Source organism: Mesorhizobium sp. M4B.F.Ca.ET.203.01.1.1 (assembly GCF_004791025.1).
GTDB classification, from domain to species: domain Bacteria; phylum Pseudomonadota; class Alphaproteobacteria; order Rhizobiales; family Rhizobiaceae; genus Mesorhizobium; species Mesorhizobium abyssinicae.
In genome coordinates, this window is sequence record NZ_SRUO01000010.1 from 57,264 (window position 1) to 113,787 (window position 56,524).

Below are 56,524 nucleotides of genomic sequence, written 5' to 3' on the forward strand. Positions count from 1 at the left end.
GGTGAAGCGCAGCGGCACCGAGCCCTCGACCTGCCACGCATCGACCGTGTCGCCCGCCAGCAGCCGGCAGGCATCGAGCGTGCCGGTGACGGCGCCGCCATAGAGCCGGTTGGCGAGGTTGAGGATGGCGGTCTGGTGCATGGCCGCGCTGCCGCTGCCGCAGGCATCCTTGACCAGCAGCACGCGGAAACCACGCGCCACCGCATCCTTCACCGTGGCGTCGATGCAGGCCTCGGTCCAGACGCCGGCAATCACCAGCCATTCGATGCCCGCCGTCTTCAGCCGGTCGGCGAAGGCGCCGTTGCCGAAGGCGCTGGCCTCGGTCTTGACCAGCATCGTCTCGCCCTCGGTCGGCGCCACGTCCGCGCAGATCGCCGTCAGCGGATCGTCCTTGTCGGAGAAGGCCGACTTGCCGCTGGCGTCCACCGGATGGAACGGCCGCGCCTCGGCAAGGTCGACGATGTAGGCGAAGTGGTAGAGCGGCACGAAATTGCGTCGCGCCGCCGCCTGCAGCCGCTGGACATTGGCGAGGATGCCGCCGAACCCTTCGACCAGATAGCGTTCGTCCTTGCGATGCTCCTCCTGGAGATCGATGAACACCGCGGCCACGGTGCCGCGTCGGATGGCGATGGCTGTCTTCATGCGGATGCTCTCGAAGGGGTGCCGCAGTGTGAGGGGTTCTGCGGCAGACTATCAGTTTCGTCATTCCAGGGCGAAGCAGCCGCAAAGCCGCGTCGCGAAGCCCCTGGAATCCATGCCGTTACCTCTAGCGAAGAATGCAGCGGAACAGAATTCTGCACCGATGCAACGCTCCGAAGTAACGGCATGGATCCTAGGGTCTGCGCCGCGTCGCTTCGCTCCTTGCTTCGCCCTAGGATGACGACGTCACATTTGCTGCGGCCAATCTCGAAGGCCTGCGATAGCGTATGGGCGGCGCCAACAGAGCGTATCGGCATCAAATCGCTCATTCCAAGAACTCGTCCTCATACGGAAACCGCGACAGCAACTCCGTCCCTGTCTCGGTGATCAGGATCTCGTCCTCGAGCTTGACGCCCTCGCGGCCGCCTTTCTCGCCGATATAGCTTTCGACGCTGACCACCATGCCGGGCACGATGATGCCGTCACGGCCATAGGTTTCATAGTCCATCGAGTGCGCGATGAAAGGCGTCTCGCCATGCATGCCGACGCCGTGCATGACCGAAGTGTAGCGCTGGTCGACGAAGCGGTCCGGGATCTTCCAGGCCTTCTCGGCGATCTCGCGAAAAGCCATGCCGGGCCTCACGATGCCGATATTGTGCTGAACCTGGTCGTGCGCCATGCGGTAGAGCGACTTCTGGTAGGCGGTCGGCTTGCCCGGCCCGCAGCGGAAGGTGCGCGAGAAATCGGAATAATAGCCGTAGCAACCGATCGTGTCGGTATCGAGCGCGACCAGTTCGCCCGGCCTGATCTTGCGCCCGCTCGCCTCGCTGAACCACGGGTTGGTGCGCTGGCCGGAGGTGAGCAGCCGCGTCTCGATGAACTCGCCGCCCTGGCGGATCACTTCGCCATACATGATGGCGAACAGCTCGTTTTCGGAGACGCCGGGCTTGATCGCCTCGCGTACTGCGGACACCGCGGCCTCGGCGCCGGCCATGGACGCCTGCAGGCATTTGACTTCCTCAGGCGTCTTCACCGCGCGCACGGCCAAAATCTCGCCCTGGCAATCGCGCACCTCGCAGCCGCGCTTTTCGAGCGCCAGCGCCTGCAGATGGCTGCAGCGGTCGAGCCCGAGCTTCATCGAGCCGCCGCCATGCTTCTTCAGGAGTTCGGTGACTTCGTCGGCGAACGGCCCGGCGGTCTCGTCATCGCGGCCCGATACCGAGGACCAGACCAGCTTCGACGGCCGTGCCTCGTCGATCGTATCGAGCACCATCGAGACGTGGTAGCTCTGCGGATATTCGAACAGCACCACCGGCCCGTCGGTCGGGATGAAGAAATAGCGGGTCGAGTTGCGCAGGAAGTAGCCGAACATGTTGCGCGAGCCGGTGGCGTAGCGCTGGTTGTAGGGGTCGAACAGGACGACCGCGCCATAGCCTGCCTCGCGCATCCAGCCGCGCAGTTTCTTGAGCCGCCCCTTGCGCAGCGCATCCGCATCGATGAAGGACGGCTCGGTGTCGGAGAGCCACATGCCGCCCGCCGGATCAGCGGCCGCCGGATGGCGCATGCGATCCTTGAAGTCCACATCCTCGGTGCTGTCGGGGTCGAAAACGACGATGCTCATGGCGGTCCCTCCTGATGCGGAGAACATGGGCTATGCGTTGCAAGAAGTGTGTGCGAATTCCCGCAAATGTCGTGCCGGATGCCGCAGATGTGGTGAGGCGAACTACAGGCGCCGAGATCCTTCGCGCCCCCCTCTGTCCTGCCGGACATCTCCCCCACGAGGGGGGAGATCAGCTGTCATCGCGGCTTTCGCCAATCGCCAACGTTGCAGAATGAGCGGGGCGCTGAAGCTGCTGATCTCCCCCCAAGTGGGGGAGATCTCCGGCAGGCCAGAGGGGGGCGCTGTCCCGCCAGCGTCTCAGCATTCAGCACAGTGAAGAGTTACTGCCTCCTCATGGCTTTAGGCGCGTGCCCATGCTCCTCCCGAAACGCCCGGGCAAAACTCGACATCGAAGCAAACCCACACGCCAGCGCGACATCGCGCACCATCAGCGTCGAATGCGCCAGCAGGTCGGCCGCTCGTTTCAGCCGCAGCCGCCGGTAGTAGCCGTTGGGCGAGATATCCAGCTCGGCGCGGAAATTGCGCTCGAGCTTGTCCGGGGAAACGCCGAGCCTTGTCGCCAGCTCCGCCATGCCGAGCCGCTCCTCCACCGCGTCCTCCATGATCGCGATGGCCGACAGCACCAGCTCGTTCTGCACGCCTGTGCGCAGCCTGAGCGGCATCAGCTTGCGGTCGACGCTCGATCGCAAAGGACTGTGCACGAACCATTCGGCGACGCCCGCCGCCAGTTCGGCGCCATAGTCGCGCGTGATGATCTCCAGCATCATGTCGAGGCTGCCGACGCCGCCAGCCGACGTAAAGCGCTTGCGGTCGATGACGAAGAGATCGCGCCGAAGCTCGATATCCGGGAAAGCCTCGGTGAAAGCCGCCTGGCTGGTCCAGTGAAGGGTGCAGGCATGGCCGTCGAGCAGGCCGGCGCGGGCGAGGAAGAACGCGGCATCCGCCACCGCGCCGATATGCGCGCCGCCGCGCAGGCTTTTCCGGATCCAGCTCATCGCCTCGTCGGCCACGACATGGTCGGCATCGCCGCCGGAGCAGACGACGATGCGGTCGACCTTCGGCGCATCGGCCGCCGAAAAGCCGGGCTGGATAACGACGCCATTGGAGGCCTCGACCGTGCCGGGATCCGCGCCGACGATCACCCAGCGGTAGCATTCGCGCTTGGCCAGTACGTTGGCCGCGCGCAGCGGTTCGATCAGCGAGGAAAACGCCATCATCGGAAAGCCGGGAAAGACCAGCACGGCGAAGGCGAGGGGGGCTTCGCCCGCCGCCGGCTGCGCGCGGTCGCGTTTGCGGTTGGCGGGATTGGAAGTCACGATGCTCTTTCCTGAGGCGGCTGGAACTGTAGCGGGTGGCCCGGCCGGCTGGCAACGGGGACGCCAGTCAATCGGCCGTTCACCAAGCAAGATAGGCAAAACCTTAAGTGGAAATTGCGAGACTTGACGGAAGGTCAGGGTGATGAAACGCCGGAGGCTTTTCGGATGGAACTGAACTACGACTTCGAATTCCAGTCGATCTTTCCAAAGGCCGTCTGGCTCGTTCCCGAATGCAAGCGTTTGCTGGACGAGGTCGGCATCGCCCACAACATGAAGGGGAACTACGTCACGGCTTTTGTCGATCCCGCGACTGTCGTCGCCCTCTGGCGAGAGCCAGCCGAATTCAGGGCCACATTGATCAAGGCCGGTTGGAGCACCTTGCCATACGAAGGCGAAGCCGCGCCGGACAAGGCTCAGTTCCTGATCCCGAAGCTGCTGGAAATCCATGCCAAGGTCGAAAGCCGCGCCTATGACGCGCAGGCGACCAAATATGCCGTCTTTGCCCTTTTCCGCTTCACCCACCAGCTGACCATGGGAGAGGTACTCGGCGCGGATGGCCGCCCGACATGTTCGCCGCTGACCCAGCAACGAATGAAGGACGCTCGTCCGACGTCGGCCTTCGATGTCAACAAGGCGGTTACGGCCATGGTGTCCGACCTGGAAAATCGTGCCGCGGCCGGGCCTGCCATGCCGGCGCCGCCGGTGAAGTCGGCTGCTCCAGGTCCCAGCCTGCTGGGGCGCGTTGCCCGCGTCTTCGGCCGCCGGCAGACCTGAAGCCCGTCCCATACGTCGCGCACTCTGGGGCGAAATTAGAAACGTCGCGCCGCCCCGCTGCCGGCACCTTCTCCCCGTGAACGGGGAGAAGAGGGCTGGGCGCCGCGCCGGCTCCTAATCTGCAAAGCTGATGATTGGCGAAGCCGCCGATGACGGCCCCTTTCTCCCCGTCACTATACGGGGAGAAATGCCCTGCTGGGCAATGAGGGGCGGCGCCGACCTACGCTATGCTGCCGCCGCCGCAATCGTCATCATCCCGGGGGATTTCGTGATAGCCTCACCGCTCACCTGGTGGCAGAGAGAGCGGAGCGGGCGCTTCGGCGTCCTGGCAACGGAGGCACGGCGATGTTTGCGGCAAAGGCGATCGAGAGCACGGACAAGCCGGCCTTCTACAGCGAACTCGCCACGCAGCTGAAGGCGCTGCTCGAAGGCGAGCGCGACTCGATCGCCAACGCCGCCAACACCGCGGCGTTGATCTACCAGATGGTGCCAGACCTCAACTGGGCCGGTTTTTACTTCCTGCAATCGGACGAAGAGCTGGTGCTCGGCCCTTTCCAGGGCAAGCCGGCCTGCGTGCGCATCGCCGTCGGCAAGGGCGCTTGCGGCACTGCCGTCGATCTGGGCATGTCCATGCTGGTCAAGGACGTCCACGAGTTCGAGGGCCACATCGCTTGCGACGCGGATTCGCGTTCGGAGCTGGTGGTGCTGCTCAGGGACAATGACGGCATCTTCGGCGTTCTCGACCTCGACAGCCCGCTGCCCGGCCGCTTCGACAAGGAGGACCAGGCCGGCATCGAGAAGCTCGCCGCGATCTATGTCGGGGCGAGCGCGTTCGAGGAGTGAGCTCTCGGCGGATTGCTGCGCGGCCCTGGCTCAACGACCCGGTCTTGCGTTTGACCTAATTGCATCGTTATCACTGGCGGAATACGACGCCCCACAATCGAGAACCACGGCCGACCGAGGAGGAACCCATGTCCCATAATCTGCAGTTCTACATCGACGGCGCCTGGGTCGATCCGGTCGTTCCGAACAATTTCGACGTCATCGATCCGTCCACCGAGGATGCCTTCGCGCAGATCTCGCTCGGCACCAAGCCCGATGTCGACAAGGCGGTGGCGGCGGCCAAGCGCGCCTTCAACAGCTTCGGCTTCACCTCGGTCGAGGAGCGGCTCGAGATCCTCAACCGCGTCATCGAGGTCTACAAGAAGCGCAGCAAGGACCTGGCGCTGGCCGTCTCGCGCGAGATGGGCGCGCCGCGCCAGATGGCGCTGGACAGCCAGGTCGGCGTCGGCCAGGCGCATCTGGAGAAGATGGCCGAGGTGCTGAAAAGTTTTCAGTTCCGCCACGTGAAGGGCTTGTCGCTCATCGTCAAGGAGCCGATCGGCGTCGTCGGCCTGATCACCCCGTGGAACTGGCCGCTGAACCAGATCACCTGCAAGGTCGGCCCGGCGCTTGCCGCCGGCTGCACCATGGTGCTGAAGCCGAGCGAGATTGCGCCGCTCGACGCCATCATCTTCGCCGAGATCATCGACGAGGCAGGCGTGCCGAAGGGCGTCTTCAACCTCGTCAACGGCGATGGCCCGACCGTCGGCCAGGCGCTGGCCAGCCATCCCGATGTCGACATGATGTCGTTCACCGGCTCGACCCGCGCCGGCATCCTGGTCGCCAAGGCCGCCGCCGACACGGTCAAGCGCGTGCATCAGGAGCTTGGCGGCAAGTCGGCCAACATCCTGTTCCCCGATGTCGACCTCGAACGAGCCGTCACCAAGGGCGTCGCCGGCTGCTTCGGCAACAGCGGCCAGTCCTGCAACGCGCCGACCCGCATGTTCGTGCCGCGTGACCGTCACGACGAGGCGGCCGCCCATGCGAAGGCGGCGGCGGAAAAATTCACCGTCGGCCCGGCCGACGCGCCGGGCTCGAAGCTCGGCCCGGTGGTCAGCCAGCTCCAGTTCGACAAGATTCAAGGCATGATCCAGAGCGGCATCGACGAAGGCGCCACGCTGGTCGCCGGCGGCCCCGGCCGCCCGGCCGAGCTCAACCGCGGCTACTTTGTCCGCCCGACCGTGTTCGCCGACGTCACCCACGACATGCGCATCGCCACTGAAGAAATCTTCGGGCCGGTGCTGGCGATCATGCCCTACGACACGGTGGAGCAGGCGGTCGAGCAGGCCAACGACACCGTCTTCGGCCTAGCCTCCTACATCCAGGCCAAGGACATCGAGAAGGCGCGCGCCGTCGCCGCCCGCATGCGCTCCGGCAACGTCTACATCAACTACCCCACCTGGGACGCCGGCCTGCCCTTCGGCGGCTACAAGCAGTCCGGCAACGGCCGCGAGTATGCCGAATATGGGCTCGAGGATTTCCTGGAGATCAAGGGCATCGCGGGGTACGAGGCGGCGGAGTAGGACTCGGCTACATCTGCAGATCGGTGATCAACACCGGTGATACCAATGCGGCGCCATCGGTACCGGCTTTGCCACTGCCGGATAGGCTCATGTGCCTTTCCCTCAGACTCCAGTTCGGCGCACTGTTGTTTCTTGCGGCGGCGGCGGAGGCGGCACCACCGCCTTGGTGCTCTGGCGGACGGCGTCGACGGGAACCAAGGTTATCACCGGAGGGTTCGGAAAATGATCCAACGTTGCGCCGGTCACCGCATCAACACCGACGCCAATCAAGCCTCCGACCAAAATGTTTCCGGCGAGCCCGGCAGCACCGTTTCCACTCATTTTGGTAGCGATGTATTTGCTGCCTGGCTTGTAGCCTTCCTTCTCGGCGAAGGCGGTGATCTTTCCGGCTTGCTCTTGATCGTCCATTGCCGAATTGTAAATCCAGGGTTTATTGGCGTCCGCTAACAGATGGCTTTGATCGCGAATGAAATTTGGTTTTGAAGAGACACAAGCAAAATATAACAGTGGATCACAACAAGCCAGAATTTGGACCGAGCAGTGGGCCTCCCAATGGATTTATTGCCCCAATTGTGGAAGCTCCCGTCTAGAAAAATTCGCTGCTAATTTACCTGTTGCCGACTTTTTCTGCAGCAGTTGCAGTGATCAATTCGAGCTGAAAAGCCAAAAGAAGGCATTCGGCACGAAGGTCGCCGACGGAGCCTATTTTACCAAAATTGACAGATTGGCATCATCGACCAACCCGAATTTGATATTGCTGAATTATGATCTGACGCAAAAAGCAGTAAGGCATGTTTGCGTTGTTCCAAAGCATTTTTTCGTACCAGACATCATCGAGAAAAGGAACCCACTGGCGCCGACAGCGAGGAGAGCGGGTTGGGTTGGTTCCAATATTTTGCTCGACCGCATTCCGGATGCGGGCCGAATATTTTTGGTTAGGAACAGCATTCCGATCCCTAAAGAGGTCGTTGTCGCAAAATGGCAGCACACCCTTTTTCTTCGTGAGGAAAAGGCAGATGCTCGTGGCTGGCTAATTGAAGTAATGAGATGTGTCGATATGATCGGTGCGACTGATTTCGATATCGAACAAGTCTACGCGTTCGAAAGGAAACTGAGCGCTCTATACCCGAACAACAGAAATGTGAGACCAAAGATTCGTCAGCAATTGCAGTTCCTCAGAGACAACAGATATCTCGAGTTTGTGGCCCGCGGCCGCTATCGCCTGAGGAAAGAGAGCTTTTGAAGACCGAGCAAAGGGACAACGCCTAAATGTCTTGGTACGCAAACCATTATGAATGCTACGGCTGCGGCGAACATTGGGTCGACGAGTGGTCATGCATGTGCGATGACGACTGTCCAAGCTGCGGCGCTCGTCATACTGCTCCAATCGAAAGTGAAGACCTCACGCTTCTCATTGTGCCGGATGCGGGTGCTTTCGTCGTCTTAAGGTCTCCAGATATTGCAGAAGATCGCCCCGATTACGAAGAGATCGGGCGCTTCGCTAGCGACGCGTTAGCGAAGCGATTTATCGAGGCTATAGCGAACTAAGGCGTCGTCCGCGAACAACAACAGTCGAAAGGAAGGTTCGATTCGATCCTATTGCTGCCCATTCAAAGGCCGCAAAACCTTCTTTTCGACTTACTTCGACGGTGCACGGAGAAAAGGGGGCAGGAATGCCCTACAGACGTTCTTATCCCCGCGTCCGACGGTTCTGAATTTACAGAGACTTTCTCTGTAGCTCCGCGCACTACCGACGCGCAGCCAGAAAACAGAAATAGCGGCCACCAACGCTCAGCTTCATTTGAGATTTCCCCCAAAGCACTCATGGCGCGACCTATCTGCGCGCGCAAGGGAGTTCGATCGGCGCACGCAACTTGTAGATGCGGCTAACAAAAAACCACGCGAAACGTTTGTTTCGATGCCTCCAAAATCACAGCTGTCCATTTCCAGCGTCCGCCTCTATAGGCCTGCCAAGGCATGGCGGCTCGCCATCCCGCATTGCACAATCACCCCGCTTCGACATATTGAAGCCATGGTCCGTTCCTCGCTCGCCGTCCTTGTGATCGACGAAAACCGCATCCGTGCCTCGATCATCGAGGCCGGGTTGCGGGAGGCCGGGCATGAGCGGGTGACGGTCATCCATGATGTCGCCGGCATCGCGCGGCGCATCGCCGAGATCGAACCGGACGTCATCGTCATCGATCTCGAAAACCCCAACCGCGACATGCTCGAAAACATGTTCCAGCTGTCGCGCGCGGTGAAGCGGCCGATCGCCATGTTCGTCGACCGCTCCGACCAGGCCTCGATCGAGGCGGCGGTCGAGGCCGGCGTCTCGGCCTATGTCGTCGATGGTTTGAGGCAGGAGCGCGTCAAGCCGATCCTCGACATGGCGGTGAGCCGCTTCAACGCCTTCTCGCGCATGGCGCGCGAACTGGAGGAGGCGCGCAGCGAGCTGGAGAGCCGCAAGGTCATCGACCGCGCCAAGGGCATTTTGATGAAGTCGCGCGGCCTCTCCGAGGAGGCGGCCTACACGCTGCTGCGCAAGACGGCGATGAACCAGAACCGCAAGATCAGCGACATCGCCCAGAGCCTGGTGACCGCCGCCGGGCTGCTCGGGCCGCTGGAGGACGAATGAGCATGGCCGCTGCGCACCAGATCACCGCCGGCTTCATGCCGCTTTTCGACAGCGCCGTGCTGGTGGCGGCCAGCGAGCTGGGCTTTGCCGCGCGCGAGGGCATCGAGCTGACGCTGCATCGCGAGACCTCCTGGGCCAACATCCGCGACCGCATCGCCATCGGCCATTTCCATCTGGCGCACATGCTGGGGCCGATGCCGCTGGCCTGCAGCCTCGGCCTCACACCGATCGCCTCCGAGACCATCGTTCCGTTCTCGCTCAGCCTCGGCGGCAATTGCGTCACCGTCTCCAATGCGGTGTGGGACGGCATGGCGGCGCATGGCGCGGAACCCGATCTCGATCCCGCGCGGGCAGGGGCCGCTCTTGGCGCGCTGATCCGCGAGCGGGCGACTGCGGGCCGCGAGCCGCTGCGCTTCGCCGTCGTGCATCCGCATTCCGGGCATAACTACGAACTGCGCTACTGGCTCGCTGCTTGCAGCATTGATCCCGAGCGCGACATCGAGATCGTCATCGTGCCGCCGCCCTTCATGGCCGATGCGCTGGCCGCCGGCCGCATCGATGGCTACTGCGTCGGCGAGCCCTGGAACAGTGCCGCGGTCGCCGCCGGCACCGGCCATATCGTCACCGTCAAGGCGCTGCTGTGGCGCAACAGCCCAGAGAAAGTCGTTGGCGTGCGCAAGGCCTGGGCGGAGGAGAATCCGGAGGCGCTGGCGGCGCTGCTGCGTGCATTGCATCATTCGGCGCGCTGGTGTCAGGACCCGGCGAACCATGCCGAACTGGCGGCGCTGATGGCCGGGTCGGGCTTCCTCGGCCTGCCGGCTTCGGTGCAGATGCCGATCCTGACCGGACGGCTGAAGCTCGGCGGCGGCGCCGAGCGGGCGATCGCGGATTTCTTCGTGCCCTTCGACAAGGCGGCGAATTTTCCGTGGAAGAGCCATGCGCTGTGGTTCTACACGCAGATGGTGCGCTGGGGGCAGTTGGCGCACACGCCGGAAAACCTCGCCATCGCCTGGAACTGCTACCGGCCCGACCTTTATCGCTCGGCGCTGAAGCCGCTCGGCGTGGCGTTGCCCGGCGCCAATGCCAAGGTCGAAGGGGCGCTGAAAGCGGCGACGCCGGTCGGTTCGGCGGGGGCAAGCCTGTTGCTCGGCCCGGACGGGTTCTTCGACGGCCAGATCTTCGATCCCGACGAGATCGAAGCCTATATCGCCGGGCAGAAACACGCTGATTCCCTGGCGCAGTAGGTTCCGACGTGCCGGGGTGCGGATCGCCAACGCGCGCAAGTTGATAAGTCAAAGCCAGCCTTGGTGTGTTATATACGCTGCGTTCTCGGGCGGATACGAGATCGATGGATCAGGAAAGACTTCTGGCCGCAGTCCTTTTGGCTGATGTCGTGGGCAGCACGCCCCTCTATGAGCGCATCGGCGACGATGCCGCTCTGCAGCAGGTTTCGGATTGCCTGGACACGATGCGCGAGATCGTCGCCCAGCACGGCGGTGATTTCATTTACTCGAAAGGCGATGACGTACTCAGCCTGTTCGAGAGCCCGGAGATGGCGCTGAGGGCCGTCTGCCAAATCAGCCGCCAATTGACCAAAGGGCCGTTGAGCGCCCGTATAGGATTGCATTTCGGGGCGGTCATTCGCGCGCGGGGCGCGATATTCGGCGATGTTGTCAATGTCACCGCCAGGTTGTCCAGCACGGCCAACCCCGGGGAGGTGCTGATCAGCCAGAGCTTCTTCGAAGGCCTTACAGCGGGCAGTCGCAGTGCCTTGCGGCTCCTCGACAAAATGGCTTTCAAGGGCAAGCAGGAACTCTTCGATGTCTATACTCTGAGGAGCGACGATGGGACCCTCAGTCCGCAAATCGCCAGCCGGGGCACCGTTATCGAAAGGCGCTCTGTCCCGCCGCCGCAGATCAATCTACTCATCGGCTATGGAGATCAGTCGCGATCCTGCCGAAACAACGAATTCGTAACGTTCGGCCGATCGCCGGAATGCAATATCGTCATCCAGTGGCCCTGGGTCTCAAGGCACCACGCCACTTTCACCATTTCGAATGGCAAGGCCCGCCTTATCGAGCGAAGCTCGTCGGGCACATTTGTGTCGATGGGGCCCGACCATGAAGTATTCGTGCGCCGCGAAGATATTCTTCTCTTCGGCTCCGGCGTCATCTCGCCGGGACGGAGATCGTCGCCCGGCGACACCGAGGTTCTTCACTTCGAGATTGTCTCAGGCTGACCCGGACGGATTCGTTAGCCGCGAGTGGCTCGGGCGGCGGCGCCGAGATCAGCCAAACGCCCGTGCCGTCGATCCATCTGCACGAAGGCTGAAACCTTGGCCGGCAACAGGTCCCCAACCGGTCAAGACCACCGTCTCGAGAGCTGATTTTACGGGCCTGATTATTTTTGCGCCACTCTTGTGCATTGCACAATAATTATGCGTGCGCTTGCGCTAATGAACAATCTTTGGCCTGCGCGCCTCGTGACCCGGCCCGTGCGTTGCCGGCGTGGATCATTGATTTAATTGAAATTTTTCTCCTCGTTCAAAACTGGCACGGTTTCTGCATTGCAATAGACAAGCTCCTCGCGGAGCCGGAACAGGCGTCCAATGGCGGGCGCCACAGGCAAAGCTGCCGCTCAGGTCGACACGCGATCCCGGATGTACGGACGCGAGCGACCTGGCCGGCAGCTTTTTGTTTTGACCGAACACGAGAATCGACGGCGCCGGTCCCAAGCGGCGTCCAACCGGGAGATGACGATGACGAAACGGATCGGAACTGCAACGACCCTCAAGGGCATGTCGCGTCGCGACTTCCTTGCCAGAAGCGCGCTGACGGCGGGGCTGCTCGTGGCGGCGCGCAACCTCCTGCCTTCGGGCGCCTATGCGGCGACCGCAGCACCCGAAGTGACCGGCGCCAAGCTCGGCTTTATCGCGCTCACCGACGCGGCACCGCTGATGATCGCCAAGGAGAAGGGGCTGTTCGCCAAATATGGCATGCCCGATGTCGAGGTGCTGAAGCAGGCCTCCTGGGGCGCGACGCGCGACAATCTGGTGCTGGGCAGCGAGGCCAATGGCATCGACGGCGCCCACATCCTGACGCCGATGCCCTACCTCATGCACACCGGCAAGGTGACGCAGAACAAGCAGCCGCTGCCGATGGCGATCGTGGCGCGGCTGAACTACGACTGCCAGGGCATTTCCGTCGCCCAGGAATACGCCGCCACCGGCGTCGGCCTCGACGCTTCCAAGCTGAAGGAGGCCTTCGCCGCCAAGAAGGCCGCCGGCAAGGAGGTCAAGGCCGCCATGACCTTCCCGGGCGGCACGCATGACCTGTGGATACGCTACTGGCTGGCCGCCGGCGGCATCGACCCCGACAAGGACGTCTCGACCATCGTCGTGCCGCCGCCGCAGATGGTGGCCAACATGAAGGTCGGCAACATGGACGTGTTCTGCGTCGGCGAGCCGTGGAACGAGCAACTCGTCCACCAGGGTATCGGCTTCACCGCCGCCACCACGGGTGAATTGTGGAAGGGCCATCCGGAAAAGGCGCTCGGCCTGCGCGCCGCCTTCATCGAGAAATATCCCAACGCCACCAAGGCGATCCTGATGGCCGTCATGGAAGCCCAGCAATGGTGCGAGGCGATGGAGAACAAGGACGAGATGGCCTCCATCATCGGCAAGCGGCAATGGATGAACGTTCCGAGCGCCGACATCATCGGCCGCCTCAAGGGCGATATCAACTACGGCAACGACCGCGTCGCCAAGGGCACCGACCTCTACATGAAGTTCTGGAAGGGCGGCGTCTCCTATCCCTTCAAGAGCCATGACAGCTGGTTCCTCGCCGAGAACATCCGCTGGGGCAAGTTCGCGCCGACCACCGACATCAAGGCGCTGGTCGACCAGGTCAACCGCGAGGATCTCTGGCGCGAGGCGGCGAAGGAGCTGGGCGTCGCGGCAAGCGACATCCCTGCATCGTCGTCGCGCGGCGTCGAGACCTTCTTCGACGGCAAGACCTTCGATCCGGCCAACCCGTCCGCCTATCTCGACAGCCTCAAGATCAAGGCATCAGCCTAGGCGCAAACGGCGCCCAAGGCGCCGTTTGTCGCGGCGCGACAAAGGCGCAACGGCGCTCGCGCCGTTGTCGCCCAACGACCAGGAGCTTCGCGAACACATGTCCATCCAAACCGTCGAGGACACCAAGGTGAAGGCGTTTCCCGTAAAGCCCGCCGAGGTGATCGCCTTCACCGCCAAGGCGAGGCGCCGCATCGATCTGCTCGCCATTGCCGGCAAGCTGGCGACGGCGCTGGTGCCGCCGGCCGTCGTCATCATCCTCCTGCTCGTCGTCTGGCAGGTCGCCTGCTCGTCGCCGACGGCCAGCCTGCCGCCGCCGAGCCAGGTGTGGAACGAGGCCTATGACCTGATCGCGCATCCGTTCTTCGACAACGGCCCGCAGGATATCGGCCTTGCCTGGCGAGTGCTGATCTCGCTGCAGCGCGTCGCCATCGGATTCGGCATGGCTGCGGTGGTCGGTGTGGCGCTGGGCGCGCTGGTCGGCCAGTCGGTGTGGGCGATGCGCGGCCTCGACCCGGTGTTCCAGATCCTGCGCACCGTGCCGCCGCTCGCCTGGCTGCCGCTGTCGCTCGCCGCCTTCCGCGATTCCAACCCGTCGGCGCTGTTCGTGATCTTCATCACCTCGATCTGGCCGGTGATCATCAATACAGCCGTCGGCGTCCGCAACATCCCCGAGGACTACCGCAACGTCGCCCGCATCTTGCGGCTCAACCAGCTCGAGTTCTTCGTCAAGATCATGGTGCCGGCGGCCGCCCCCTACATCTTCACGGGCCTGAGGATCGGCATCGGGCTCTCCTGGCTCGCCATCGTCGCCGCCGAGATGCTGACCGGCGGCGTCGGCATCGGCTTCTTCATCTGGGACGCGTGGAACTCCTCGCGGCTGCCCGACATCATCGTCGCGCTGGCCTATATCGGCGTCACCGGCTTCTGCCTCGACCGGCTGGTCGCGGCGGCCGGCGCCTTCGTCACCCGCGGCACAACGGCAAAGTGAGGAGGGCGCCATGACCGCCTATCTGAAGCTCGACCATATCGACAAATCCTTCGCCCGCGGCGGCCAGGTCAGCGAGGTGCTGAAGGATATCAGGCTCACCATCGACAGGGGCGAGTTCGTCTCCATCATCGGCCATTCCGGCTGCGGCAAGTCGACCTTGCTTAACCTCATCGCCGGGCTGACCAGGGTCTCCTCGGGTGCCGTGCTGCTCGAGGACAAGGAGGTCGACAGCCCGGGGCCTGAGCGCGCCGTGGTGTTCCAGAACCATTCGCTGCTGCCGTGGCTCACCGTCTACGAGAACATCAACCTTGCCGTCTCCAAGGTCTTCGGCCGCACCAAAAGCCGGGCCGAGCGGCATGAGTGGATCATGCGCAACCTCGATCTCGTGCAGATGGCGCATGCCAGGGACAAGCGCCCGGCCGAGATATCCGGTGGCATGAAGCAGCGCGTCGGCATTGCCCGCGCGCTCGCCATGCAGCCGAAGATCCTGCTGCTCGACGAGCCGTTCGGCGCGCTCGACGCGCTGACCCGCGCCCACCTTCAGGACGCGGTGATGGACATCCACGCCCGGCTCGGCACGACCATGATCATGATTACCCACGATGTCGACGAGGCGGTGCTTCTGTCCGACCGCATCGTGATGATGACCAACGGCCCGGCGGCAACCATCGGCGAGGTGCTTTCGGTGCCGCTGGCCCGGCCGCGCCGACGCATCGAGCTTGCCTCGGACCGCACCTTCCTGCGCTGCCGCGAGGCGGTGCTGAAGTTCCTCTATGAACGCCACCGCTTCGTTGAAGCCGCGGAGTAGCGTCATGACCCGAAGAAACGCATCTTCAACGCCAAAGGTCGATCTGCATCGGCAATGGGCAACCTGCCGCACTGCACAAATATTATGCTGCCGTGCAAGGCGATCTGACTAATCTTTGATCCGCCGCCGGGCTCGTCAAAAGTCGCGCGGCTGCGGTTTCGCATTGATATTATTTGATAATTCAGCGCGCCGTCGAACTGGCACGCTTCCTGCTTTTAGGAATGTAGGTCCCTCGGGGCCAAGAGACACGGCGTCCAATGGCGGGCGCCACAGGCAAAGCTGCCGATCAGGTCAACACGCGATCCCGGATGGACGGACGCGAGCGACCTGGCCGGCAGCTTTTTTGTTTTGACCGAACACGCAATCGACGGCGCCGATCCCAGGCGGTGCCCAACCGGAGACGACGATGACGAAACGGATCGGAACTGGCGCGGCCCTCGAGGACTTCACCCGCCGCGATTTCCTGGCCAGCAGCGCATTGACCGCCGCGCTGTTCACCGCCGCACTGCTGCTCTTTCCCGTCGGCGCCAAGACGGACGGCAAGGGGCCGGCAGTGACCGCGCACAGCGAGGTTTCGACCGGCACGCCGATGGCGCGTCGCTGACAATCGCGAACGAACAGACAAGAGCGGCGCCTCCCACGCCGCAAACCGGAGCCGACATGACTGCAATTCTCCCAGCCGCGCCCAGCCAGGAACCCAGGCAGGCGCTCGCGATGTCCACCATCGCCTTCACCGTCTGCTTCGCGGTGTGGACGATCTTCTCCATCATCGGCGTGCGCATAAAGCAGGAGCTTGGGCTGAGCGAGACGGAGTTCGGCCTGCTCATCGGCACGCCGATCCTCACCGGTTCGCTCGTGCGCATGCTGCTCGGCGTCTGGACCGATCGCTATGGCGGGCGGCTGGTCTACACCGCCGTCATGCTTTCGGCGGCGATCGCGACCCTACTGCTCTCTTTTGCGCATACTTATGAGCAGATGCTGATCGCAGCACTCGGCGTCGGGCTTGCCGGCGGCTCCTTCGCCGTCGGCGTCGCCTACGTCTCGCGCTTCTTTCCCGCAGGCAGGCAGGGCACCGCTTTAGGCATCTTCGGTGTCGGCAATGTCGGCGCCGCGGTCACCAAGTTCCTGGCCCCGCTGGTGCTGCTCGCCTGGGGCTGGCAGACGGTGGCGCAGATCTGGGCGGCGGCGCTCGTCGTCATGGCCGTCGTCTTCTGGTTCACCACCGGCGACGACCCCGTCATCCGCGAGCGCCGCGCCGGCAAAGCGGCAGCGCCGAGAAGCTTCTGGCAGGAATTCGCGCCGCTGAAGAACCTGCAGGTCTGGCGCTTCGCCTTCTACTACTTCTTCGCCTTCGGCGCGTTCGTGGCGCTGTCGCTGTGGCTGCCGCGCTACCTGATCGGCGTCTACGGCTTCAACATCGCCACCGCCGGCATGATCGGCGCTGCCTATTCAATTCCGGCAAGCGTCTTCCGCGCCTATGGCGGCGTGCTTTCCGACCGTATCGGCGCCCGCACCGTACTCTACTGGACCTTCACGGTCTGTGCCGTTGCGACCCTGGTTCTGTCTCTCCCCTCGGCAGACTACGTCGTGCGCGGCATCAGCGGGCCGATCGCCTTCCATTTCGAGATCGGCCCGCTCGCCTTCATCGCCGTCGCCTGCGTGCTCGGCTTCTTCATGAGCCTCGGCAAGGCCGCCGTCTACAAGCACATCCCTGTCTACTATCCGAAGAACGTCGGCGCCGTCGGCGGCGTGGTCGGCATGATCGGCGGGCTCGGCGGCTTCGTCCTGCCGATCGCCTTCGGCGCCCTCAACGACCTCACCGGCGTCTGGTCGAGCTGCTTCATGCTGCTCTTCGTCATCGTCCTCGGCTGCCTTGCCTGGATGCACTTCTCCATCCGCCGCATGGAACGTGCCGCCGCCGAAACGCCAGCGCTCTACGCGGCCGAGTGAAACCGGAACGGATCAGCAATATGACCGAGAAACTCGTCATCATCGGCAACGGCATGGCCCCCGGGCGCATGCTGGAGCATCTCCTGGATAAGGCGCCGGATCGCTACCAGGTCACCATCTTCAATGCCGAGCCGCGCGTGAACTACGACCGCATCATGCTGTCGCCGGTTCTGTCGGGCGAGAAGGCATACGAAGAGATCATCATTCACGGCGACGGCTGGTACATCAAGCACGGCATCACCCTCTACAAGGGCCACAAGATCGTCGCCATCGACCGCGCGGCCAAGACCGTCACCTCTGACCATGGCGTGACGGAACCCTACGACAAGCTGGTCATCGCCACCGGCTCGGTGCCGTTCATCATCCCGGTGCCCGGCAACAACTTGCCGGGCGTGCTGACCTATCGCGATCTCGACGACGTCCGCGCCATGATGCTTGCAGCCCAGTCGCGGGCCAAGGCCGTGGTCATCGGCGGCGGCCTGCTCGGGCTGGAGGCCGCGGCCGGCCTGCAGGCGCAAGGCATGGACGTCACCGTGCTGCATGTCATGCCGACGCTGATGGAGCGCCAGCTCGATCCCGCCGCCGGCTACCTCTTGCAGCGCGCCGTGGAGGAACGCGGCATCAAGGTCATCACCAAGGCCAACACGCAAGCCATCACCGGCAACGGCAAGGTCGAGCAGGTCGAGCTTGCCGACGGCACGATCATCCCGGCGACCCTGGTGGTGATGGCGGTCGGCATCCGGCCGAACGCGGCGCTGGCCAAGGAGGCGGGCGTCGCCGTCAATCGCGGCATCGTCGTCGATGCCGGCATGCGCAGCAACGACCCCGACATCTTCGCGCTCGGCGAATGCGCCGAGGTCAATGGCATGGTCTACGGCCTGGTGGCGCCGCTCTACGAGATGGCGCGCGTCGCCGCCAGCCAGCTTGCCGGCGACGAGGCTGCCGCCTTCGTCCATTCCGACACGCCGACCAAGCTCAAGGTCACCGGCATCGAACTGTTCTCGCTCGGCGACTTCGCCGATGGCGACGACCGCCAGGAGATCGTGCTGCGCGATGCTTCGGCCGGCGTCTACAAGCGCCTGGTGCTGAAGGACGACCGCATCATCGGCACCGTGCTCTATGGCGAAACGGCCGACGGCGCCTGGTTCAACGACCTCAAGAAGAAGCAGACCGATATTTCGGAGATGCGCGACACGCTTATCTTCGGCCAGTCATACCAGGGGGGTGCCCCCCTGGACCCTATGGCGGCCGTTGCAGCCTTGCCGGATGATGCGGAAATCTGCGGCTGCAACGGCGTCTGCAAGGGCAAGATCACCGGTGCGATCACCAGCAAGGGCCTGACCTCGCTCGATGATGTTCGGGCGCACACCAAGGCGTCCGCCTCCTGCGGCTCGTGCACCGGGCTGGTCGAGAAGCTGATGGTGCTGACCCTCGGCGACACCTACAACCCGGCAGCCGTGCAGCCGATGTGCTCCTGCACCACGCTCGGCCATGACGAGGTGCGCCGGCTGATCAAGGCCAAGGGGCTGAAGACCATTCCCGCCGTGATGCAGGAGCTGGAGTGGAAGACCTCCTGTGGCTGCGCCAAATGCCGGCCGGCGCTCAATTACTACCTCGTCTGCGATTGGCCGGATGAATATGCCGATGACTACCAGTCGCGTTTCATCAACGAGCGGGTGCACGCCAACATCCAGAAGGACGGCACCTATTCGGTGGTGCCGCGCATGTGGGGCGGGGTGACCAGCGCCTCCGAACTGCGCGCCATCGCCGACGTCGTCGACAAGTTCGAGATCCCGATGGTCAAGGTCACCGGTGGCCAGCGCATCGATATGCTGGGCATCCGCAAGGAGGACCTGCCGGCGGTGTGGGCCGATCTCGGCCAGGCCGGCTTCGTCTCCGGCCATGCCTATGCCAAGGGCCTGCGCACCGTGAAGACCTGCGTCGGCTCCGACTGGTGCCGCTTCGGCACGCAGGATTCGACCGGCTTGGGCATCCGCATCGAGAAATTCATGTGGGGCTCGTGGACCCCGGCCAAGGTCAAGATGGCGGTGTCGGGCTGTCCGCGAAACTGCGCCGAGGCGACCTGCAAGGATGTCGGCGTGATCTGCGTCGACAGTGGCTACGAGATCCATTTCGCCGGTGCGGCCGGCCTCGACATCAAGGGCACCGAGGTGCTCGGCCTGGTCAAGACCGAAGACGAGGCGCTGGAGCACATCGTGGCGCTGACGCAGATGTACCGCGAGCAGGCCCGCTATCTCGAGCGCATCTACAAATGGGCCAAGCGCGTCGGCATCGCCGAGATCAAGCGCCAGATCATGGACGACGGCGAGAAGCGCAGGGCCTATTACGACCGCTTCGTCTTCTCGCAGAAATTCGCCCAGGTCGATCCGTGGTCGGAACGCGCCTCCGGCAAGGACAAGCACGAATTCCGGCCGATGGCCTCGGTCGGGTTTGCCGAGGCGGCGGAGTGACAATCATGACCTGGATCGCTATCGGGACCATCGCCGACATCCCCCGTCGTGGCGCGCGCTGCGTTGCCACCCCGCATGGCAAGATCGCCGTCTTCCGCACCGCCGACGACGAGGTCTTCGCCATCGAGGATCATTGCCCGCACAAGGGCGGGCCGCTGAGCCAGGGCATCGTCCATGGCGCCGCGGTGACGTGCCCGCTGCACAATTGGGTGATTTCGCTCGAGACCGGCAAGGCGCTCGGCGCCGACGAGGGCGCGGTGCGCACCATCCCGGTCAAGCGGGAAGGCGAGCGTCTGTTCCTGGCGCTGGAAGCGCTGGCCAGCCGCGCGGCCTGACCCCATGGAGATCGACGAAGCGCGCGAGGTGAGGACCACCTGCCCCTATTGCGGGGTGGGCTGCGGCGTGCTGGCGAAGATCGCCGCGGACGGTGAAGTCACCGTCCGCGGCGATCCTGATCATCCGGCGAATTTCGGCCGGCTGTGCTCGAAGGGCTCGGCGCTGGCGGAGACCATCGACCTCGATGGCCGGCTGCTCCATCCCGAAATCGGCGGCCGCCGTGCCGGCTGGGACGAGGCGCTCGACCTCGTCGCCTCGACCTTCTCGCGCACCATCGCCGAGCATGGGCCGGACGCGGTCGCCTTCTATGTCTCCGGCCAACTGCTGACGGAGGACTATTACGTCGCCAACAAGCTGATGAAAGGGTTTGTCGGCTCGGCCAATATCGACACCAATTCGCGGCTCTGCATGGCCTCCTCGGTCGCCGGGCATCGCCGCGCCTTCGGCGCCGACACGGTGCCGGGTTGCTATGAGGATCTGGAGCTGGCCGATCTCATAGTGCTCGTCGGCTCCAATCTCGCCTGGTGCCATCCCGTGCTCTACCAGCGCATCGCCGCGGCCCGCGAGAAGCGGCCCGGGATGAAGATCGTCCTGGTCGATCCGCGCCGCACCATGACATCCGATATCGCCGACCTGCATCTGGCGATCGCGCCGGATGGCGACACCGCGCTGTTCTCCGGCCTGCTGGAACATCTGGCAAAGAACGAAGCGCTCGACCGCGACTACATCGCCGCGCATACGACAGGCTTCGAGGAGACGCTGACGGCCGCCGCATCGCTCGATCTCGCCGGCATTGCCGCCGCCACGGGTTTGAGCGAGGACGAGCTTTCGCGCTTCTACGCGCTATTCGCGGCGACCGAGAAGACAGTCACCGTCTACAGCCAGGGTGTCAACCAGTCTTCGCAAGGCAGCGACAAGGTCAATGCCATCATCAACTGCCATCTGGCGACCGGCCGCATCGGCAAGCCGGGGGCAGGGCCGTTCTCGGTGACCGGCCAGCCCAACGCCATGGGCGGCCGCGAGGTCGGCGGCCTGGCCAACATGCTGGCCGCGCATATGGAGATCGAGAACCCAGCGCATCGCGCCCGCGTGCGCCGCTTCTGGAACGCGCCGACCCTGGCTGAAAAGCCGGGCCTGAAGGCGGTCGACATGTTCAACGCGGTGGCCGATGGGCGCATCAAGGCGCTGTGGATCATGGCCACCAACCCGGTCGATTCGATGCCGGACGCCGATGCGGTGGAAGCCGCGATCAAGGCCTGCCCGTTTGTCGTGGTGTCCGACGTTCTGGCCGGCACCGACACCGTGCGCCACGCCCATGTGTCACTGCCCGCCACTGCCTGGGGCGAGAAGGACGGCACCGTCACCAATTCCGAACGCCGCATCTCGCGCCAGCGGCCGTTTCTGGCGGCGCCCGGCGAGGCGAGGCCGGACTGGTGGATCGTTGCCGAGGTGGCGAAGCGGATGGGATTTGCCGAGGCGTTTTCCCATGCCGCGCCGGGCGAGATCTTCGCCGAGCACGCCGCGCTGTCGGGTTATGAAAATGATGGCGCGCGGGATTTTGATATCGGCGCTTATGCCGGGATCAATGCTGAGGGCTATGAGGATTTGGCGCCATTCCAATGGCCAGCACCGGCCTTATCCTCTCCCTTGAGGGGAGGGTCGGAGAGCGCGTTGAGCGGAGCGAGACAAGCGAGCCGGAGAGGGGTCGGAGGTGAAGTCTCAGTCTCTGCCAACGAGGCCGAGACTGTCGCAGGCGACCCCCTCTGGCCTGCCGGCCATCTCCCCCTCAAGGAGGGAGATCAGCCCGCACCTCGACCTTCGCCAATTTCCAAAGTCGGAGAGTGGGCGCAGTCCGCAGTGCCGCTAGTCTCCCCCCTTGAGGGGGAGATGGCCGGCAGGCCAGAGGGGGTCGGTACGACCGGGCGCCAGCCCATTCGCTTCTTCGCCAACGGCAACTTCTACACGCCCGACCGCAAGGCCCGCTTCATCCCGATCCGCGTCTCAACCGACACCCGCACCACGCCCGACTACCCGCTGATCCTCAACACCGGCCGCATCCGCGACCACTGGCACACGATGACGCGCACCGGCAAAAGCCCGCGCCTGTCCCAGCACATCGCCGAGCCCTTCGTCGAAATCCATCCGGCCGATGCACAGCACCATGGCATCGGCGACGCCGACATCGTGCGCATATCCAGCCCGCGCGGCGCCGTCCTGGTGCGCGCGTTGATCACGACCCGCCAGCGCCGCGGCAGCGTCTTCGCGCCGATGCACTGGACCGACCAGTTCGCGGCCAGAGGGCGCCTCGACGCGCTGACCGCGCCGCTCACCGACCCGATCTCCGGCCAGCCGGCGCTGAAGCATGTCGCGGTGCGCATCGAGAAATTCGCCGCGGCGGCCTTTGGTTTCGCCGTGATGCGGGATCGCCCCGAGACGATCGCCGCCGACTATTGGGCCGTGGCGCGCTGCAAGGGCGGCTGGCGGGTGGAGCTTGCCGTCGCCGACGAGAACATCGACTGGGCCGGCTTTGCCCAGTCGCTGTTCGGCGCATCGCCTGATGTTGAGATGCTTGCCTATCACGACCGCGACGCCGGCCAGCATCGCATCGCCGCCTTCGCCGGCGAACGCCTTGCCGGCGCACTGTTCGTCGCGCCGGGACCGGTCGCCGTATCGCGCGGCTGGGCCGCCGAGCAGCTCGATGCAACCCATGCCGGCCAGCGCCAGCGCTTCCGCATCGTCGCCGGTCGTGCCGGCGCCGATCGGCCCGATATCGGGGCCATCGTCTGCTCCTGCCTCGGCATCGGCGCCAACCAGATCGCGGCGGCGGTGGGGGCCGGCTGCGGAACCGTCGAGGCCATCGGCGAGGCGACCAGGGCCGGCACCAACTGCGGCTCCTGTCGCGCCGAAATCCGCGCCATCATCGCAGCCGGCAGGGTGCAGGCGGCGGAGTAGCGTGCAAGGTTGCTTGCCCGCCGACCGGTCTCGAAAAGCTTTCGATATGTGATGGTTAGCCCGTATCGATGACCAGCAACGACGGGCATCTGAAACCAAAAGCTAACTGAAAAATAAACAATCGATGGAAGGATGGCAGCTCCGCCGACAGTATCGGCGAGCCGGCAACGGTTGGTACTGGCCATGGAAATGGAAGGACTGCGTTGTGTCGATCCTCAAGAGGCGTTTGTCTGCACTTCATCGGGCCCTGATCATTCTGTTCGTTTCGGCAATCGGCGTGCTGCCGGCATTCGCCATCGAGCCCGCCAAATATCCGGAACCGCCCGACACCGTCGCATTCAAGGTCGAGAAGAACGGCGAGTCGATCCCGGTCACGCTGCGCCAGTTGGAAAAGCTCGGCCTCTACAGCGTTTCCACGCCAAGTCCCTTCGAAAAGGGGCAACTGGCGTTTCAGGGTGTGCTGTTTAGGGATGTGGTCAAGCTGGTCGGACTGGAGGGTGAATCGTCGGTCGTCCTGCGGGCGGCGGACGACTATGTGCAGGTAATCCCGAAGGAGGACTGGACGGACGGTCCGCTGCTTCTTGCCACGCGCCAGGACGGCGAGCTGCTGACCCGGCGCACGCAGGGTCCGACGCGGCTGATCTATCCTCTCGACGACTATCCGGCCTTCGATACGCCAGTTCGCAAACCGCGATGGATCTGGTTGATCAAGACGATCGCGCCGGGCAATTGAACCCCTTCGTGACTTTCGGCCATGTGGTCTAGAAGCAAAGCCTGGCGGGTTCCCATAACCTACGTCGCCGCTGCGGCGTCGGCGGCCGTCTGCTCGGCGATCTTGATCGCGGTGCTCTTCACGAGCGTCAGCAAGGTGGAGAGCGCGATGCCGCGTTTCGGCTTCTTCGCCATCCGCGAGTTCCACATTGCCATACGCGACGTGACGCATCTGCGGGATATGGTTTCGCTTGCGCAACTGGCCGACGGTTCGCCGGAAAGCCTGGAACAGCTGTCGGCCGCAAACGATCTGGTCTACATCCGCTTCGAGCGGATCGACGGCGGCGACACAATCAGCGAAATCCCCGCCTACGCGGGTATAGTGCCGCAGGTCAAGGATGCGGTGAAGCGGATCGATGTCATCATCCAGGCAGGTCTGCCTCTGGATGAAAAGGGCCTCAGGCAACTGGGAATTGAGCTCGACCAGATCGTCGCGCGGATGAACGACGAGTACTACAAATATGGCGAGGAGGTTAACGTCGATCTTTATGCCGCGGAGACGAACCTGAACAGGTTCAACTACCAGATCGCCTTTGCCTTGACGGTGTTGTCGGCGCTGGCGATCGGAACCGCCGTGCTTCTCATCGGCCGTCGGGAAACCATCAGCAAGCTCGAATTTCTCGCCTGGCGGGACGCGACGACCGAGTTGAAGAACCGGGCCTGGATGTCGGCCAACAGGGACGGGCTGCTGGAGCGGGCAAGGCTGTCCGGCCAGCAGCTCCGGCTGTTCCTGATCGACCTCGACCACTTCAAGAGCGTCAATGACACGTTCGGTCATCACATCGGCGACATGCTCTTGAAGACCGTTGCCGAAACCCTGCAGTCGGTCGAGCGGCCGGACGAAGTGGCCGCCGTCCGCCTGGGCGGAGACGAGTTCGCCATCATGGCGATCGGGCCTTCGGACGATCTGGGACACCGGCTGCGCGAGCAATTGAACCGGTTTGCCGATCTGGACGGGCATCAGGTGCGCATCGGCGCCAGCATCGGCATGGCCTCCTTCCCGGATCATGGCGCGGACATCTCCACACTGTTGCGCAATGCCGACAGCGCGCTTTATGCCGCGAAAGCAGAAGGGCGGTCCGGCTTTGTGACCTTCTCGCCCGCGATCCTCAGCCAGATCGACCTGCAGCTCGGCGAGGAGGCAGCGATCAAGCAAGCGCTCGACGACGATGAGTTGTTCCTGGTCTGGCAGCCGCAGTTCGAACTGGCGAGCGGGCGCATGATCGGCGCCGAAGCCCTGGTCCGCTGGCGCGACCGCGTTTCGGGAACGGTCCGTTTGCCGGACTCGTTCATTCCGACCGCCGAGCGCAGCGATCTGATCCTGGAAATCGACAAGGTCGTGCTGAGCAAGGCCTGCGCGCAGGCCGTTCGGTGGGTGCCGGTTTCGGCCGGCGATTTCATCTGCGCCGTCAATGTTTCGGGCAAAACCCTGCAGGCCGACGCATTCTTCGTGCACCTCGTCGAAGTGCTGCAGCAAACGCGGTTGCCGCCGGCGCGCCTGCAACTGGAAATAACCGAAGGGGTCTTCATCCAAAGCAAGGATGCGCTGAACACGCTGGCGAAAATTCGCAAACTCGGGGTCAGCCTGGCGCTCGACGATTTCGGATCGGGATATTCGAGCTTCGGCTATCTTGCCGATCTCGACCTCAATCAGCTGAAGATCGATCGATCCTTCCTCAACGATCTGGAATCGTCCAGGAAGAAGCAGGACGTTGTCGGCGGCATCATCGCGCTCGCCAACTCGCTCGGCATGACGGTCATGGCCGAAGGCGTGGAAACCGAAGGACAGCTGGCCTTCCTGATCGCCGAACAATGCCACGGCGCCCAGGGGTTTTTCATGTCGGAACCAATCGACGAGAAATTGCTGACAAATCACCTGATTGCGCGGCGGGGCAGCCTCAAGGCCAGGGCCGGATCAAAGCTGAACCTCTCAGCCTGATCATCTGGCGGCATCCGTCGTCAGGAAATGAGCTTGGCTGGGGAACCTGGATTCGAACCAGGACTAACGGAGTCAGAGTCCGTGGGTCTACCGTTAACCTATTCCCCAGCAGGCGCGGTCGGTGATGGACCGTGCGAAGCGGGCGGCTATGCGCCGCGAGCGCTGCCTTGTAGCCGCCGCCGGAAAATAGTCAACCCCGCGCCGCGTTTCAATCGCAGCTTTTGATCGCTCGGCCACATCGCGACGAAAATGGCGGCTCAGCTCTCGCTGCGGCCAAGCTGCGAATGCTCGAAGAACAGCACCACGCAAAGCGCGATCAGCAGCGGGATGATCAGGTAGAACAGCCGGAACACCAGCAGCGCCGCCAGCACCCCGACCGGGTCCATGTGCGAGAGGCCGGCGAGGAAGACCACCTCGAAGACGCCGAGCCCGCCCGGCGCATGCGAGATCTGGGCCACCGAGAATGACACCAGGAAGACGCCGAGGATGACGAAATAGCCGGGATTGCCCGCCGCCGGCAGGGCAAAGAAGATGATCGCCGCCGCCGCCAGCAGTTCGACCGGGCCGATCAGCAATTGCCGCGCCACGATGGGCAGCGCCGGATAGTGCAGCTGGAAGCCACCGATCTTGAGCGGCCGCAGATGCAGCCAGCTGCCGAAGACATAGGCGCCGACGAGGATCAACATGGCAAGTCCGGCGGCGATCGCCATTCCGTGATGCGGCGTGCCGGAGAAACGATCGATGACCTCGGGTTCAAGCACCAGCACGAGGCCGCCGACGAATATGCTGGACAGCACGAAGGTGAACCAGCAGATCGCCACCAGAATGCCGATATCCTGCCCGGTCAGCCCCCTTGTGCCATAGGCGCGGTAGCGGATGACGGCCCCGGAAAACACCGAGCCGCCGATATTGTGCGACAGCGCATAGGTGGTGAAGGAGCACAGCGTGACGAACAGCCACGACACCTTTTTGCCGAGGTGGAGCAGCGCGATGTGGTCGTAGCCGGCGAGCGAGGCATAGGCGATCACCGAGCTCAGCGCCGCCAGGATCCAGCCGCGCGCCGGGATGGCGATAATGCCGGCCCAGACGTCGTCGATCGAGATGCCGCGCAATTCGTGCCAGAGCAAAAGCAGCGAGGCGACAACCGCCGCAATGCCGATGACCGGCCAGATGTAACGCCTCCAGTTCATGGCGTGGTCGTCATGCGTTGCAGCTCATAGTCCAGGCTGTAGCCCGCTTCCCGTTTCCTGTCCGCCTCATTTGAGACATGCCTGATCGAAGCCGGCTATTCAACTGGCAAGACATCGCACCGCTGGCGCCGGTTTCCAAAAATCGCCTTTGCGCTCTTGGTGATCCGACGTGGCGCTGCTAGTCTGGCCGCAACTTGAAACAATGAAAGCGCCTGCAGCGTCCGTTCCCCGGTTCGCGCGGTGCCGGAAGGAACGACAGTGGAAGACCACGACACCGGCGCCCGTGCGCCGGAAGTGGGTGTGTCCAGGGCTTCGCCGCTCGATTCGGCGAGCTCATCCGCGGGGCGGCATCATGACCGCCATGCGGGGCCGGGCGGCAGGCATGCCCCGGGCGACGCCCAGCAGCAGAAAGGCAAGACCCGCAAGCGCCGCAAACGCCGGCGCGGCCGCAAGGTTTTCGCCCGCGACGACAATCAGGTCGCCACAGCGGGGCAACCGGCGCCCGGCGCCAGTGCGCCAGCCGCGCAGCCGGCACCAGCCCCGCCTCCACCTGCCGTGCAGGGCAGGCCGATGCAAAGTGGGCCGCGTCCGCCGCAGCACGAACTGCCTGTCTTCGCCGCGCTCGATCTCGGCACCAACAATTGCCGGCTGCTGGTCGCGGTGCCGACGCGCCACGGCCAGTTCCGCGTCATCGATGCCTTCTCGCGCATCGTCAGGCTGGGCGAGGGGCTGACCGCCACCGGCCGGCTCGGCCAGGCGGCGATGGACCGCGCCGTCGAGGCGCTGAAGGTGTGCGGCGAGAAGTTGCGCAACCGCAAGATCAGGAAGGCGAGGCTGATCGCCACGGAAGCCTGCCGCGCCGCCGAAAACGGTGTCGAGTTCCTCGAGCGCGTCGAGCGCGAGGCGGGGCTCAAGCTGGAGATCATCGACCGCCAGACCGAGGCCAGGCTGGCGGTATCGGGCTGCGGCTCGCTGGTCGAGCGCGACACCCAGGGCGTGGTGCTGTTCGACATAGGCGGCGGCTCGTCGGAGATCGCCCTGATCGACCTCACCGGCCACCGCTCGCCGCGGCTGGCCAACCACATCGTCTCCTGGACATCGCTTCCCGTCGGCGTCGTTTCGCTGGCCGAACGTTTCGGCGGCTGCACGGTGACCCGCCAGACCTTCACCGCCATGGTCGAGGATGTGGCGGCGCGGCTGAAGTCCTTCGACGGGCGCGATCGGCTGGCACATGTGCTCGCCAGTCCGAAATTCCACCTGCTCGGCACGTCCGGCACCGTGACGACGCTCGCCGGCGTCCATCTCGACCTCGAACGCTACGACCGCCGCCGGGTCGACGGCCTGTGGATGGACCGCCAAAGCGTCGACCGCATGGTCGAGAAGCTGGTCGGCTGGGATTTCCAGCAGCGCGTCGCCAACCCTTGCATCGGCGCCGACCGCGCCGACCTCGTGCTCGCCGGCTGCGCCATCCTGGAGGCGATCCGCGGCGTGTGGCCGTCGGAGAGGCTGCGCGTCGCCGATCGCGGCCTGCGCGAGGGCATATTGAGCGAGCTGATGGCCGACGATGGCGTCTGGCGCAACGAGGGGCGCGGTCGCTGATGGCGAAGAAACCGGAAAAGCCGGGCGGCGGCATTCGCGTGCTCAAGACCCGCATCAAGAAGAAGAGCGGCCTGAAGGAATCCTCGCGCCGCTGGCTCGAGCGCCACATGAACGATCCCTATGTGCAGCGCTCCAAAGCGGACGGATACAGATCCCGCGCGGCCTACAAGCTGATCGAGATCGACGACAAGCATCATCTCCTGAAGCCCGGCATGAAGGTGATCGACCTCGGCGCCGCGCCCGGCGGCTGGTGCCAGGTGGCGGCCGCGCGCACGAAGTCGACGGCGAAGAACCCGCACGTCGTCGGCATCGACTATCTGGAAATGGACGCCGTACCGGGCGCCCCGGTTCTCTTGATGGATTTCCTCGACCCCGAGGCGCCGCAGAAGCTGTCGGAGGCGCTTGGCGGCCAGCCGGACGTGGTGCTTTCCGACATGGCGGCGCCCACCACCGGCCACCGCCGCACCGATCATCTGCGCACCATGCATCTGTGCGAGGTGGCCGCCGATTTCGCGCTCTCGGTGCTGAAGCCCGGCGGGCACTTTCTCGCCAAAACGTTCCAGGGCGGCGCAGAGAACGAGCTGCTGTCGCTGCTGAAACAGAACTTCCGCTCGGTCCACCACGTCAAGCCGCCGGCCTCCCGCGACGAGTCGGTGGAGCTCTATCTGCTGGCGAAGGATTTTAAAGGCTAGCACCTTTCCCTTCTCCCCCTGTGGGAGAAGGTGCATCGGCGCGCAGCGCCGAGGCGGATGAGGGGTACTGGAAGAAACGAGGCGTTTGAAAATCGAGCAATTTTAGGCGCTTAGTTCTTCAGCGCGGCGATCCTTCCAGCACCCCTCATTCGACCTCGCTTCGCGAGGCCACGTTCTCCCGCAGGCGGAGAAGGAGAGGCGCCTTACTCCCCCGGCGACCTTGCCGGCTCCAGCGTCTTCGGCGTCGAAAGCCGGCCATGTCCGGACACCGCGTTGCCGGCATCGGGCGCCAGCCGCATGAACGACAGCGATGCAACCGCCGACACTGCCGCGACGATGAAGAAGGCGGTGTGGAAGTCGGCCAGCGTCAGCGGCCCGCCATGGATCGAGGTCGACACTTCGAGGATGCCGCCGGCCAGCGCCACGCCGAGCGCGATCGACAGCTGCTGGAACACCGCCGTGATCGGCGTCGCCTTGCTGGTATCTTCGGCCGACACCTCGGCATAGGAGAGCGCGTTGACGCCGGTGAAGAACATCGAGCGGATGAAGCCGCCGACCAGCAATATGGCAAGCATCAGCACATAGGGCGTTTCGGGGGTGAACAGGCCGTAGATGGCGATCGACCCGGCCGCGACCAGCGAGCCCGAGATCAGCACCCGGCGGAACCCGGCGAGCCGGAAGATCAGCGCGGTAACGAATTTCATGCCGATGGCGCCGATCGCCGAGACGAAGGTAATCATGCCCGACTGGAACGGCGTCAGCCCGAAGCCGATCTGGAACATCAGCGGCAAGAGGAACGGTACCGCGCCGATGCCGATGCGAAACAGCGAGCCGCCGAGCACGGACGAGCGGAACACCTGGTTTCGGAACAGCTCGAGCGCCAGCAATGGATTCTGCGCCCGGCGCGCATGCAGCAGATAGAGAATGCCAGAAACCAGCCCGACGGCCACGGTGATGAAACCGATCGCCGGCGGCAGATAGGGCAGGCTGACCACGGACAGGCCGAACACGACGCCGGAAGCCGCGAGCCCGCTCAGCACAAATCCCGGAAAATCCAGCGGCGGTGTCTCGGCGGCATCCGTCTCCGGCAGGAAACGGGTGGCGAGCCAGATGCCGATGAGCCCGATCGGCACGTTGATCAGGAAGATCCAGTGCCAGGTGAAATAGGTGGTGATGAAGCCGCCGATCGGCGGACCGACCAGCGGTCCGACCAGGGCCGGCACGGTCAGCCACGACATCGCCGCGACCAGCTCGCTCTTCGGCGTGGCGCGTACCAGCACCAGGCGCCCGACCGGCGTCATCATGGCGCCGCCGATTCCCTGCAGGAAGCGCGAGACGACAAAAGCGGGCAGCGAATTGGATATTGCGCAAGCGACGGAGCCGAGGATGAAGACGGCGATCGCGGCGCGAAAGACGTTCTTGGCGCCGAAGCGGTCGGCCATCCAGCCGCTGATCGGAATGAAGATCGCCAGCGACACCAGATAGGCCGTCAGCGCCAGCTTGAGTGCGATCGGGCTGGTGTGGATGTCCACCGCGATCGCCGGCAGCGACGTCGCGATCACGGTCGAATCCATGTTCTCCATGAAAAGTGCGACCGCCAGGATGAGCGGAATGATGCGGCTCAAGGGAACGCGTCCAGGCTTCGAATCTTGTCGCCGACCGGGGGCAAGCCGACACGCAAGGGCGGTTATCACGCCTTGCCCCGGATGTCGCATTAAATTGCTGTCACGTTTGTGCGGCCGCAACCCTTGGTGGCCCGCAAATGGCTGAGCGCAACACTTTGCGATCGACGCAACGAGCGGCTTTTCATCGGCCGCGGGACGTGTTACCAGCCAGCGCCAATCCTGAAAGGGAAGAAACGAGTCGGCGCTGTCCATAACGGTCCAGCGCTTTTTTGTATTCCCCAGGCTTTTTCGTGTTCGAAGGACTGGCCATGGCAAAAATCATCGAAACGTCCACCGGCGCGCTGGCGCTGACCTTTGACGACGTGCTGCTGCAGCCCGGTCATTCCGAGGTCATGCCCGGCGAGACCGACATCCGCACCCGCATTGCCGGCGACATCGACCTCAACGTGCCGATCCTGTCGGCCGCCATGGACACCGTCACCGAGGCCCGGCTCGCCATCGCCATGGCCCAGGCCGGCGGCATCGGCGTCATCCACCGCAATTTCTCGCCGGCCGAGCAGGCCGAGCAGGTCCGCCAGGTGAAGAAGTTCGAATCCGGCATGGTGGTGAACCCCGTCACCATCGGTCCGGACGCCACGCTCGCCGATGCGCTGGCGCTGATGCGCACCTACTCGATTTCGGGCATTCCGGTGGTCGAGAACGGTGGCACCGGCGGCCACACGGTCGGCCGGCTGGTCGGCATCCTGACCAACCGCGACGTGCGTTTCGCCTCCGACCCCTCGCAGAAGGTCTATGAGTTGATGACCCGCGAGAACCTGATCACGGTCAAGGAGAACGTCGACCAGGACGAGGCCAAGCGGCTCTTGCACAAGCACCGCATCGAGAAGCTGGTCGTCGTCGACAGGAAGGGCAATTGCGTCGGCCTCATCACCGTCAAGGACATCGAGAAGTCGCAGCTCAACCCGCACGCCACCAAGGATGCGCAGGGACGGCTACGCGCCGCCGCCGCCACCAGCGTCGGCGATGACGGCTTCGAGCGTGCCGAACGCCTCATCGATGCCGGTGTCGATCTCCTCGTCATCGACACCGCGCACGGCCACTCGCAGCGCGTGCTGGACGCGGTGACCCGGGCGAAGAAGCTCTCCAATTCGGTGCGCATCCTGGCCGGCAACGTCGCCACTGCGGAAGGCACGCAGGCGCTGATCGACGCCGGCGCCGACGCCGTCAAGGTCGGCATTGGTCCGGGCTCGATCTGCACCACCCGAATCGTCGCCGGCGTCGGCGTGCCGCAGCTTTCGGCGATCATGTCGGCGGTCGAGACGGCGCACAAAAAGGGCGTGACGGTGATTGCCGACGGCGGCATCAAATATTCCGGCGATCTCGCCAAGGCGCTCGCCGCCGGCGCCGGCGCCGCCATGATCGGCTCGCTGCTGGCCGGCACCGACGAGAGCCCGGGCGAGGTCTATCTGCACCAGGGCCGCTCGTTCAAGGCCTATCGCGGCATGGGCTCGGTCGGCGCCATGGCGCGCGGCTCGGCCGATCGGTACTTCCAGGCCGAGGTCCGCGATACGCTGAAACTGGTCCCGGAAGGCATCGAAGGGCAGGTTCCCTACAAAGGACCTGTGGCTGGCGTGCTGCACCAGCTTGCAGGCGGCCTGAAAGCCGCTATGGGTTATGTCGGTGGCCGCGATCTTGCCGATTTCCGGGAACGCGCCACCTTTGTGCGCATATCCAACGCCGGACTTCGTGAAAGCCACGCCCATGACGTCACGATCACCCGCGAAAGCCCGAACTATCCGGGCGGAATTTGATCAGGCCGCCGAGCCTGATCAACGGGATCGTTACACGCTTTGGCGCAACCTGACGGCGACGGCGCTTCGGCTGTCGCGGCACACCGCGGCACTCGCGTTCGTCACGCTGGCGGTCTTCGTCGCCATGACCCTGCTGGAATTCTTCTATTTCCGCCGCCTGAGCGGCGGACTGCCGTCGCTCGACATGCGCCTTGCCGGCTTCACGCCGGATGAGGGCATGGCCTGGCTCACCGCGCTTGGCCGGCGCGGCGGCGAGATCATCCTCGTCTGGCACTATCTGACCTTCGACCTCCTGTTCCCGGCGCTCCTGTCGCTGACCCTGGTCAGCCTCCTTCTGGCCACCGGACGCCGGCTGGCCAAGTTCCGGGCGATGGCCGCACCGGCCCAGTCGCTGTTGGCGTTCGTGCTCGTGCTGCCCTACACGCTTGCCGACTACGCGCAGAATCTCGCCGTGGCGCGGCTGCTATCGGATTTCCAGTCGGCCAATCCCGATTCGCTCGCCTTCGCCTCTGCCCTGACCGTCACCAAATTCGCGCTGCTGGCGATCCCGGTGGTTGTCATTGCGGTCTTCTACCTCGCGGATCAGCGGCGGGCCGGGCAGGGCGGCGAGCGGCCGTGAGCCAGACCGCGATCTTCTGGCCGATGCTGGCGCATGTGCTGCTGGTCTATATCGTCTATCTCGTGATGGCCCGGCGCCGGTATTTCGCCGTCAAGTCGGGCGAGGCAAAGGTCGGCCAGTACAAGGTCCGCGCCACCGAGCCGGCCTCCTGCGTCACCGTCGCCAACAATCTGATCAACCAGTTCGAGTTACCGGTGCTGTTTCACGTGCTGTGCCTGGCGCTGTTCGTGACCAACGGCGTCAACTATCTGACGCTTGCGCTGGCGTGGATCTTCATCCTGTCGCGCTACGTCCACGCCTGGGTGCATCTCAGCAGCAACAACCTGCGCCACCGCAGCCGCGTCTTCTTCTTCGGCGCCGCGGTGCTGCTGCTGGCCTGGGCGTTGTTCGCGTTGCACCTCGCCGGCGTGGGCTGAACGCTTCCGGCTGGCGCTACAGGTCGAACACGGCGATCTTGCGCTTGTCGAACTTGATGCCGATCTCGCCGCGCACCAGCTTCAGCGCCTGTTCGCCGAACACTGCGCGCCGCCAGCCCTGAAGAGCCGGCACGTCGGCATCCTGGCCCTCGGCCGCGATGCGGTCGATATCGTCGCTGGAGGCGAGCACCTTCGAGGCGACGCCTTCCTTTTCGGCGACGATGCGCAACAGCACCTTGAGCAGCTCCGCCGCGGCACTCGAACCTTCGGGCGGCTGGAACGTCTTCGGCAGCTTCGGCATCGCCTCCTTGGGCAGGGCAAGCGCGGTGGTGACGGCGCCCAGCAGCGCCGTTGCGGTCGCCGAGCGCTCCCAGCCTTTCGGCGTCGTGCGCAGCCGGCCGAGCGCGGTGGAATCGCGCGGCGCCTGCTGCGCGATCTCATAGATGGCATCGTCCTTCAGCACCCGGCCGCGCGGCACGTCGCGCTCGCGCGCCTCGCGCTCGCGCCAGGCGGCGACCGCCTGCACGATCGCCAGCTCCTGCGGCTTGCGCAGCCGCATCTTCAGCCGCTTCCAGGCGTCCTCCGGGTGCGGATCGTAGGTCTGGCGCGAGGTCAGCACCTCCATTTCCTCGTTGAGCCAGTGGGCGCGGTTCTCGCGCTTGAGCTCGGCGCTGAGCTTCTTGTAGACGTCGATCAGATGGGTGACGTCGGCGAGCGCATAGTCGAGCTGCTTGTCGGAAAGCGGCCGGTGGCGCCAGTCGGTGAAACGCGAGGATTTGTCGAGCCGGGCACCGGTGATGCGCTGCACCAGCTGGTCGTAGGAGACGCTGTCGCCGAAGCCGCAGACCATCGCCGCCACCTGGGTGTCGAACACCGGGTGCGGCATGAGATCGCCGAGATGGACGATGATTTCGATGTCCTGGCGCGCCGCGTGGAAGACTTTGACCACGGCTTCGTTGGCCATCAGCCGGAAGAACGGTTTCAGGTCGATGTCTGGCGACAGCGGGTCGATCAGCGCGGTCTGGCCGGGCGCGGCCATCTGGATCAGGCACAGGATCGGCCAGAAGGTCGTCTCGCGGATGAACTCGGTATCGACGGTGACGAATTCCGACTTTTCGAACGCGGCGATGGCGCTCTCGAGCTCAGCTTGGGTGGTGATGACGTGCATCAAATCGCTTTTAAGAACAAATTAGGTCCCTTTCAATTTCAGCCGCGGGCGCTTTCGTCAAGCCGCCGCAAGGTCATGGCTCGCTCGATCCATCGGAATCGCCGCTGCGCCGCGCCAGCCGCGCGAACACCGTCGATGTGCGCAAGAGCGCGGTGAAAGGGCTGCGTCTGTCGGCCGGCACGCCGGAGCGCACCTGCATGCGGTAAAGAATGACGAGAATCAGCACCGCGTAGACCATGGCACTGAACACAAACAGGGCGCCCGGTCCGAAATATTGCATCGCCGCCGAGGCCGCGAACGGGCCGCCGATGGCGCCGAACGAATAGAACAGCATCAGGGCCGCGTTGATCAGCACGAACTCGCCTTTGTCGGCGCGGTCGTTGGCATGCGCTGCGGACAGCGAAAAGAGCGGCATGGCGAAGCTGCCGAAGATGAAGACGATGACGAAGTTGAGGAACGGGTCGGCGCCCGCCAGGAACACCAGTGCCAGTGCTGCGAGCATCGCGCAGCAGGTGGTCGCCAGCAGCACCGAGCGCCGGTCCCGGCGGTCGGAGAGATAGCCGAGCGGATACTGGATCAGGGCGCCGCCGAAGATGCCGACGCTGACGAAGGTCACGACATCGGCGACCGACATGCCGATCTGCTCGGCATAGACGGGCGAGAGCGTGCGGAAGGCGCTGTTGGTGACGCCGACGGCGATGCAGCCGATCGAGCCGAGCGGCGAGATGCGCCAGACGCGCGGCAGGTCGAGCTTGACGTCTTCCGGCGGCGTCGGGTTGGAGCGGTCGCCGAGTGAGACCGGCACCAGCGACAGCGTGATCATCATCGACATGATGGCGAAGATGGCAAAGCCGCCGGCGCCGAAGATCGGTATCAGGAACTGCGCGCTGGTGACCGAGCCGATGTCGACCATGCGGTAGATGGCAAGCACGCGTGCGCGGTCCTTGTTGGTGACGCCGGAGTTCAGCCAGGCTTCCATTACGGTGAACAGGCCGGCGAAGCAGAAACCGCCGGCAAAGCGCACCGCGCACCACATGACAGGATCGATGACCAGCACCAGGAGCAGTGTACCGGCCGAAGCGGTGGCGGCGAGCGCCGAGAAGGTCCTGACATGGCCGACCGCCTTCAGGATGCGGGTGACTGCCAGGCAGCCGAGCAGGAAGCCGGCGAAGTAGAAGGTGCCCATCAGGCCGATGACGGGGGCGGAAAAGCCTTCCTGCGCGCCGCGCAGCGCGATCAGCGTGCCCTGCAGCCCGTTGCCGCCAAGCAGGATGCCGGCGGCGATGAGGAGGGGGATCAGCGGGCGTATCGAGGACATAGGGGAAGGCAATCACATGTTGGTGATCCTTCTTGGACCAACACCACCACCAATGCCAGCGGCAATTATGGGGCCAATGGCGCTTGCTTAGGGGCCGTATTGGGAGCGGCGCTCAGGCCTTGCCCGCCGGCGCCAATGCTCTCGCCCGCGCCGGATCGGCAGCTTCGTTCGCCGGCGCGGCGGACTTGGCCGGCCGGCGTCCGAGCGAACCCGCGGTCAGCAGGCTGAGCACGATGAACGGGATGCCGATGCCGAAGGCCGAGCGGATGCCCCAATGGTCGGAGACGAAGCCGAGCAGCGGCGGGCCGAGCAGAAAGGCGACGAAGGAGATCTGCGACAGCGCCGCGACATTGATTGCCGCGGAGCGGTCCGTGCGCTGAGCGGCGGCTGAGATCGCCAGCGGGAAGATGGCGCTGGTGCCGATGCCCAGAAGCGCAAAGCCCAGCAATGAGAAAAACGGTGCCGGCGACAGGAAGACCAAAAGCACGCCCGCCGCCATTGTCGCCAGCAGCACGCGCGCCACGCCGCTCGGCGAGTGGCGATCGACGAAACTGTCGGCGAAGAAGCGGGTGGTCGCTTGCGAGAACGCGAACAGCGCCACGGTGAAGCCGGCGACGAAGGGGCCGGTGTCGAACACGGTGCGCATGTAGATCGCCGACCAGTCGATGCTGGCGCCTTCCAGCAGCATCGCCGACAGCGTCACGGCGACCAGGACCAGGATCGGCAGTGTCGGCCGCGCGAACATGGGCGCGGCATCGCCGCTGCCGGCGTGGCGGGCGGGCGCCGGCTCGTAGCCGCCGAGAAAGAGCATCATCGACAGGGCCACCATCGGCACGACGAGGGCGAGGTGGAGTTGCGGCGACAGTCCGAGATGCGCGAGCGCTCCTCCGAACAGCCCGGCGCCGAAGAAGCCGATGCTCCAGAACGAGTGCGCCCGGTTCATGATCCGGCGTCCGAGCAGGAACTCGGTCCTGTCTGCCTCGACATTGAGGACGATCTCGACGCTGCCGATCATCAAGCCGACCGGAAGCAGCATCAGGAACAGCGCAAGCGGCCCCGGCGCGTGCACGGCGAGCGCGTAGGCGGTCGCAATGAGCGGCACGAGGCCGAGCAGCGCGCGGCGGAAGCCGACCCGCTCCAGCAATGGCGCCGCCAGCGTCAGCGCGATCAAGGTGCCGATCGGCGTCCCGATCAGGCTGAGCCCGAGCGTGCCGTCCTCGATGTCCATGGCGCGCTTGATGTCGGGAAGCCGCGGAAAGATGTTGCCCATGGCGAAGGAATAGATCGCGAACCCGGCATAGACGCGGTGTTGAGGGGCAAGGCTGAGACCAAAACGCATCGCGGTGTTTTCCTTGAAGGGAGCAGACGGCTGGGTTTGCCAGCGGTCCGACAAGAGTCACTTCTTGCATAAACGTGCAAAACATGCAAGAACGTGTATAGCGAAATCAGGGTCATGCAATGCTGACGGATCAACGGCACCAGATCATCCGCGACCGTCTCGCGGTCGAGGGCAGGGTGCTGGCCGGGGAGCTGGCGAGCCACTTCGGCGTTTCCGAGGACACGGTCCGGCGCGACCTCAGGGAGCTGGCGAAGGCGGGCGAGTGTCGCCGCGTCTACGGCGGCGCCGTCGCATCGGCACCTTTGGCCGCGGCAACAGTCGGCCAGCGCAGCGGCCATGCGGTCGAGGAGAAGATGCGGCTGGCGAGCGCGGCGGTGAGGCTGCTTTCCGCCGGGCAGAGCCTGTTCATCGATGGTGGCAGCACCAATGCGGCGATCGCCAGGGCCATTCCGCGCGAGCTCGACCTGACCGTCGCCACCAATTCGCTCGGCGTTGCCTCGGCGCTGTCCGATCACCCGCAGGTCGAGTTGATCGTGCTCGGCGGCAGGTTCGTCCGCGAGCTCGGAACCTGCGTCGGCGCCGACACGCTGGCCGCCATCGCGCAGCTTGGCGCCGATCTGTGTTTCCTGGGCTCCTGCGGCCTCGACGCCGCGCGTGGCGTGACGGCTTTCGATTCGGCGGAGGCCGAGGTGAAGCGGGCCATGGCCAGGAACAGCACCGGCATCGTGGTCGCCGTCACCAACGACAAGCTGGCCACCGCCGCGCCCTACCGCGTCGCCAGGGCCGAAGCGATCCGCCACCTTGTGGTGGAAAAGTCGGCGCCCGCCGCGATCCTTGCCGATTTCGAACGCCAGGGCGCCGAAATCCACTTTGCTTGAGAGGCTGAGGCGGCGCTTCTGTGTGACCGCTTGCCTTGACAAAACCGGCCTCCCATGCGCTTTTCGCGCCAATTTTCGAGCCGGGCCGTCGGTCCGCAATCAGCATCCGGACTTCACCATGACAATGCATCGTTACCGCAGCCATACCTGTGCCCAATTGAGAAAGAGCGACGTCGGCACTTCCGTCCGCCTGTCGGGCTGGGTGCATCGCGTGCGCGACCATGGCGGCCTGCTGTTCATCGACCTGCGCGACCATTACGGCCTCACCCAGATCGTCGCCGATCCGGATTCGCCGGCCTTCAAGATTGCCGAGACGGTGCGTGGCGAGTGGGTGATCCGCGTCGATGGCGAGGTCAAGGCTCGCCTGCCGGAGACGACGAACGCCAATCTGCCGACCGGCGAGATCGAGATTTTCGCGCGCGAGATCGAGGTGCTGTCGGCGGCCAAGGAACTGCCGCTGCCGGTGTTCGGCGAGCCTGACTATCCCGAGGACATCCGCCTGAAGTACCGCTTCCTCGACCTGCGTCGCGAGACGCTGCACAGGAACATCGTGGCGCGGACGAAGATCATCGCCGAGATGCGCAAGCGCATGGGCGAGGTCGGCTTCACTGAATTCTCGACGCCGATCCTGACCGCCTCGTCGCCCGAAGGCGCGCGCGACTTCCTGGTGCCGTCGCGCATCCATCCCGGCAGCTTCTACGCGCTGCCGCAGGCGCCGCAGCAGTACAAGCAGCTGATCATGGTCTCCGGCTTCGATCGCTATTTCCAGATCGCGCCCTGCTTCCGCGACGAGGACCCGCGCGCCGACCGTCTGCCCGGCGAATTCTACCAGCTCGACCTCGAAATGAGCTTCGTCGAGCAGGACGACGTGCTGTCGACGATGGAGCCGGTGCTTCGTGATGTGTTCGAGACTTTCGCCGCCGGCAAGCCGGTGACGCAGAAATTCCGCCGCATCCCCTATGACGAGGCGATGCGCACCTACGGCTCGGACAAGCCGGACCTGCGCAACCCGATCGAGATGCAGGCGGTGTCGGACCATTTCCGCGACTCCGGCTTCAAGGTGTTCGCCAACATCCTGGCCAACGATCCGAAGGCCGAAGTCTGGGCCATTCCCGCCAAGACCGGCGGCAGCCGCGCCTTCTGCGACCGCATGAATTCCTGGGCGCAGGGCGAGGGCCAGCCGGGCCTCGGCTACATCTTCTGGCGCAAGGAGGGCGACAAGCTCGAAGGCGCCGGTCCGATCGCCAAGAACATTGGCGAGGAGCGCACCGAAGCGGTGCGCCAGCAGCTTGGCCTCGCCGATGGCGACGCCGCCTTCTTCGTCGCCGGCGACCCGAAGAAGTTCGTCTCCTTTGCCGGTGCCGCGCGCACCCGCGCAGGCGAGGAACTGAACCTCGTCGACCGCGACCGTTTCGAGCTCTGCTGGATCGTCGACTTCCCGTTCTTCGAGTGGAACGAAGAAGAAAAGAAGATCGACTTCGCCCACAACCCGTTCTCAATGCCGCAGGGCGGTATCGAGGCGCTGGGCGGCGAGGATCTGCTCGGCATCAAGGCGTTCCAGTACGACATGGTCTGCAACGGCTTCGAGATCGCCTCCGGCGGCATCCGCAATCACCTGCCGGAGACCATGGTCAAGGCGTTCGAAACGGTCGGGCTCGACCGCGCCACCGTCGAGGAGCGCTTCGGCGGCCTCTACCGCGCCTTCCAGTATGGCGCGCCGCCGCATGGCGGCATGGCGGCCGGCATCGACCGCATCGTCATGCTGCTGGTCGGCGCCAAGAACCTGCGCGAGGTCACCATGTTCCCGATGAACCAGCAGGCCTACGACTTGCTGATGAACGCGCCTTCGGAAGCCACCCCGCAGCAGCTGCGCGAACTGTCGCTGCGCGTGGCAGTGGCCAAGAAGGACTGACGGTAGCGTTGCAGCTGCTCTTTCTCCCCGTCTCTATACGGGGAGAAATGTCCGGCAGGACAATGAGGGGCAGCGCGGACGTCGGCGATTTGCGAGTGGTCGCAGCAGCTGAAGCCTTCCGACAGGCAATCGGGTCCGAATTGGATTCCATATTTGCCGGCGTCGGCGCTGCCCCTCATCCGCCTGCCGGCACCTTCTCCCCGTAGAACGGGGAGAAGGCAGCTAGTCCGATCAGTCCTCGTTGGCCTTGACCTTGACGCCGAGCGTCTTCGGCAGGTCGAGCGGGTTCGACATCGCACCAGCCATGATCAGCGCGAACGGCACAGCGGCCGGCGGCTCGGCCGAAATCTCCAGGCTCTTCGGGTCGTCGAGATATTTGCCGACCGCCGTCGTCACCTCGGCCGTCAGCTCCGGATTGTTGAGCTGCGCCATGCCGAACGGCACGATCGCCTTGGCCTGGTTAGCGATGTCCTTGCCCGACATGCCCTGCTGCTTGCCGACATATTCCAGCACCTTGTTGGTCAACGAATCGTCGTCGAAGCGGATCGAGGCGCTGTTGAACGAAAGCTGCTGCAGCAGGCCGAGCATGGCCATGCCTTGCGCCGAATTGTCTGCGCCCTCGGGCTGCGCGGCCATCTTCTTCTGCATCTCCTGCAGCGACTTGATGAAGTCGAGCGTATAGCCGCCGAGGCCGAAGGTCATGCCGAGCTTGCCGGCATTGTCGACAGCGATGTCGTATTTCGACAGTTCCATCTTGCCGTCCGCCGGCTGCCAGGTGCCGGCGATGTCGATATTGCCCGAAATGTTCTGGTAGCCGAGCGCTTCGATGGCTTCCTTGGACTTGGGGTCGTCGACCAGGGTCAGGTCGGCATTGAACTTTTCCGTCGTGCCGGAAAAGTTCATCGCCTTGCCATCCTCCGGCGGGGTGATCTCGATCGCCAGGCCGTCCATCGAGAAGGCGGTCTTGTCGGCAACCTTGACCGTCAGGTTGGAGAGCTCGGCCGACTTGTACATCATCAGCGAGCCGAGCGGGCCGGTGGCGCCCTCGGCCGGAACCGTCATGTCATGGATGACGAACGGGCTGAGCGACAGCGTGACGCCGTCCTTGCTGTGCTCGAGGGCCGCGGTCGAGACGGTCTCGATGTCGTAGCCGCCAGCGGCTTCGCTGACGCCTTCGAGCTTGACGTCGCCGATGGTCAGGGGCTCCTTTTCGCCCGCCGGCTTCACGGCCACGCCCTGCAGCACCATGTTGGACTCATCGCCGCTCACCCCGGTCCAGGAGATGTCGACGCCCTGGGCGGCAAGCGCCGCCTTGAGGCGATCGGCGACGGCGGTGTCCTGCGCGAAGGCGGCATTGAGCGGCAGCGTCAGCAGGAAGGTCGAGAAGGCCAGTTTCTTGAGAGTTGAGCGTTGGATTGTCATGGCGAAGTCCCCTGAGAGTTGTCCTGAAATTGCTTTTTGATCCTATGCGCCATCACCATTCCGCGACGAACTGGACGGGAAAAAGGCGCCTCCCGGCACAATGGTCGAAAATCGCGGTGAAAGGCAAATAGCGGGCCGACCTGTTCGCTTGAAGCGGTGAATTTGTCATGAAGATCGGGTTTCCATCCGGCATCGCCCTGCCATAGACAGGGCATGTAACAGGTTGATGTTGGCTGGCGCCGTCATGCGGTGACAGGTGTTGCAGTCGGGCCGCAAATTGGCCTGCGCGCTTCGCCAATTCCGTGAAATCCGTCACACCCATGGGCTTGAGGCAAGCGGATTGGGCCAGCCGGCGCTTGCCGCGAATCACCCGCTCGGCTAGTGCAAACCCATGGGAAAAAGGCTTTTGCCGCCTGAAGATGGCGGCGGTGACCATATCGAACCGGTCGATCTGAAGAAGGCGCTCGAGGAGCGCTATCTCGCCTATGCGCTGTCGACCATCATGCACCGGGCATTGCCGGATGTGCGCGACGGGCTGAAGCCCGTGCATCGCCGCATCATGCATGCCATGCGGCTGCTGAGACTCAATCCCGACCAGGGCTTCGCCAAATGCGCGCGCATCGTCGGCGAGGTGATGGGCAAGTTCCATCCGCATGGCGACCAGTCGATCTACGACGCGCTGGTCCGCCTGGCGCAGGATTTCTCGATGCGCTACCCGCTGGTCGACGGGCAGGGCAATTTCGGCAACATCGACGGCGATAACGCCGCCGCCATGCGCTACACCGAAGCGCGCATGACCGAAGTGGCGACGGAGCTGCTTGCCGGCATCACCGAGGATGCCGTCGACTATAGGCCGACCTACAATGAGGAGGACGAGGAGCCGGTCGTGCTGCCCGGCGCCTTCCCCAACCTGCTCGCCAATGGCTCGTCCGGCATTGCCGTCGGCATGGCGACTTCGATTCCGCCGCACAATGCCGCCGAGCTTTGCGACGCAGCGCTTCATCTGATCGAGAATCCCGACGCGCCGGTGACGGCGCTGATGGACTTCGTCCAGGGTCCGGATTTCCCGACCGGCGGCATCATCGTCGACAGCCACGCCTCGATCCTCGAAGCCTATGAGACGGGCCGCGGCGGCTTCCGCGTCAGGGCGAAATGGGGCCAGGAGGACCAGGGCAGGGGCACCTGGAGCATCGTCGTCACCGAGATCCCCTACGGCGTCCAGAAGGCGCGGCTGATCGAGAAGATCGCCGAGCTCCTGATGGCGCGCAAACTGCCGCTGCTCGAAGACATCCGCGACGAGAGCGCCGAGGATATCCGCATCGTGCTGGTGCCGAAGAGCCGCACCGTCGATCCCGGCATCCTGATGGAATCGCTGTTCAAGCTGACGGAGCTCGAAAGCCGCTTCCCGCTCAACATGAACGTGCTGTCGCGCGGCAAGGTGCCGAACGTGCTGTCGCTGAAGGGCGTGCTCAAGGAGTGGCTGGAGCATCGCCGCGACGTCCTCATCCGCCGTTCGAAGCACCGCCTCGGCGAGATCGAAAAGCGCCTCGAGATTCTCGCCGGCTACCTGATCGCCTACCTCAACATCGACGAGGTGATCAGGATCATCCGCGAGGAGGATGAGCCCAAGCAGGTGATGATGGCCCGCTGGTCGCTCACCGACACCCAGGCCGAAGCCATCCTCAACATGCGCTTGCGCGCCCTGCGCAAGCTGGAAGAGATCGAGATCCGCAAGGAGTTCGACGGGCTCACCGCCGAGAAGAAGCAGATCGAGGCGCTGCTGGCGTCCAACGCCAAGCAGTGGGCGACGATCAAGTGGGAAGTCACCAGCATCCGCGACAAGTTCGGGCCAGAGACCGAACTCGGCAAGCGCCGCACCCAGTTCGCCGACGCGCCCGAGCATGACCTGACCGACATCGCGCACGCCATGATCGAGCGCGAGCCGGTCACCGTGGTCGTCTCCGAAAAGGGCTGGCTGCGGGCGATGAAGGGTCATCTGACCGACCATTCGCAGTTCACCTTCAAGGAAGGCGACAGCCTCAAGCTAGCCTTCCACGCCCAGACCACCGACAAGATCCTGGTCTTCACGACGGGCGGCAAGTTCTACACGATCGGGGCCGACCGTCTGCCGGGCGGGCGCGGCCATGGCGAGCCGATCCGCATCATCGTCGACATGGAGAACGACCAGGATATCGTCACCGCCTTCGTCCACGATCCGAAGCGCAAGCTGCTTCTCGTCTCCTACGACGCCAACGGCTTCATCGTTCCGGAGGAAGAGGTCGTCGCCAACACCCGCAAGGGCAAGCAGGTGATGAACGTCAAGTCGCCGGACGAGGCCAAGCGCTGCATTCCGCTCTCAGGCGACCACCTCGCCATCGTCGGCGAGAACCGCAAGATGCTGGTGTTCCCGCTCGCCGAGATCCCGGAGATGGGGCGCGGCAAGGGCGTGCGCCTGCAGAAGTACAAGGATGGCGGCGTGCTGGACATCAAGCCCTTCACGCTCGAAACCGGCCTCAGCTGGCAGGATTCGGCCGACCGCACCTTCATCCGCTCGCGCGAAGAACTGGCCGAATGGATCGGCGCCCGCGCCGCCGCCGGCCGCATGGTGCCGAAGGGGTTCCCGAGGACGGGGAAGTTCGGCTAGCGAAGCTCCCCCTTCTCCACTTGTGGGGTGAGAAGCGGTCCGAGCTAGCGGACGAAAAGCCAATTGCTTGGCTTTTCGAGGTTCGAACGCCCTGAGCCTGCGAAGGGCCGGGCGGTGGCCGATCCACCCCGGCCGGGTCCCCGCTGCTTCGCAGCGTCCCGGCGTTCCCTGGCCTTTCACCGTGCCACTGGCACGATGAATTCGCCTTCGGCGAACCGGCTGCTCACCCCACAAGGGGAGAAGGAAGACCTCCGCCCAATCATTTGGACTATCGTCACGATTGCTGCACTATGATGGTGCACAGGCAAACCCGGGGGCAGGGGAGAAACGCGCGCTTGAAGCAGACCGAGATCCAGAAACCGGGGCAGCGGCTGTTCGGCCTGTCGACGCCGCTCAGGGCCGCCGTCATCCCGCCACTGTCTGCGGCGCGCTGGCTGTTGGTGCTGATCGTCGCCGCCGGCGTCTATTTCTTCCACGGCTTCCTGTTCCCGGTTCTGGCCGCCCTCGTCATCGCTTTCGCCAGCTGGCCGCTCTACCGCCGCCTGCTGGCCGCCGTCGGCGGTAACCGCACCATCGCCGCCACCTTCGCCATCCTCTTCATCCTCACCTTCCTGGTGGTGCCGATCGCGCTTGCCGGCACCTATGCCATCAACGAGGTCCGGGAATGGGTCGGGTGGGCGATCGAGACCAACCGCCACGGCGCGGTGACGCCGCACTGGATCGCCACCATGCCGATCGTCGGCGAATGGCTGAACGAGCAGTGGACGACCAATCTCGGCCATCCGGGCGGCATCGGCGAACTGATCCAATTGGTCAGCGGCGCCAATATCGGCAGCATCTATCGCGGCGCGCTCGCCGCCGGCGGCAGCGCGTTCGGCCTGCTTTTGACGCTGCTGTTCATGATGATCGCGCTGTTCTTCGCCTATCGCGATGGCGAGCATTTCGCCGCGCAGGTCGACCGCCTCGGCGAGCGCATCCTGCCGACCCGCTGGGAGCGGATCTCGCGCGTGGTGCCGGCGACGATCTCGTCCACCGTCACCGGCATGACCATCATCGCCATCGGCGAGGGGGTGGTGCTTGGCGTCGCCTACTGGCTGGCCGGCGTGCCGTCGCCGGTGACGCTCGGCGCCTTGACCGGCATCATGGCGCTGATCCCCGGCGGCGCGCCGCTCTCCTTCACGCTGGTGTCGATCTACCTTGCCGCCAGCGGCTCGCCAATGGCGGGCCTGGCGCTTTTTGCCTGGGGCGCGGTCGAGCTGTTCATCGTCGACAAGACGCTGCGCCCCAAGCTGGTCGGGGGGCCGATCAAACTGCCTTTCCTGCCGACCTTTTTCGGCCTGATCGGCGGCGTCAAGACGATGGGCTTCCTCGGCCTGTTCATCGGCCCGGTGCTGATGGCGCTCTTGGTCGCGATCTGGCGCGAGTGGCTGCGTGAGGTCGAGCTGATGGACGATTCCGCTGCCACGGCGCTTGCTGAGACCAAGGACGGCCCGCCGCAGATCGAGATCGCCACGGAAAAGAAGAAGATTCAGACCGGGTGACTGACGGCCAGCGTAGCGCGGCGCTTGCGCCCCTCATGCAACTGCCACAGCGAATGGCCGACAAGCGTCACGATCAAGATCGCGCCGCCGATCAGGCTGTTGCGCGACGGCGTCTCGGAGAAGATCATCCAGACCCAGACCGGCGCCAGCACCGTTTCCAATAGGTAGAACATCGCCACTTCCGGCCCTGAGATGTATTTCGGCCCGTTGGCCAGGCAGAAGAACGAGATCGGCATAATCACCGCGCCGTTGAAGATGATCCACCACGGCGCGTCCACCTGAAAGCCGGTCTTCGAGACCATGAAGGCGGCGACGGTGAAGGGCAGCACCACGCCGATGAGCGAGGTGAAGCCCATGTCCTTGCCGCTGGCGCGCGAGATGGTGATCGCGCAGGCGACGCAAAGCGCGGAGCACAGGGCCATGACATCGCCGAACAGATATCCGTTGCCGATGGAGTCGCCGACGATGATGGCGACGCCGACGATCATCAGCGCCAGTGCCGCCAGCGTCAGCGGCCGTGGTCGTTCTTTCAGGAACAGCCAGGACAGCAGCGCCGAGAACATGGTGGTGAAGGCGAGGATGAAGACGAGGTCGGCGGTCGAGGTGTTGTAGACGGCGGTGATGAAGGCGATCGAGCCGAGCCCGTAGAGCGTCGCCACCGCAAGCCCCGCCCGCCCGGGAACGAGTTGCGGCGCCCGGTCGCTCAGCGAGCGCCAGACCGCCCAGATGACAAGTCCGGCAAGGAAAGTGGTGCCGGTGCGCAGCAACAGGATCGTCCATGCCTCGCCATGGGCGAGCCTGATCAGCGGGATGTCGACGGTCAGCGTCATGCCGCCGATGGCGGTCAGCAGAAGGCCTTTCTGGTGGTCGTGGTGGGAGGACATGTCGGCAATTCTCGCAATGGAATTTGCAGGCGGACGGCCAGCAGCGCGATAGCGCATTCTCTCGCCGTTCGGCGGCAAGACCAGCATCCCGCTGCTTGAAACAGTTTTAAGGTCGGGCTTGGAAAGGGTTAGTCAGCGCGTGACCGCTTCGTGCTCGTAGCGTTCCCAGCCTTTCGGGCCGAGATGCTCCTGCGGCATGAAGCGCATTTTATAGCTCATCTTGCGCGAGCCGTTGACCCAGTAGCCGAGATAGACATGGGGCAGGCCCATGGCTCTCGCTCGGGCGATATGGTCGAGGATCATGAAGGTGCCGAGCGAGCGGTCCTCGAAGTCCGGATTGAAGTAGGAATAGACCATCGACAGGCCGTCGGCCATCTTGTCGGTCAGCGCCACCGCGATCAGCTCGCCCTGACCCTTGCCGGTTATGAAAGTGTCGGGGCCGCGCCGCCTGTATTCGATGATCTTGGTGTCGACATGCGTGTCTTCGACCATCATGGCGTAGTCGAGCACCGTCATGTCCGACATGCCGCCGCGGCGATGGCGGGCGTCGAGATAGGCGCGGAACAGCGAGTATTGCTCGGTCGACGGCTGCGCGTCGTGCATGGCGCCGACGAGGTCGGCATTGTGCTGGATCACCCGCTTCATGTTGCGGCTTGCGGTGAATTCCTGCGCCAGGATACGCACCGACACACAGGCGCGGCAGGTTTCGCAGGCGGGCCGGTAGGCGATGTTCTGCGAGCGCCGGAAGCCGCCTTGCGTCAACAGGTCGTTCATCTCGGGCGCCTTGTCGCCGACGAGGTGAGTGAACACCTTGCGTTCGAACTGGCCCTCCAGATACGGGCACGGCGACGGCGCGGTCAGGAAGAACTGCGGCGACTGGGTCGGGTGCTGCGTCATGGATTCCGGGAAACGCTCCTACGAATCGCCTTACCTTTGGCCCGACCGGCGAAAAATTCAACAGGATTGTGGAGCGGTTGCTGACTGAGGGCCTTCATAATTGCGCATAAGCGCCCGCGTTCGCCCTCGAAAATGCTGTTTCAACGATCTGTACGGCTCACCACCGTGCCAAGCAGCAAGTCGTGCAGCGTGCGCTTGCGGTCCGAAAACAGCGTCACCAGGAGCACCAGCGGCGTCAGGATGACGTTGCCGGCCCAGAACAGCACCGAATGCACGACAGCGGTCAGCCCGTCGATGCGGGTGCCGTCAAGGCGGTCGAGCCGGATGCCCATCAGCTTCATGCCGGTGGTCGCCTGGTCGGCGCTGCCCAGCGTGTTCCAGATGTAGAGAACGGCGACCGCCGGCACGAGCACCGAAAACAGCATCCAGCCGAGGCCAAACGTCAGCAGCCCGAGGACGGCGACCAGGATGGCGAAGGGAATGGTGAGCAGCCCGATGATCAGATAGTCGATCAGGCAGGCAAGAATGCGCCGGGTGCGCACGCCGTCATGGGCCCTGACGTCGTCGAGCCTGCTGGTAATGATTTCGCCGTCAAGTACACGCGCGTTCATGTCATGCCCTCGTAACCGGGCCCGCGATAGGGTGCGGGCGATCCGCCATTGAAATGGTGAAAGCCGATGGCGGAATCAAGATCGTCGGTCGGGGTGCGACGTGCGGAGGTCGCTCGAGCGGTTGAATTCACGGCAAGGATGGCGTTAGCTTGCTGCGGCGCAACAAGACGCCGAGGGGACGGGGGTATTATGGACTATGACATGCTGGTCATCGGCAGCGGCCCTTCGGGGCGCCGCGCCGCGGTGCAGTCCGCCAAGCTCGGCAAATCGGTGCTGGTGGTCGACAGGGGCCGGCGCCTCGGCGGCGTCTCGGTGCACACCGGCACCATCCCGTCGAAGACACTGCGCGAGACGGTGCTCAACCTTTCCGGCTGGCGCGAGCGCGGCTTCTATGGACGCGGCTACCGGGTCAAGCAGGACATTTCGGTCAGCGACCTCATTGAGCGCCTGCACAAGACGCTCGACCACGAGGTCGAGGTGCTGCAGCACCAGTTCATGCGCAACGCGGTCAAGAGTTCGCGCGCCACGGCGAAATTCCTCGGCCCCAACAAGGTCAGCCTGACGAGCGACAATGGCGACTATAGCGAGGTCGGCTTCGCCAATGCGCTGATCGCCGTCGGTACCAGGCCGCACCGGCCGCGCGACGTGCCGTTCGACAAGACCCGCGTCTTCGACAGCGACGAGATGCTGGAGCTCGACCGGCTGCCGCGCACGCTGACTGTGATCGGCGCCGGCGTCATCGGCGTCGAATATGCCACCATCTTTTCGGCCCTCGATGTGCCGGTGACGCTGGTCGAGCCGCGCAACACCATCCTCGATTTCGTCGACCGCGAGATCGTCGACGACTTCATCCACCAGATGCGCGATCGCGGCATGACCATCCGCCTCGGCAGCACGGTCAAGGAGATCACCTCAAAGCCCGATTATGCCGAGGTCACCCTTGCCGATGGCCGCACCATCCGCTCCGAGATCGTGCTTTATGCCGCCGGCCGCAGCGGCAATCTCGGCAGCCTCGGCCTCGACGTGGTCGGCATCGAGTCCGACTCCAGGGGCCGCATCAAGGTCGACGCGAACACGTTTCAGACCAGCGTGCCCAACATCTACGCCACCGGCGACGTCATCGGCTTCCCGAGCCTTGCCTCGACCTCGATGGAGCAGGGCAGGGTGGCCGCCTGCCACGCTTTCGGCGTGCTGTTGCCGCCGCCGCCGGAAACCTTTCCATATGGCATCTACGCGGTGCCCGAAATCTCCACCGTCGGCCAGTCGGAGGAGCAGGTGCGCGAGAGCGGCGCCGCCTACGAGGTCGGCGTGGCGCGCTTCCGCGAAACCTCGCGCGGCCACATCATGGGCGTCAACTCTGGCTTCCTGAAACTGCTGTTCTCGGTCGAAACGCGCCGGCTGCTCGGCGCCCACATCGTCGGCGAGGGCGCCACTGAACTCATCCATATCGGCCAGGCGGTGATCAATCTCGGCGGCACGGTCGACTTCTTCGTCAACAACACCTTCAACTACCCAACCCTGGCCGAAGCCTACAAGATCGCAGGCCTGGACGCGTGGAACCGGATGGGGCAGGGATAGGCCTTCCGGTCCTGATCCACTCACGCCACGGCTGGATCCGCCATCCATTGCCTGACCATGGCCGCGTCCGGGTCGCCGATCTCATGTCCCGATGCAACGATGCGAGCATCGACCGTGGCGCCGCGCTGGCTTAGCAGCGTCACCAGCGCCGGCGCGAACGGGCCGTAGGTGAGGTCGGAGGCGCCGGCGATCATCAGCACCTTCGTGCCGCCGAGATTCGTCGGCGGTGTCTCGTCGAGCACCGGCATCGGCCGCAGGAGTGCTGCCCGCCGGACCAGACCGGGATGAAGCAGCATCAGGCTCGAGACCAGATTGGCGCCGTTCGAATAGCCGAGGAAGGTCGCACGGGAGAGATCGAGCCCGTGGCGCTTCGTCGCCTCGGCAACGAAGGTGGCGAAGGTGTCCGTCTCCGTGCGGATGCTGGCCTGCTCGAAGCTGGTCGGCGTGATCCGCTCGAACCAGCGAAAGCCGTCCTCTTGCGGGATTCGACCGCGCGCCGCGACCAGCGCGGCCCTGGGCGCGATCTGTCTCGCAAACGGTACCAGCGTGGTTTCATCGACGCCGGATCCATGCAGCAGGAACAGGCATTCGCCGCTTGCGCCGGATGGCTTGATGAAGCGATGGAGGAAGCTCAAGTCATAGAAGACGCCGCCATCGTCAGTATATTCAGGCACGCTCATATCCTTTTGATTTCATGGCTGTTTCGTTGATTTGCCGGCTTCAAAACGGATTATTTTCTTGCTCCGCGAAAGTTGATTGAACCAGGCTTACTTCAGTCCGTTTCTGCGCCGATACACTCCCTCTCACGGGAGGAATCAAAGCGGTGCGCCGGGGGTCGCATTGCCCGAATGAACGACCAGCTTTGAGGCCTTTTGTCGATGACCATGCCAGTTTCGCCCGGACGGGACACACGTATCCACGATCGCGATACGCGTATCCACGATCGCGATACGCGTATCCACGATCGCGACACGCGTATCGACGTGTTTCGCGCGCTCGCGCTGCTCACCATCTTCATCGACCATGTGCCTGGCACAATGTTCGAGACGCTGACCTACAAGAATTTCGGCTTCTCGGACGCGGCCGAAGCCTTTGTGCTGATCTCCGGCATGTCGGTGGCGCTCGCCTACGGCAGCAAATTCCAGCCCGGCGGCCGGCTGCTGGCGACGCTGAAAATGTGGCGGCGCGCCGGCGTGCTCTATGCCGCCCACATCGTCACGACCATGGTGGTGATGGCGCTGTTCTGCGCCGCAGCGGTGTTCGCCCGGCGGCCGGAGCTGCTGAAGCTGATCAACATCGAGCCGCTGATGAAAAACACGCCGGAGGTGCTGGTCGGCATCGTCACGCTCGGCCACCAGCTCGGCTACAACAACATCCTGCCGGTCTATGCGGTGCTGCTTTTGCTGGCGCCGGCCTTCCTGCTGTTGATCAGCTACAGGCCGGTGCCGGCGCTTGTACTGTCGGCTGCCCTGTGGCTGATCGCCGGCATCTGGCAGATCGCGCCGCCGAACTATCCGGAGCCCGGCTTCTGGTTCCTCAATCCGCTGTCCTGGCAATTCCTGTTCAACATCGGCCTCGCAGCCATGCTGCATGTCAGGCGCGGCGGAACCATTCCGGTCAATCGCTGGCTGGTCGGGGCCGCCGCCGCCTATGTGCTGACGGCGCTGGTCTGGGTGCACAGCCCGCTCTGGGGCCGCATATCCTGGCTCGACCTGCCGGTGGTGCTGACCGGCTTCGACAAGACCTTCCTGTCGCTGCCCAGGCTCCTGCACATATTGGCGGTGAGCTATCTGATCGTCGCGCTGCCGGCGGTCTCGAACCTGTTCCGCACCAGCACCGACCATCCGCTGGCCATCCTCGGCAAGCGCTCGCTGCCGGTGTTCATCGCCGGCACGGTTCTCGCCATGGTGGCGCAGGTGCTGAAGCTGATCAATCCGGGCGGCTTTGCCTACGACACGCTGCTGATATCGGCCGGCATCGCCATGCAGTTCGCGCTCGCCTTCTATCTCGAATGGCTGTCGGCCATCGGTTCACTGGGCCGGAAGCCGGTCCGCGGCGAGGCGCCGGCGCGACCAACGTTCGTCGCCCAGCCGATGGCCGCTGGCAATCGCTGAGGATCAGGCCTTCGCCGGCCCGGTCGATGCCCTGACGACGAGTTCGACGCCGAGCATCTCGCGCCGCACCGCGCCATCGAAATCGAGGATCATCCGCGCCGCCCGACGGCCGATCTCCGCAATCGGCTGGGCGATGGTGGTGAGCTGAGGTCTGCTCAGCAGGCCATCCGGCACGCCATCGAAGCCGACGACCGAGACGTCGCCCGGGACGTTCAGGCCGCGCTCCGTCAGCCAGTCGATCGCGACCATGGCCATCCGGTCCGACATCGCCAGGATCGCGGTGGGCGGCTCGCCGCTGGCGAAGATGGCCTCGAGGCCGGCCCTGGTGGTGGCCGCCTCGTTTTCGGTCTCGTAGACCGGCACCCTGGTGGTATCGACGCCGAAGCGGGCAAGCTCCTCGAAATAGCCGGCAAGTCGATCGCGCGTTGCCGTGTAGAGCGCCGTCCCGAGCCGCCCGGGCATCACAAGACCGGTGCTGCCGTCGACGAAAGGCAGCGACAGGACGGCGAAGCGGCGATGCCCGAGTTCGCCAAGATGACGCGCGGCCAGCCTGGCGCCGGCGATGTTGTCGATGCCGATCATCGAGATGGTGTCGTCATCGAAGCCGATCGCGAGCGCGACGAAGGGAAGCCTCCGTTCGCGCGTCAGTTCCACGAGGCGAGGACCGCCCTCGATGCAGAACAGGATGAAGCCGTCGACCAGGGCGCTCTGGATGTTCCAGGCGAGCTTCTCGTCATTCTGAGCCGACACCAACGCGATCCCGGCGCCGGTGGCGTCGCATGCCTGGGAGATGCCGGCCATCATCACACGGGCAAAAGGATCGTCGAAGAAATAGGAGAGGGGCTCGGTTGTGCAGACGCCGATGGCGTTGACCTTGCCGGCGCGCAGCAGCCGGCCCTTGGGGTCGGGACCGGCATAACCCATCGCTTCCGCCACCGCCTTTACCCGCTCGCGCACTTCCGCGCGCACGATCTCGGGGCGGCTGAAGACGTTGGAGGCCGTGCCGTGCGAGACCCCGGCGGCCTTGGCGATATCGGCCAGCCGGATGGGTCGTGCCTGGCCTTCGACGAGTGCTGCCATGTCAGTTCTCCGAACCTCTAGCGCTGCAATACATGGACGGGGATCGATCTCCGGTCCATCTATCATTTTTCTTGGATCGATTCAAATATTGCTTGACTGTATCGCCTGGCGGCGTATTCTTGAATCGATCCAATCGGCAATTCGGCCGATGGAGCAGGTTGAAAAGGAGGGTGCCATGCATCCGGTCAACTTTCTGTTCGAGGACGTCTACCGCAACGATTGGGGCATTGCCTCGGCCACGCTCAGCGAAAAGCGCCGCGGCAAGGCAAGTCCATGGAAGTGCGAGCTGCGCTTTATCGTGGATCGTAAGCGCGGCTGACCGATCCGCTTTTTCTGTATCGGTGGATTGGATCGATTCAATTCTCGGGAGAACAGTCATGCATCCGATAAGCCATCTGTTCGAGGACATCTATCGCAACTACTGGGGCATCTCACCCGCCAGCGACCGGCCCGAACGGCGGCGCCTGACGAGGCCGGCAGTGCGCAACCGCGACTGGCTGGCAAGACGCAAGCGCCGGCAGGACTGATCCCCGACCTCAGGGCCGGTTCTGGATCAGCGCCGATCCCGCGATCGCCAGCCAGCCGGCGATCAGCAAGGTGCCGCCGATCGGCGCCGACATCGGGAACAGCCGCGATCCCAGGAAGTCGCGGGCGAGAAGATCGCCGCAGAACAGCACCAGACCGACAAGCAGGAGCAGGCTCGCAATTCGCAACGGGCGGCCGGCGCCGATCAGCCCGACGGCGAGGAAGACCGGCGCATGCATCAGCAGGAAGGACGCAGCCGTGCCGACGAAGGCGCCGCCGAGATGCGCCGCCGCGGCCGACAGCGCCACGCCCGCCGCGCCGCAAAGGCCGCCGGCAAGAACGAGGATGCGGCTGCCGGATTTTGCCGGGTGTTCGGCCAAGCTCATGGATGTCTCCGTCGTAGCGAGCGATACGCAGGCCGCTCAGGGCTTGCCGGGTTCCAGCACCATATGCCTTGCCCGCCGCGACTGGACAATCCAGTTGTAGACCGCGCCGCCGGCCATCAGCACCGACGTGCCCAGAAAAACCGAGCGCATGCCGAAATGGCCGCCGGCGAAGCCGCCGAGCAGTGGCCCGGCCACCTGGCCGACATACTGCGCCGAGATCGACAGGCCCAGCACGTTGCCGCCGACGCCGTCGGGAACGTTGTGGCGGATGACGCTGGTGATGCAGGGCAACAGGCCGCCCAGCGCCAGGCCCATCAGGAAGCGCAGGCCGATCAGCTGCCAGCCCTCGGTGACGAAGGCCTGCGGGATCAACAGCAGGGCCGAAACGCCAAGTGCCGCGATCACGACGTTCCAATGGCCGATGCGGTCGGCCAGCCTGCCCAGCCACGAGGCCGACAGGATGGCGCCGAGCGCCGCCGCCGACATGACGACGCCGGCGACCAGCGTCACCCGGCTCTGGTCCTCGATCAACTGCTGCACATAGACGGTGATGATCGGCTCGATCGACATGGTGGCGAAGGCAAGCAGCATGCCGGTCGCCAGCATGGCGGCGACCGGCCGCTTGTCGGGGATCTGCGACCAGCCGCTTTTCGGCTTTGACGCAGCTTTGGTTTTGGCGGCCGGCGGGCGAGGGGTCTCCTTGATGAGAAAAGTCGTCGCCAGGAAGGCGAGGAAGATGACGCCGCCCGACAAAAGGAAGGTGGCGCGGATGCCGATCAGCGGCGGCACCGCGCCGCCCAGCAGCGGGCCGACCAGGGATCCCGCGGTGATGCCGGCCGACAGCACGCCCAGCGCCCAGCCGGAACGCTCCTTCGGCGTCTGCATGGCGACCAGTATGGTCGAGCCCGACGAATAGCCGCCGGCAAAGCCGATCAGGAGACGCAGCAGCACCAGTTGCCAGACGGTCTCGACCATGCCGGTCAGCGACATGCAGATGGCCATGCCGAAGCTGGCCCGCACCAACATCAGCTTGCGGCCGTAGCGGTCGCCGAGCCGTCCCCACAGCGGCGCCACAAGTGCCGCCGCAAGGAAGGTGGCGCCATAGGCGATGCCCGACCATTGCACGATCGCCGCATGGCCCTTGGCGCCAAGCTGCTCGACATAGAGCGGCAGGAAGGGCAGCAGCAGGGTCATGGCGATGAGCGTGCTGAACGAGCCAGCAAAACAGACGGCGAGATTGCGGCGCCAGTGGACATTGTAGCCGCCGTGTTCGCTGCCGTTCTCGCTCATGTCATGCCTTGCCCGATCAGGGGGATTGTTGTGGACACCAATTTGGGATACCAAGTTGGTATCCGTCATGAACCTCAACCCTGTCGCTGTCAATGCGACCGTTATCAACGGAACCGCCATGTCGCAGATGCAGAGCGTCGAACGGCAGCTTCGCGAAATGATCCTCGGCCTCGAGATCGGGCCCGGCGAGCGCCTCACCGAGCGCTGGATCGAAAGCCGCTTCGCCGCCTCGCGCACCCCGGTCAGGGCGGCGCTGCTGCGGCTGGAGACCGAGGGCCTGATCTGCCGCGACGGACGCGGCTGGACCGTCTCGCCCATCAACCTCACCGAGCTCGAGCAGATCGCCGTCTATCGCGAGGCGGTCGAGGTGGCCGCTATCCGGATCACCTGCGCGCTGGAGGACAAGAGTGCCGTGGACCTCATCGAGGCGATGCTGGACTCCTGCGATGCCGCCACAGCGCGCGAGGAATGGCACCGCGTCGGCATGGATTTCCACATCGAGCTGGCCAGGCTTTCCGGCAACGACTTCCTGGTCCGGGCGGTACGCGATGCGATGACCAGGCTGTCGCGCGCCCGCTGGTTGGAGGTGCGCGACGAGGCGGCACTTGGCCGTGCCTGGGCCGAGCACCATGCGGTGCTGGCCGCCGTGCGGGCAGGCGATGCCGACGAGGCGGCACGGCTGCTTTCAACCCATATGGTCGGCAGCCGCGACCGGCTGGTGACATCGCTGCGCGACGACCGGCGCGGCCTGCGCGCCAGGGGCTTCGCCGTCGTCGCCGCCTGATCGCGATTCAGTTCGCTTTGGCTCTCGCTTCGCGTGCGCCGATGGCGTAAGAGCGGCGATGGAAAACAACCGGTTTGAAATACCCGTGACCGTCAAGTCGGCCACGGCGGGAACCAATCAGCTCTTGCGCACCGCGCGCGAGGCGTCTGACTATCTGCTCAACAGCTGGCCCGGCAAGCGCAGTGCCAAACACCGCGAAGCGCTGCAGGCCTGTCACGACGCTCTGGCCGGCGACAAGCCGGCGATGAATGCGAGGCGCGCCTTCATCGCGGCCGCCCGCGAAGTGAATGTCTTCGTCAGCGACAAGGCCTCCGCATAAGCGACGCGGCCTGCAGACTTCAAGATTACTTGGCCGTTTCCGCTTCCGTCTTGTCCGCGGGCTTCGAACGCTCCTTGGCGGCGACCTTGGCCGCCAGCTTCTCGGCCTTCTTGGCGGCCTTCTGGCGATCGCGCTCCTTGCGTTCCTGACCGTAGTTCGGTGCTCGCGCCATATCGCTTCCTTTCAACTGCGGGACTTGACG

51 protein-coding genes and 1 tRNA gene (1 of these 52 running past the window's edge) are annotated in these 56,524 nt (G+C 64.6%); 32 read left to right on the forward strand and 20 right to left on the reverse strand.

Translation table 11 applies throughout. From position 1 onward, the window contains the following. The 3 genes from EN846_RS21085 to EN846_RS21100 form a co-directional block, all read right to left on the reverse strand. A protein-coding gene (locus EN846_RS21085; RefSeq protein ID WP_127393566.1) for an isochorismatase family protein crosses the window boundary here: on the reverse strand, window positions 1-642 show its 5' portion. 36 nt of this gene lie to the left of the window's left edge; the window shows 642 of its 678 coding nt (coding positions 1-642); the start codon lies at window positions 640-642; the stop codon falls past the left edge of the window. Between the two features lie 322 nt (window positions 643-964). Continuing rightward, window positions 965-2,260 (reverse strand): Xaa-Pro peptidase family protein, encoded by a 1,296-nt coding sequence (locus EN846_RS21090; RefSeq protein ID WP_127393567.1) that lies wholly within the window; start codon window positions 2,258-2,260, stop codon window positions 965-967. A gap of 320 nt (window positions 2,261-2,580) precedes the next feature. Then, window positions 2,581-3,477, reverse strand: a complete 897-nt coding sequence (locus tag EN846_RS21100) for a GlxA family transcriptional regulator (RefSeq protein ID WP_245494602.1) — start codon at window positions 3,475-3,477, stop codon at window positions 2,581-2,583. A 264-nt stretch (window positions 3,478-3,741) separates the two neighbouring features. Between EN846_RS21100 and EN846_RS21105 the strand changes: the two genes are divergently transcribed. The 3 genes from EN846_RS21105 (at window position 3,742) to EN846_RS21115 (ending at window position 6,755) form a co-directional block, all read left to right on the forward strand. Next, complete coding sequence (locus EN846_RS21105) at window positions 3,742-4,350, forward strand: hypothetical protein (protein WP_127393517.1); 609 nt, start codon at window positions 3,742-3,744, stop codon at window positions 4,348-4,350. Between the two features lie 345 nt (window positions 4,351-4,695). Next, complete coding sequence (locus tag EN846_RS21110) at window positions 4,696-5,193, forward strand: GAF domain-containing protein (RefSeq protein ID WP_127393518.1); 498 nt, start codon at window positions 4,696-4,698, stop codon at window positions 5,191-5,193. Between the two features lie 128 nt (window positions 5,194-5,321). Next, window positions 5,322-6,755, forward strand: coding sequence for an aldehyde dehydrogenase family protein (locus EN846_RS21115; RefSeq protein ID WP_127393519.1), 1,434 nt, complete (start codon window positions 5,322-5,324; stop codon window positions 6,753-6,755). A gap of 102 nt (window positions 6,756-6,857) precedes the next feature. Here EN846_RS21115 and EN846_RS35210 read toward each other — a convergent pair whose 3' ends face one another. Next, a complete protein-coding gene (locus tag EN846_RS35210) occupies window positions 6,858-7,163 on the reverse strand; it encodes a hypothetical protein (RefSeq protein ID WP_187331411.1) in 306 nt (101 codons plus the stop codon). A 58-nt stretch (window positions 7,164-7,221) separates the two neighbouring features. Here EN846_RS35210 and EN846_RS21125 point away from each other — a divergent pair, with 58 nt between their 5' ends. The 14 genes from EN846_RS21125 (at window position 7,222) to EN846_RS21195 (ending at window position 25,680) form a co-directional block, all read left to right on the forward strand. Next, complete coding sequence (locus tag EN846_RS21125; protein ID WP_127393520.1) at window positions 7,222-7,998, forward strand: DpnI domain-containing protein; 777 nt, start codon at window positions 7,222-7,224, stop codon at window positions 7,996-7,998. 789 nt (window positions 7,999-8,787) lie between these two features. Then, window positions 8,788-9,390: an ANTAR domain-containing response regulator gene (locus EN846_RS21135; protein WP_127287210.1), complete on the forward strand. Its 603-nt coding sequence runs from the start codon at window positions 8,788-8,790 to the stop codon at window positions 9,388-9,390. Window positions 9,391-9,392: 2 nt separating this feature from the next. Further along, window positions 9,393-10,634 (forward strand): CmpA/NrtA family ABC transporter substrate-binding protein, encoded by a 1,242-nt coding sequence (locus EN846_RS21140; RefSeq protein ID WP_187331418.1) that lies wholly within the window; start codon window positions 9,393-9,395, stop codon window positions 10,632-10,634. Between the two features lie 104 nt (window positions 10,635-10,738). Continuing rightward, window positions 10,739-11,629 (forward strand): FHA domain-containing protein, encoded by an 891-nt coding sequence (locus tag EN846_RS21145; RefSeq protein ID WP_127393761.1) that lies wholly within the window; start codon window positions 10,739-10,741, stop codon window positions 11,627-11,629. Between the two features lie 519 nt (window positions 11,630-12,148). Next, window positions 12,149-13,465: a CmpA/NrtA family ABC transporter substrate-binding protein gene (locus EN846_RS21150; RefSeq protein WP_128346223.1), complete on the forward strand. Its 1,317-nt coding sequence runs from the start codon at window positions 12,149-12,151 to the stop codon at window positions 13,463-13,465. A 97-nt stretch (window positions 13,466-13,562) separates the two neighbouring features. Next, a complete protein-coding gene (gene ntrB, locus EN846_RS21155; protein ID WP_127394309.1) occupies window positions 13,563-14,453 on the forward strand; it encodes a nitrate ABC transporter permease in 891 nt (296 codons plus the stop codon). A 10-nt stretch (window positions 14,454-14,463) separates the two neighbouring features. Further along, complete coding sequence (locus tag EN846_RS21160) at window positions 14,464-15,261, forward strand: ABC transporter ATP-binding protein (RefSeq protein ID WP_126055004.1); 798 nt, start codon at window positions 14,464-14,466, stop codon at window positions 15,259-15,261. Window positions 15,262-15,667: 406 nt separating this feature from the next. Continuing rightward, window positions 15,668-15,865, forward strand: coding sequence for a hypothetical protein (locus tag EN846_RS21165; protein WP_127394292.1), 198 nt, complete (start codon window positions 15,668-15,670; stop codon window positions 15,863-15,865). A 56-nt stretch (window positions 15,866-15,921) separates the two neighbouring features. Then, entirely contained in the window at window positions 15,922-17,211 is a 1,290-nt protein-coding gene (locus tag EN846_RS21170) for a nitrate/nitrite transporter (protein ID WP_128346222.1), read from the forward strand. A 20-nt stretch (window positions 17,212-17,231) separates the two neighbouring features. Next, window positions 17,232-19,682: a nitrite reductase large subunit NirB gene (nirB, locus tag EN846_RS21175; RefSeq protein WP_128346221.1), complete on the forward strand. Its 2,451-nt coding sequence runs from the start codon at window positions 17,232-17,234 to the stop codon at window positions 19,680-19,682. Window positions 19,683-19,687: 5 nt separating this feature from the next. Next, the gene (nirD, locus tag EN846_RS21180) at window positions 19,688-20,017 is read left to right on the forward strand and encodes a nitrite reductase small subunit NirD (protein ID WP_127311774.1); all 330 of its coding nucleotides are present in this window, start codon (window positions 19,688-19,690) and stop codon (window positions 20,015-20,017) included. 4 nt (window positions 20,018-20,021) lie between these two features. Further along, on the forward strand, window positions 20,022-22,970 hold the full coding sequence (locus EN846_RS21185; protein WP_127284162.1) for a nitrate reductase: 2,949 nt from the start codon (window positions 20,022-20,024) through the stop codon (window positions 22,968-22,970). Between the two features lie 226 nt (window positions 22,971-23,196). Beyond that, window positions 23,197-23,703, forward strand: coding sequence for a molybdopterin-dependent oxidoreductase (locus EN846_RS21190; protein ID WP_187331412.1), 507 nt, complete (start codon window positions 23,197-23,199; stop codon window positions 23,701-23,703). A 147-nt stretch (window positions 23,704-23,850) separates the two neighbouring features. Beyond that, window positions 23,851-25,680 carry an EAL domain-containing protein gene (locus EN846_RS21195; protein ID WP_187331413.1) on the forward strand — a complete coding sequence of 610 codons (1,830 nt, stop codon included), beginning with the start codon at window positions 23,851-23,853 and terminating at the stop codon, window positions 25,678-25,680. Between the two features lie 34 nt (window positions 25,681-25,714). Here the strand turns inward: EN846_RS21195 and EN846_RS21200 are convergent. Together EN846_RS21200 and EN846_RS21205 are read right to left on the reverse strand one after the other, a co-directional pair. After that, window positions 25,715-25,788, reverse strand: a tRNA-Gln gene (locus EN846_RS21200). Window positions 25,789-25,937: 149 nt separating this feature from the next. Continuing rightward, the gene (locus tag EN846_RS21205; protein WP_127284159.1) at window positions 25,938-26,870 is read right to left on the reverse strand and encodes a lysylphosphatidylglycerol synthase domain-containing protein; all 933 of its coding nucleotides are present in this window, start codon (window positions 26,868-26,870) and stop codon (window positions 25,938-25,940) included. 258 nt (window positions 26,871-27,128) lie between these two features. Here EN846_RS21205 and EN846_RS21210 point away from each other — a divergent pair, with 258 nt between their 5' ends. Beyond that, the gene (locus EN846_RS21210; RefSeq protein WP_135898971.1) at window positions 27,129-28,469 is read left to right on the forward strand and encodes a Ppx/GppA phosphatase family protein; all 1,341 of its coding nucleotides are present in this window, start codon (window positions 27,129-27,131) and stop codon (window positions 28,467-28,469) included. Further along, window positions 28,469-29,161 (forward strand): RlmE family RNA methyltransferase, encoded by a 693-nt coding sequence (locus EN846_RS21215; RefSeq protein ID WP_127394103.1) that lies wholly within the window; start codon window positions 28,469-28,471, stop codon window positions 29,159-29,161. The genes EN846_RS21210 and EN846_RS21215 overlap by 1 nt, the downstream gene beginning before the upstream one ends. A 203-nt stretch (window positions 29,162-29,364) precedes the next feature. Here the strand turns inward: EN846_RS21215 and EN846_RS21220 are convergent, their stop codons facing one another. Beyond that, window positions 29,365-30,786, reverse strand: coding sequence for an MFS transporter (locus EN846_RS21220; protein ID WP_128346979.1), 1,422 nt, complete (start codon window positions 30,784-30,786; stop codon window positions 29,365-29,367). Window positions 30,787-31,094: 308 nt separating this feature from the next. On the opposite strand from EN846_RS21220, the gene guaB reads away from it, so the two are divergent. From guaB to EN846_RS21235, 3 genes are read left to right on the forward strand one after another with little or no spacing between them, the layout of a single operon-like run. Continuing rightward, a complete protein-coding gene (gene guaB / locus EN846_RS21225) occupies window positions 31,095-32,597 on the forward strand; it encodes an IMP dehydrogenase (protein ID WP_126054986.1) in 1,503 nt (500 codons plus the stop codon). Then, the gene (locus EN846_RS21230; RefSeq protein WP_127392651.1) at window positions 32,548-33,216 is read left to right on the forward strand and encodes a hypothetical protein; all 669 of its coding nucleotides are present in this window, start codon (window positions 32,548-32,550) and stop codon (window positions 33,214-33,216) included. Before guaB ends, EN846_RS21230 begins: the two co-directional genes overlap by 50 nt. Then, the gene (locus EN846_RS21235) at window positions 33,213-33,632 is read left to right on the forward strand and encodes an MAPEG family protein (RefSeq protein ID WP_127392648.1); all 420 of its coding nucleotides are present in this window, start codon (window positions 33,213-33,215) and stop codon (window positions 33,630-33,632) included. Before EN846_RS21230 ends, EN846_RS21235 begins: the two co-directional genes overlap by 4 nt. A 16-nt stretch (window positions 33,633-33,648) precedes the next feature. Here EN846_RS21235 and rnd read toward each other — a convergent pair whose 3' ends face one another. The 3 genes from rnd to EN846_RS21250 form a co-directional block, all read right to left on the reverse strand. Further along, window positions 33,649-34,800, reverse strand: coding sequence for a ribonuclease D (gene rnd, locus EN846_RS21240; protein WP_127392647.1), 1,152 nt, complete (start codon window positions 34,798-34,800; stop codon window positions 33,649-33,651). Between the two features lie 73 nt (window positions 34,801-34,873). Then, the gene (locus tag EN846_RS21245) at window positions 34,874-36,118 is read right to left on the reverse strand and encodes an MFS transporter (RefSeq protein WP_127311464.1); all 1,245 of its coding nucleotides are present in this window, start codon (window positions 36,116-36,118) and stop codon (window positions 34,874-34,876) included. 112 nt (window positions 36,119-36,230) lie between these two features. After that, entirely contained in the window at window positions 36,231-37,457 is a 1,227-nt protein-coding gene (locus EN846_RS21250) for an MFS transporter (protein WP_127392645.1), read from the reverse strand. 119 nt (window positions 37,458-37,576) lie between these two features. Here EN846_RS21250 and EN846_RS21255 point away from each other — a divergent pair, with 119 nt between their 5' ends. Further along, window positions 37,577-38,335: a DeoR/GlpR family DNA-binding transcription regulator gene (locus EN846_RS21255; RefSeq protein ID WP_127392644.1), complete on the forward strand. Its 759-nt coding sequence runs from the start codon at window positions 37,577-37,579 to the stop codon at window positions 38,333-38,335. A 124-nt stretch (window positions 38,336-38,459) separates the two neighbouring features. Then, entirely contained in the window at window positions 38,460-40,247 is a 1,788-nt protein-coding gene (aspS, locus tag EN846_RS21260; protein WP_187331420.1) for an aspartate--tRNA ligase, read from the forward strand. Between the two features lie 231 nt (window positions 40,248-40,478). On the opposite strand, the gene EN846_RS21265 is transcribed toward aspS, so the two are convergent. Together EN846_RS21265 and EN846_RS35215 are read right to left on the reverse strand one after the other, a co-directional pair. Next, window positions 40,479-41,669, reverse strand: coding sequence for a hypothetical protein (locus EN846_RS21265; protein WP_128346469.1), 1,191 nt, complete (start codon window positions 41,667-41,669; stop codon window positions 40,479-40,481). A gap of 52 nt (window positions 41,670-41,721) precedes the next feature. Further along, the gene (locus EN846_RS35215) at window positions 41,722-42,105 is read right to left on the reverse strand and encodes a hypothetical protein (protein WP_187331422.1); all 384 of its coding nucleotides are present in this window, start codon (window positions 42,103-42,105) and stop codon (window positions 41,722-41,724) included. Between EN846_RS35215 and parC the strand changes: the two genes are divergently transcribed. Both parC and EN846_RS21275 read left to right on the forward strand, forming a co-directional pair. Beyond that, complete coding sequence (gene parC / locus EN846_RS21270; protein ID WP_127393785.1) at window positions 42,061-44,313, forward strand: DNA topoisomerase IV subunit A; 2,253 nt, start codon at window positions 42,061-42,063, stop codon at window positions 44,311-44,313. The two genes, EN846_RS35215 and parC, sit on opposite strands and share 45 nt — an antisense overlap. Window positions 44,314-44,648: 335 nt before the next feature. Further along, window positions 44,649-45,854, forward strand: coding sequence for an AI-2E family transporter (locus EN846_RS21275; RefSeq protein ID WP_128346470.1), 1,206 nt, complete (start codon window positions 44,649-44,651; stop codon window positions 45,852-45,854). On the opposite strand, the gene EN846_RS21280 is transcribed toward EN846_RS21275, so the two are convergent. The 3 genes from EN846_RS21280 to EN846_RS21290 all read right to left on the reverse strand — a co-directional run bounded on the left by EN846_RS21280 (window position 45,842) and on the right by EN846_RS21290 (window position 48,246). After that, entirely contained in the window at window positions 45,842-46,738 is an 897-nt protein-coding gene (locus tag EN846_RS21280) for an EamA family transporter (protein ID WP_127393857.1), read from the reverse strand. The two genes, EN846_RS21275 and EN846_RS21280, sit on opposite strands and share 13 nt — an antisense overlap. 132 nt (window positions 46,739-46,870) lie before the next feature. Beyond that, a complete protein-coding gene (locus tag EN846_RS21285) occupies window positions 46,871-47,635 on the reverse strand; it encodes an arginyltransferase (RefSeq protein ID WP_127284216.1) in 765 nt (254 codons plus the stop codon). Window positions 47,636-47,775: 140 nt separating this feature from the next. After that, on the reverse strand, window positions 47,776-48,246 hold the full coding sequence (locus EN846_RS21290; RefSeq protein ID WP_127393856.1) for an RDD family protein: 471 nt from the start codon (window positions 48,244-48,246) through the stop codon (window positions 47,776-47,778). 189 nt (window positions 48,247-48,435) lie between these two features. Between EN846_RS21290 and sthA the strand changes: the two genes are divergently transcribed. Beyond that, the gene (gene sthA / locus EN846_RS21295) at window positions 48,436-49,824 is read left to right on the forward strand and encodes a Si-specific NAD(P)(+) transhydrogenase (RefSeq protein ID WP_127393855.1); all 1,389 of its coding nucleotides are present in this window, start codon (window positions 48,436-48,438) and stop codon (window positions 49,822-49,824) included. 20 nt (window positions 49,825-49,844) lie between these two features. On the opposite strand, the gene EN846_RS21300 is transcribed toward sthA, so the two are convergent. Next, on the reverse strand, window positions 49,845-50,504 hold the full coding sequence (locus tag EN846_RS21300) for an alpha/beta hydrolase (RefSeq protein ID WP_135859281.1): 660 nt from the start codon (window positions 50,502-50,504) through the stop codon (window positions 49,845-49,847). 204 nt (window positions 50,505-50,708) lie between these two features. Between EN846_RS21300 and EN846_RS21305 the strand changes: the two genes are divergently transcribed. Continuing rightward, a complete protein-coding gene (locus EN846_RS21305; RefSeq protein WP_245493527.1) occupies window positions 50,709-51,938 on the forward strand; it encodes an OpgC family protein in 1,230 nt (409 codons plus the stop codon). Window positions 51,939-51,941: 3 nt separating this feature from the next. Here the strand turns inward: EN846_RS21305 and EN846_RS21310 are convergent, their stop codons facing one another. Further along, a complete protein-coding gene (locus EN846_RS21310) occupies window positions 51,942-53,018 on the reverse strand; it encodes a LacI family DNA-binding transcriptional regulator (RefSeq protein WP_127393075.1) in 1,077 nt (358 codons plus the stop codon). A gap of 175 nt (window positions 53,019-53,193) precedes the next feature. Here EN846_RS21310 and EN846_RS35220 point away from each other — a divergent pair, with 175 nt between their 5' ends. Next, a complete protein-coding gene (locus EN846_RS35220; RefSeq protein ID WP_187331414.1) occupies window positions 53,194-53,337 on the forward strand; it encodes a hypothetical protein in 144 nt (47 codons plus the stop codon). Window positions 53,338-53,395: 58 nt separating this feature from the next. Then, on the forward strand, window positions 53,396-53,545 hold the full coding sequence (locus tag EN846_RS35225) for a hypothetical protein (RefSeq protein WP_187331415.1): 150 nt from the start codon (window positions 53,396-53,398) through the stop codon (window positions 53,543-53,545). Window positions 53,546-53,554: 9 nt separating this feature from the next. On the opposite strand, the gene EN846_RS21315 is transcribed toward EN846_RS35225, so the two are convergent. Continuing rightward, entirely contained in the window at window positions 53,555-53,929 is a 375-nt protein-coding gene (locus tag EN846_RS21315; RefSeq protein ID WP_135859282.1) for a DUF423 domain-containing protein, read from the reverse strand. A 36-nt stretch (window positions 53,930-53,965) separates the two neighbouring features. Next, a complete protein-coding gene (locus EN846_RS21320; protein WP_127393077.1) occupies window positions 53,966-55,219 on the reverse strand; it encodes a multidrug efflux MFS transporter in 1,254 nt (417 codons plus the stop codon). Between the two features lie 118 nt (window positions 55,220-55,337). On the opposite strand from EN846_RS21320, the gene EN846_RS21325 reads away from it, so the two are divergent. Together EN846_RS21325 and EN846_RS21330 are read left to right on the forward strand one after the other, a co-directional pair. Beyond that, window positions 55,338-56,003: a GntR family transcriptional regulator gene (locus EN846_RS21325; protein WP_135913955.1), complete on the forward strand. Its 666-nt coding sequence runs from the start codon at window positions 55,338-55,340 to the stop codon at window positions 56,001-56,003. 58 nt (window positions 56,004-56,061) lie between these two features. Further along, entirely contained in the window at window positions 56,062-56,322 is a 261-nt protein-coding gene (locus tag EN846_RS21330; protein ID WP_127393078.1) for a DUF982 domain-containing protein, read from the forward strand. Between the two features lie 25 nt (window positions 56,323-56,347). On the opposite strand, the gene EN846_RS21335 is transcribed toward EN846_RS21330, so the two are convergent. Beyond that, entirely contained in the window at window positions 56,348-56,494 is a 147-nt protein-coding gene (locus EN846_RS21335) for a hypothetical protein (RefSeq protein ID WP_127284226.1), read from the reverse strand. Window positions 56,495-56,524: the final 30 nt, after the last annotated feature.

What these genes read in the sequence shown, in the direction of transcription:
- EN846_RS21195 (WP_187331413.1), top strand. Translation starts at nt 23,851, where the DNA reads ATGCCGCGTTTCGGCTTCTTCGCCATCCGCGAGTTCCACATTGCCATA.
- EN846_RS21105 (WP_127393517.1), top strand. Translation starts at nt 3,742, where the DNA reads ATGGAACTGAACTACGACTTCGAATTCCAGTCGATCTTTCCAAAGGCC.
- aspS (WP_187331420.1), top strand. Translation starts at nt 38,460, where the DNA reads ATGCATCGTTACCGCAGCCATACCTGTGCCCAATTGAGAAAGAGCGAC.
- sthA (WP_127393855.1), top strand. Translation starts at nt 48,436, where the DNA reads ATGGACTATGACATGCTGGTCATCGGCAGCGGCCCTTCGGGGCGCCGC.
- nirB (WP_128346221.1), top strand. Translation starts at nt 17,232, where the DNA reads ATGACCGAGAAACTCGTCATCATCGGCAACGGCATGGCCCCCGGGCGC.
- EN846_RS21330 (WP_127393078.1), top strand. Translation starts at nt 56,062, where the DNA reads ATGGAAAACAACCGGTTTGAAATACCCGTGACCGTCAAGTCGGCCACG.
- EN846_RS21100 (WP_245494602.1), bottom strand. Translation starts at nt 3,477, where the DNA reads ATGATGGCGTTTTCCTCGCTGATCGAACCGCTGCGCGCGGCCAACGTA.
- EN846_RS21230 (WP_127392651.1), top strand. Translation starts at nt 32,548, where the DNA reads ATGACGTCACGATCACCCGCGAAAGCCCGAACTATCCGGGCGGAATTT.
- EN846_RS21090 (WP_127393567.1), bottom strand. Translation starts at nt 2,260, where the DNA reads ATGAGCATCGTCGTTTTCGACCCCGACAGCACCGAGGATGTGGACTTC.
- EN846_RS21255 (WP_127392644.1), top strand. Translation starts at nt 37,577, where the DNA reads ATGCTGACGGATCAACGGCACCAGATCATCCGCGACCGTCTCGCGGTC.
- EN846_RS21110 (WP_127393518.1), top strand. Translation starts at nt 4,696, where the DNA reads ATGTTTGCGGCAAAGGCGATCGAGAGCACGGACAAGCCGGCCTTCTAC.
- ntrB (WP_127394309.1), top strand. Translation starts at nt 13,563, where the DNA reads ATGTCCATCCAAACCGTCGAGGACACCAAGGTGAAGGCGTTTCCCGTA.
- EN846_RS21140 (WP_187331418.1), top strand. Translation starts at nt 9,393, where the DNA reads ATGGCCGCTGCGCACCAGATCACCGCCGGCTTCATGCCGCTTTTCGAC.
- EN846_RS21205 (WP_127284159.1), bottom strand. Translation starts at nt 26,870, where the DNA reads ATGAACTGGAGGCGTTACATCTGGCCGGTCATCGGCATTGCGGCGGTT.
- EN846_RS21310 (WP_127393075.1), bottom strand. Translation starts at nt 53,018, where the DNA reads ATGGCAGCACTCGTCGAAGGCCAGGCACGACCCATCCGGCTGGCCGAT.
- EN846_RS21215 (WP_127394103.1), top strand. Translation starts at nt 28,469, where the DNA reads ATGGCGAAGAAACCGGAAAAGCCGGGCGGCGGCATTCGCGTGCTCAAG.
- EN846_RS21135 (WP_127287210.1), top strand. Translation starts at nt 8,788, where the DNA reads ATGGTCCGTTCCTCGCTCGCCGTCCTTGTGATCGACGAAAACCGCATC.
- EN846_RS21185 (WP_127284162.1), top strand. Translation starts at nt 20,022, where the DNA reads ATGGAGATCGACGAAGCGCGCGAGGTGAGGACCACCTGCCCCTATTGC.
- EN846_RS21160 (WP_126055004.1), top strand. Translation starts at nt 14,464, where the DNA reads ATGACCGCCTATCTGAAGCTCGACCATATCGACAAATCCTTCGCCCGC.
- EN846_RS21115 (WP_127393519.1), top strand. Translation starts at nt 5,322, where the DNA reads ATGTCCCATAATCTGCAGTTCTACATCGACGGCGCCTGGGTCGATCCG.
- EN846_RS21305 (WP_245493527.1), top strand. Translation starts at nt 50,709, where the DNA reads ATGCCAGTTTCGCCCGGACGGGACACACGTATCCACGATCGCGATACG.
- parC (WP_127393785.1), top strand. Translation starts at nt 42,061, where the DNA reads ATGGGAAAAAGGCTTTTGCCGCCTGAAGATGGCGGCGGTGACCATATC.
- EN846_RS21250 (WP_127392645.1), bottom strand. Translation starts at nt 37,457, where the DNA reads ATGCGTTTTGGTCTCAGCCTTGCCCCTCAACACCGCGTCTATGCCGGG.
- EN846_RS21335 (WP_127284226.1), bottom strand. Translation starts at nt 56,494, where the DNA reads ATGGCGCGAGCACCGAACTACGGTCAGGAACGCAAGGAGCGCGATCGC.
- EN846_RS35215 (WP_187331422.1), bottom strand. Translation starts at nt 42,105, where the DNA reads ATGGTCACCGCCGCCATCTTCAGGCGGCAAAAGCCTTTTTCCCATGGG.
- EN846_RS21170 (WP_128346222.1), top strand. Translation starts at nt 15,922, where the DNA reads ATGACTGCAATTCTCCCAGCCGCGCCCAGCCAGGAACCCAGGCAGGCG.
- EN846_RS21325 (WP_135913955.1), top strand. Translation starts at nt 55,338, where the DNA reads ATGTCGCAGATGCAGAGCGTCGAACGGCAGCTTCGCGAAATGATCCTC.
- EN846_RS21165 (WP_127394292.1), top strand. Translation starts at nt 15,668, where the DNA reads ATGACGAAACGGATCGGAACTGGCGCGGCCCTCGAGGACTTCACCCGC.
- EN846_RS35220 (WP_187331414.1), top strand. Translation starts at nt 53,194, where the DNA reads ATGCATCCGGTCAACTTTCTGTTCGAGGACGTCTACCGCAACGATTGG.
- EN846_RS21320 (WP_127393077.1), bottom strand. Translation starts at nt 55,219, where the DNA reads ATGAGCGAGAACGGCAGCGAACACGGCGGCTACAATGTCCACTGGCGC.
- EN846_RS21285 (WP_127284216.1), bottom strand. Translation starts at nt 47,635, where the DNA reads ATGACGCAGCACCCGACCCAGTCGCCGCAGTTCTTCCTGACCGCGCCG.
- EN846_RS21150 (WP_128346223.1), top strand. Translation starts at nt 12,149, where the DNA reads ATGACGAAACGGATCGGAACTGCAACGACCCTCAAGGGCATGTCGCGT.
- guaB (WP_126054986.1), top strand. Translation starts at nt 31,095, where the DNA reads ATGGCAAAAATCATCGAAACGTCCACCGGCGCGCTGGCGCTGACCTTT.
- EN846_RS21145 (WP_127393761.1), top strand. Translation starts at nt 10,739, where the DNA reads ATGGATCAGGAAAGACTTCTGGCCGCAGTCCTTTTGGCTGATGTCGTG.
- EN846_RS21265 (WP_128346469.1), bottom strand. Translation starts at nt 41,669, where the DNA reads ATGACAATCCAACGCTCAACTCTCAAGAAACTGGCCTTCTCGACCTTC.
- EN846_RS21245 (WP_127311464.1), bottom strand. Translation starts at nt 36,118, where the DNA reads ATGTCCTCGATACGCCCGCTGATCCCCCTCCTCATCGCCGCCGGCATC.
- rnd (WP_127392647.1), bottom strand. Translation starts at nt 34,800, where the DNA reads ATGCACGTCATCACCACCCAAGCTGAGCTCGAGAGCGCCATCGCCGCG.
- EN846_RS21290 (WP_127393856.1), bottom strand. Translation starts at nt 48,246, where the DNA reads ATGAACGCGCGTGTACTTGACGGCGAAATCATTACCAGCAGGCTCGAC.
- EN846_RS21280 (WP_127393857.1), bottom strand. Translation starts at nt 46,738, where the DNA reads ATGTCCTCCCACCACGACCACCAGAAAGGCCTTCTGCTGACCGCCATC.
- EN846_RS21300 (WP_135859281.1), bottom strand. Translation starts at nt 50,504, where the DNA reads ATGAGCGTGCCTGAATATACTGACGATGGCGGCGTCTTCTATGACTTG.
- EN846_RS21315 (WP_135859282.1), bottom strand. Translation starts at nt 53,929, where the DNA reads ATGAGCTTGGCCGAACACCCGGCAAAATCCGGCAGCCGCATCCTCGTT.
- EN846_RS35210 (WP_187331411.1), bottom strand. Translation starts at nt 7,163, where the DNA reads ATGGACGATCAAGAGCAAGCCGGAAAGATCACCGCCTTCGCCGAGAAG.
- EN846_RS35225 (WP_187331415.1), top strand. Translation starts at nt 53,396, where the DNA reads ATGCATCCGATAAGCCATCTGTTCGAGGACATCTATCGCAACTACTGG.
- EN846_RS21125 (WP_127393520.1), top strand. Translation starts at nt 7,222, where the DNA reads ATGAAATTTGGTTTTGAAGAGACACAAGCAAAATATAACAGTGGATCA.
- nirD (WP_127311774.1), top strand. Translation starts at nt 19,688, where the DNA reads ATGACCTGGATCGCTATCGGGACCATCGCCGACATCCCCCGTCGTGGC.